60 protein-coding genes and 1 pseudogene (1 of these 61 cut by a window edge) are annotated in these 55,999 nt (G+C 67.7%); 42 read left to right on the forward strand and 19 right to left on the reverse strand.

Annotated features, from left to right (window positions below; genetic code table 11):
* Positions 1-323 precede the first annotated feature (323 nt).
* On the forward strand, positions 324-692 hold the full coding sequence (locus NC7_RS06935; protein ID WP_067980516.1) for a GatB/YqeY domain-containing protein: 369 nt from the start codon (positions 324-326) through the stop codon (positions 690-692).
* 18 nt (positions 693-710) lie between these two features.
* Here the strand turns inward: NC7_RS06935 and NC7_RS06940 are convergent, their stop codons facing one another.
* The 3 genes from NC7_RS06940 to NC7_RS06950 all read right to left on the reverse strand — a co-directional run bounded on the left by NC7_RS06940 (position 711) and on the right by NC7_RS06950 (position 2,029).
* Entirely contained in the window at positions 711-1,217 is a 507-nt protein-coding gene (locus NC7_RS06940) for a DUF1990 domain-containing protein (RefSeq protein WP_067980518.1), read from the reverse strand.
* A 66-nt stretch (positions 1,218-1,283) separates the two neighbouring features.
* Complete coding sequence (locus NC7_RS06945; protein ID WP_067980522.1) at positions 1,284-1,820, reverse strand: M23 family metallopeptidase; 537 nt, start codon at positions 1,818-1,820, stop codon at positions 1,284-1,286.
* 11 nt (positions 1,821-1,831) lie between these two features.
* The gene (locus NC7_RS06950; RefSeq protein WP_157101873.1) at positions 1,832-2,029 is read right to left on the reverse strand and encodes a hypothetical protein; all 198 of its coding nucleotides are present in this window, start codon (positions 2,027-2,029) and stop codon (positions 1,832-1,834) included.
* A gap of 598 nt (positions 2,030-2,627) precedes the next feature.
* Here NC7_RS06950 and NC7_RS28960 point away from each other — a divergent pair.
* From NC7_RS28960 to NC7_RS06975, 6 genes are all read left to right on the forward strand, one after another.
* The gene (locus NC7_RS28960; protein ID WP_157101874.1) at positions 2,628-2,813 is read left to right on the forward strand and encodes a hypothetical protein; all 186 of its coding nucleotides are present in this window, start codon (positions 2,628-2,630) and stop codon (positions 2,811-2,813) included.
* 259 nt (positions 2,814-3,072) lie between these two features.
* Positions 3,073-3,954 carry a 30S ribosomal protein S2 gene (gene rpsB, locus NC7_RS06955; RefSeq protein ID WP_067980528.1) on the forward strand — a complete coding sequence of 294 codons (882 nt, stop codon included), beginning with the start codon at positions 3,073-3,075 and terminating at the stop codon, positions 3,952-3,954.
* 256 nt (positions 3,955-4,210) lie between these two features.
* A complete protein-coding gene (gene tsf / locus NC7_RS06960; protein WP_067980531.1) occupies positions 4,211-5,035 on the forward strand; it encodes a translation elongation factor Ts in 825 nt (274 codons plus the stop codon).
* 218 nt (positions 5,036-5,253) lie between these two features.
* Positions 5,254-5,982 (forward strand): UMP kinase, encoded by a 729-nt coding sequence (gene pyrH, locus NC7_RS06965; protein ID WP_067496264.1) that lies wholly within the window; start codon positions 5,254-5,256, stop codon positions 5,980-5,982.
* Positions 5,983-6,031: 49 nt separating this feature from the next.
* Positions 6,032-6,589 carry a ribosome recycling factor gene (gene frr, locus NC7_RS06970; RefSeq protein WP_067981227.1) on the forward strand — a complete coding sequence of 186 codons (558 nt, stop codon included), beginning with the start codon at positions 6,032-6,034 and terminating at the stop codon, positions 6,587-6,589.
* Between the two features lie 116 nt (positions 6,590-6,705).
* The gene (locus tag NC7_RS06975) at positions 6,706-7,605 is read left to right on the forward strand and encodes a phosphatidate cytidylyltransferase (RefSeq protein WP_067981228.1); all 900 of its coding nucleotides are present in this window, start codon (positions 6,706-6,708) and stop codon (positions 7,603-7,605) included.
* Between the two features lie 3 nt (positions 7,606-7,608).
* On the opposite strand, the gene NC7_RS06980 is transcribed toward NC7_RS06975, so the two are convergent.
* Positions 7,609-7,977, reverse strand: a complete 369-nt coding sequence (locus tag NC7_RS06980; protein WP_067980534.1) for a LapA family protein — start codon at positions 7,975-7,977, stop codon at positions 7,609-7,611.
* A 101-nt stretch (positions 7,978-8,078) separates the two neighbouring features.
* Between NC7_RS06980 and rlmN the strand changes: the two genes are divergently transcribed.
* From rlmN to NC7_RS07005, 5 genes are all read left to right on the forward strand, one after another.
* The gene (rlmN, locus tag NC7_RS06985; RefSeq protein WP_067980537.1) at positions 8,079-9,188 is read left to right on the forward strand and encodes a dual-specificity RNA methyltransferase RlmN; all 1,110 of its coding nucleotides are present in this window, start codon (positions 8,079-8,081) and stop codon (positions 9,186-9,188) included.
* A 71-nt stretch (positions 9,189-9,259) separates the two neighbouring features.
* Entirely contained in the window at positions 9,260-9,682 is a 423-nt protein-coding gene (locus NC7_RS06990; RefSeq protein WP_067980541.1) for an uL11 family ribosomal protein, read from the forward strand.
* Between the two features lie 70 nt (positions 9,683-9,752).
* Entirely contained in the window at positions 9,753-11,345 is a 1,593-nt protein-coding gene (locus NC7_RS28390) for a serine/threonine-protein kinase (RefSeq protein ID WP_084458090.1), read from the forward strand.
* Between the two features lie 85 nt (positions 11,346-11,430).
* Positions 11,431-12,561: a serine/threonine-protein kinase gene (locus tag NC7_RS07000; protein ID WP_084458092.1), complete on the forward strand. Its 1,131-nt coding sequence runs from the start codon at positions 11,431-11,433 to the stop codon at positions 12,559-12,561.
* 43 nt (positions 12,562-12,604) lie between these two features.
* Entirely contained in the window at positions 12,605-13,564 is a 960-nt protein-coding gene (locus tag NC7_RS07005) for a LysR family transcriptional regulator (protein WP_067980544.1), read from the forward strand.
* Between the two features lie 54 nt (positions 13,565-13,618).
* On the opposite strand, the gene NC7_RS07010 is transcribed toward NC7_RS07005, so the two are convergent.
* A complete protein-coding gene (locus NC7_RS07010) occupies positions 13,619-13,888 on the reverse strand; it encodes a DUF2631 domain-containing protein (protein ID WP_067980547.1) in 270 nt (89 codons plus the stop codon).
* Positions 13,889-13,983: 95 nt separating this feature from the next.
* Between NC7_RS07010 and dxr the strand changes: the two genes are divergently transcribed.
* The 5 genes from dxr to NC7_RS07035 all read left to right on the forward strand — a co-directional run bounded on the left by dxr (position 13,984) and on the right by NC7_RS07035 (position 20,642).
* A complete protein-coding gene (dxr, locus tag NC7_RS07015) occupies positions 13,984-15,177 on the forward strand; it encodes a 1-deoxy-D-xylulose-5-phosphate reductoisomerase (protein WP_236573384.1) in 1,194 nt (397 codons plus the stop codon).
* Between the two features lie 108 nt (positions 15,178-15,285).
* Positions 15,286-16,482 (forward strand): M50 family metallopeptidase, encoded by a 1,197-nt coding sequence (locus NC7_RS07020; RefSeq protein ID WP_067980556.1) that lies wholly within the window; start codon positions 15,286-15,288, stop codon positions 16,480-16,482.
* 214 nt (positions 16,483-16,696) lie between these two features.
* Positions 16,697-17,851 (forward strand): flavodoxin-dependent (E)-4-hydroxy-3-methylbut-2-enyl-diphosphate synthase, encoded by a 1,155-nt coding sequence (ispG, locus tag NC7_RS07025; RefSeq protein ID WP_067980559.1) that lies wholly within the window; start codon positions 16,697-16,699, stop codon positions 17,849-17,851.
* An 80-nt stretch (positions 17,852-17,931) separates the two neighbouring features.
* Positions 17,932-18,786 (forward strand): GNAT family N-acetyltransferase, encoded by an 855-nt coding sequence (locus NC7_RS07030; RefSeq protein WP_373861235.1) that lies wholly within the window; start codon positions 17,932-17,934, stop codon positions 18,784-18,786.
* A gap of 65 nt (positions 18,787-18,851) precedes the next feature.
* A complete protein-coding gene (locus NC7_RS07035; protein ID WP_067980561.1) occupies positions 18,852-20,642 on the forward strand; it encodes a penicillin-binding transpeptidase domain-containing protein in 1,791 nt (596 codons plus the stop codon).
* On the opposite strand, the gene NC7_RS07040 is transcribed toward NC7_RS07035, so the two are convergent.
* Together NC7_RS07040 and NC7_RS07045 are read right to left on the reverse strand one after the other, a co-directional pair.
* Complete coding sequence (locus tag NC7_RS07040) at positions 20,636-20,827, reverse strand: hypothetical protein (protein ID WP_067980567.1); 192 nt, start codon at positions 20,825-20,827, stop codon at positions 20,636-20,638. The genes NC7_RS07035 and NC7_RS07040 overlap by 7 nt on opposite strands.
* A 211-nt stretch (positions 20,828-21,038) precedes the next feature.
* Positions 21,039-21,536 carry a peroxynitrite isomerase gene (locus NC7_RS07045; RefSeq protein ID WP_067980569.1) on the reverse strand — a complete coding sequence of 166 codons (498 nt, stop codon included), beginning with the start codon at positions 21,534-21,536 and terminating at the stop codon, positions 21,039-21,041.
* A 114-nt stretch (positions 21,537-21,650) separates the two neighbouring features.
* On the opposite strand from NC7_RS07045, the gene NC7_RS07050 reads away from it, so the two are divergent.
* From NC7_RS07050 to NC7_RS07060, 3 genes are all read left to right on the forward strand, one after another.
* The gene (locus NC7_RS07050) at positions 21,651-22,997 is read left to right on the forward strand and encodes a TIGR03118 family protein (protein WP_236573382.1); all 1,347 of its coding nucleotides are present in this window, start codon (positions 21,651-21,653) and stop codon (positions 22,995-22,997) included.
* A gap of 130 nt (positions 22,998-23,127) precedes the next feature.
* Positions 23,128-23,592 carry a DUF4254 domain-containing protein gene (locus NC7_RS07055; RefSeq protein WP_236573380.1) on the forward strand — a complete coding sequence of 155 codons (465 nt, stop codon included), beginning with the start codon at positions 23,128-23,130 and terminating at the stop codon, positions 23,590-23,592.
* A gap of 57 nt (positions 23,593-23,649) precedes the next feature.
* Positions 23,650-24,471: an alpha/beta fold hydrolase gene (locus tag NC7_RS07060; RefSeq protein ID WP_067980572.1), complete on the forward strand. Its 822-nt coding sequence runs from the start codon at positions 23,650-23,652 to the stop codon at positions 24,469-24,471.
* A 6-nt stretch (positions 24,472-24,477) separates the two neighbouring features.
* On the opposite strand, the gene NC7_RS07065 is transcribed toward NC7_RS07060, so the two are convergent.
* Positions 24,478-25,359, reverse strand: a complete 882-nt coding sequence (locus NC7_RS07065; RefSeq protein WP_067980575.1) for a helix-turn-helix domain-containing protein — start codon at positions 25,357-25,359, stop codon at positions 24,478-24,480.
* A 387-nt stretch (positions 25,360-25,746) separates the two neighbouring features.
* On the opposite strand from NC7_RS07065, the gene NC7_RS07070 reads away from it, so the two are divergent.
* Positions 25,747-26,106: a DUF4254 domain-containing protein gene (locus tag NC7_RS07070; protein WP_067981232.1), complete on the forward strand. Its 360-nt coding sequence runs from the start codon at positions 25,747-25,749 to the stop codon at positions 26,104-26,106.
* Between the two features lie 3 nt (positions 26,107-26,109).
* On the opposite strand, the gene NC7_RS07075 is transcribed toward NC7_RS07070, so the two are convergent.
* Positions 26,110-26,832: a GntR family transcriptional regulator gene (locus tag NC7_RS07075; protein ID WP_067980577.1), complete on the reverse strand. Its 723-nt coding sequence runs from the start codon at positions 26,830-26,832 to the stop codon at positions 26,110-26,112.
* Positions 26,833-26,929: 97 nt separating this feature from the next.
* Between NC7_RS07075 and NC7_RS07080 the strand changes: the two genes are divergently transcribed.
* The 6 genes from NC7_RS07080 (at position 26,930) to NC7_RS07105 (ending at position 32,859) form a co-directional block, all read left to right on the forward strand.
* Positions 26,930-28,057, forward strand: coding sequence for a TIGR03364 family FAD-dependent oxidoreductase (locus NC7_RS07080; RefSeq protein ID WP_067980580.1), 1,128 nt, complete (start codon positions 26,930-26,932; stop codon positions 28,055-28,057).
* 8 nt (positions 28,058-28,065) lie between these two features.
* On the forward strand, positions 28,066-28,746 hold the full coding sequence (locus tag NC7_RS07085) for a phosphonatase-like hydrolase (protein WP_067980583.1): 681 nt from the start codon (positions 28,066-28,068) through the stop codon (positions 28,744-28,746).
* Between the two features lie 61 nt (positions 28,747-28,807).
* The gene (locus tag NC7_RS07090) at positions 28,808-29,854 is read left to right on the forward strand and encodes a 2-aminoethylphosphonate ABC transporter substrate-binding protein (protein WP_067980585.1); all 1,047 of its coding nucleotides are present in this window, start codon (positions 28,808-28,810) and stop codon (positions 29,852-29,854) included.
* Between the two features lie 23 nt (positions 29,855-29,877).
* Positions 29,878-31,065, forward strand: coding sequence for an ABC transporter ATP-binding protein (locus tag NC7_RS07095; protein WP_067980588.1), 1,188 nt, complete (start codon positions 29,878-29,880; stop codon positions 31,063-31,065).
* Positions 31,066-31,165: 100 nt separating this feature from the next.
* A complete protein-coding gene (locus tag NC7_RS07100) occupies positions 31,166-32,059 on the forward strand; it encodes a 2-aminoethylphosphonate ABC transporter permease subunit (protein ID WP_084458104.1) in 894 nt (297 codons plus the stop codon).
* Positions 32,060-32,061: 2 nt separating this feature from the next.
* Positions 32,062-32,859, forward strand: a complete 798-nt coding sequence (locus NC7_RS07105) for an ABC transporter permease (protein WP_067980594.1) — start codon at positions 32,062-32,064, stop codon at positions 32,857-32,859.
* A 7-nt stretch (positions 32,860-32,866) separates the two neighbouring features.
* Here NC7_RS07105 and NC7_RS07110 read toward each other — a convergent pair whose 3' ends face one another.
* From NC7_RS07110 to NC7_RS28965, 3 genes are all read right to left on the reverse strand, one after another.
* Positions 32,867-33,631, reverse strand: a complete 765-nt coding sequence (locus NC7_RS07110) for a glucose 1-dehydrogenase (protein ID WP_067980598.1) — start codon at positions 33,629-33,631, stop codon at positions 32,867-32,869.
* A 265-nt stretch (positions 33,632-33,896) separates the two neighbouring features.
* Entirely contained in the window at positions 33,897-34,706 is an 810-nt protein-coding gene (locus tag NC7_RS28395; protein ID WP_201449873.1) for an inositol monophosphatase family protein, read from the reverse strand.
* Positions 34,678-35,544: a DUF5919 domain-containing protein gene (locus NC7_RS28965; protein ID WP_157101875.1), complete on the reverse strand. Its 867-nt coding sequence runs from the start codon at positions 35,542-35,544 to the stop codon at positions 34,678-34,680. Before NC7_RS28965 ends, NC7_RS28395 begins: the two co-directional genes overlap by 29 nt.
* Positions 35,545-36,349: 805 nt before the next feature.
* On the opposite strand from NC7_RS28965, the gene NC7_RS07120 reads away from it, so the two are divergent.
* From NC7_RS07120 to NC7_RS07130, 3 genes are all read left to right on the forward strand, one after another.
* Positions 36,350-36,739: a DNA-directed RNA polymerase subunit beta gene (locus NC7_RS07120; RefSeq protein WP_236573378.1), complete on the forward strand. Its 390-nt coding sequence runs from the start codon at positions 36,350-36,352 to the stop codon at positions 36,737-36,739.
* Positions 36,736-36,954, forward strand: coding sequence for a hypothetical protein (locus tag NC7_RS07125; protein WP_067980605.1), 219 nt, complete (start codon positions 36,736-36,738; stop codon positions 36,952-36,954). The genes NC7_RS07120 and NC7_RS07125 overlap by 4 nt, the downstream gene beginning before the upstream one ends.
* 226 nt (positions 36,955-37,180) lie before the next feature.
* A complete protein-coding gene (locus NC7_RS07130; protein WP_067980607.1) occupies positions 37,181-37,483 on the forward strand; it encodes a hypothetical protein in 303 nt (100 codons plus the stop codon).
* A gap of 363 nt (positions 37,484-37,846) precedes the next feature.
* Here the strand turns inward: NC7_RS07130 and NC7_RS30040 are convergent.
* Positions 37,847-37,972: pseudogene (locus NC7_RS30040) on the reverse strand (transcriptional regulator); the annotation flags it as partial.
* A 102-nt stretch (positions 37,973-38,074) separates the two neighbouring features.
* Positions 38,075-38,671, reverse strand: coding sequence for a TetR/AcrR family transcriptional regulator (locus tag NC7_RS07135; RefSeq protein ID WP_067980610.1), 597 nt, complete (start codon positions 38,669-38,671; stop codon positions 38,075-38,077).
* Between the two features lie 62 nt (positions 38,672-38,733).
* Here NC7_RS07135 and NC7_RS07140 point away from each other — a divergent pair, with 62 nt between their 5' ends.
* Positions 38,734-39,132 (forward strand): nuclear transport factor 2 family protein, encoded by a 399-nt coding sequence (locus NC7_RS07140; RefSeq protein ID WP_067980613.1) that lies wholly within the window; start codon positions 38,734-38,736, stop codon positions 39,130-39,132.
* A gap of 80 nt (positions 39,133-39,212) precedes the next feature.
* On the opposite strand, the gene NC7_RS07145 is transcribed toward NC7_RS07140, so the two are convergent.
* Entirely contained in the window at positions 39,213-40,058 is an 846-nt protein-coding gene (locus tag NC7_RS07145; protein ID WP_067981233.1) for a helix-turn-helix transcriptional regulator, read from the reverse strand.
* Positions 40,059-40,148: 90 nt separating this feature from the next.
* On the opposite strand from NC7_RS07145, the gene NC7_RS07150 reads away from it, so the two are divergent.
* Positions 40,149-40,982: a hypothetical protein gene (locus tag NC7_RS07150; protein WP_167352409.1), complete on the forward strand. Its 834-nt coding sequence runs from the start codon at positions 40,149-40,151 to the stop codon at positions 40,980-40,982.
* Positions 40,983-40,998: 16 nt separating this feature from the next.
* Here the strand turns inward: NC7_RS07150 and NC7_RS07155 are convergent, their stop codons facing one another.
* Positions 40,999-41,409, reverse strand: coding sequence for a RidA family protein (locus NC7_RS07155; protein WP_067980618.1), 411 nt, complete (start codon positions 41,407-41,409; stop codon positions 40,999-41,001).
* A gap of 76 nt (positions 41,410-41,485) precedes the next feature.
* Here NC7_RS07155 and NC7_RS07160 point away from each other — a divergent pair, with 76 nt between their 5' ends.
* Both NC7_RS07160 and NC7_RS07165 read left to right on the forward strand, forming a co-directional pair.
* On the forward strand, positions 41,486-41,866 hold the full coding sequence (locus NC7_RS07160; RefSeq protein ID WP_067980621.1) for a winged helix-turn-helix transcriptional regulator: 381 nt from the start codon (positions 41,486-41,488) through the stop codon (positions 41,864-41,866).
* A gap of 59 nt (positions 41,867-41,925) precedes the next feature.
* Positions 41,926-42,525, forward strand: coding sequence for a DUF4126 domain-containing protein (locus tag NC7_RS07165; RefSeq protein ID WP_067980622.1), 600 nt, complete (start codon positions 41,926-41,928; stop codon positions 42,523-42,525).
* Position 42,526: 1 nt separating this feature from the next.
* Here NC7_RS07165 and NC7_RS07170 read toward each other — a convergent pair whose 3' ends face one another.
* Positions 42,527-43,537: an Atu2307/SP_0267 family LLM class monooxygenase gene (locus NC7_RS07170; RefSeq protein WP_067980624.1), complete on the reverse strand. Its 1,011-nt coding sequence runs from the start codon at positions 43,535-43,537 to the stop codon at positions 42,527-42,529.
* An 84-nt stretch (positions 43,538-43,621) separates the two neighbouring features.
* Between NC7_RS07170 and NC7_RS07175 the strand changes: the two genes are divergently transcribed.
* From NC7_RS07175 to NC7_RS07185, 3 genes are read left to right on the forward strand one after another with little or no spacing between them, the layout of a single operon-like run.
* The gene (locus NC7_RS07175) at positions 43,622-45,907 is read left to right on the forward strand and encodes an FdhF/YdeP family oxidoreductase (protein WP_067980626.1); all 2,286 of its coding nucleotides are present in this window, start codon (positions 43,622-43,624) and stop codon (positions 45,905-45,907) included.
* Between the two features lie 13 nt (positions 45,908-45,920).
* Positions 45,921-46,784 (forward strand): type I methionyl aminopeptidase, encoded by an 864-nt coding sequence (gene map, locus NC7_RS07180; RefSeq protein WP_067980628.1) that lies wholly within the window; start codon positions 45,921-45,923, stop codon positions 46,782-46,784.
* On the forward strand, positions 46,781-48,337 hold the full coding sequence (locus NC7_RS07185; RefSeq protein ID WP_067980630.1) for a cobyric acid synthase: 1,557 nt from the start codon (positions 46,781-46,783) through the stop codon (positions 48,335-48,337). Before map ends, NC7_RS07185 begins: the two co-directional genes overlap by 4 nt.
* A gap of 30 nt (positions 48,338-48,367) precedes the next feature.
* On the opposite strand, the gene NC7_RS07190 is transcribed toward NC7_RS07185, so the two are convergent.
* Positions 48,368-48,874, reverse strand: a complete 507-nt coding sequence (locus NC7_RS07190; RefSeq protein WP_067980632.1) for a helix-turn-helix domain-containing protein — start codon at positions 48,872-48,874, stop codon at positions 48,368-48,370.
* A 355-nt stretch (positions 48,875-49,229) separates the two neighbouring features.
* Here NC7_RS07190 and NC7_RS07195 point away from each other — a divergent pair, with 355 nt between their 5' ends.
* Entirely contained in the window at positions 49,230-49,793 is a 564-nt protein-coding gene (locus NC7_RS07195; RefSeq protein ID WP_067980633.1) for a hypothetical protein, read from the forward strand.
* Positions 49,794-49,871: 78 nt separating this feature from the next.
* Here the strand turns inward: NC7_RS07195 and NC7_RS07200 are convergent, their stop codons facing one another.
* Positions 49,872-50,903, reverse strand: coding sequence for an alpha/beta hydrolase (locus NC7_RS07200; protein WP_084458110.1), 1,032 nt, complete (start codon positions 50,901-50,903; stop codon positions 49,872-49,874).
* A 232-nt stretch (positions 50,904-51,135) separates the two neighbouring features.
* On the opposite strand from NC7_RS07200, the gene mqo reads away from it, so the two are divergent.
* From mqo to cobO, 4 genes are all read left to right on the forward strand, one after another.
* A complete protein-coding gene (gene mqo / locus NC7_RS07205) occupies positions 51,136-52,668 on the forward strand; it encodes a malate dehydrogenase (quinone) (RefSeq protein WP_174550201.1) in 1,533 nt (510 codons plus the stop codon).
* Between the two features lie 6 nt (positions 52,669-52,674).
* Complete coding sequence (locus tag NC7_RS07210) at positions 52,675-53,106, forward strand: GNAT family N-acetyltransferase (RefSeq protein WP_067980635.1); 432 nt, start codon at positions 52,675-52,677, stop codon at positions 53,104-53,106.
* Positions 53,107-53,493: 387 nt separating this feature from the next.
* A complete protein-coding gene (locus NC7_RS07215; protein WP_067980637.1) occupies positions 53,494-55,644 on the forward strand; it encodes a VWA domain-containing protein in 2,151 nt (716 codons plus the stop codon).
* Positions 55,645-55,862: 218 nt separating this feature from the next.
* Positions 55,863-55,999 carry the beginning of a cob(I)yrinic acid a,c-diamide adenosyltransferase gene (gene cobO, locus NC7_RS07220; RefSeq protein ID WP_067980639.1) on the forward strand. It continues 478 nt past the right edge of the window, so the window shows 137 of its 615 coding nt (coding positions 1-137); the start codon lies at positions 55,863-55,865; its stop codon lies off the right edge, out of view.

Genomic DNA, 55,999 nt, shown 5'->3' on the forward strand with positions numbered 1-55,999 from the left:
AGCGGCTACCGCTACCCGCGAGCGGCTACCCGCCACCCGCGAGCGGCTACCCGCCACCGCGACCGGCCACCGGCTACCGCCACCGGCGACCGGCTACCCGCGAGCGGCCACCGGCTACCCGCGAGCGGCCACCGGCTACCGCCACCCGTGACCGGCTACCCGCGACCGGCCACCGGCCACCGCCATCCGCGACCGGGCACCGCCATCCGCGACCGGGCACCGCCATCCGCGACCGGGCACCGCCACCGGCGAGCCGTGCTCGAGCCCGCGATATCGCGGTATTCGATCGACGGGCACCGAGTCGCGAATTAGAGTCGGAACCCATGACCGCAGGATCGTCGAACCAGCCCGTTGTCACGCTGCGGGACAGTCTGCGCACCGCACTGAAGACCGCGATGAAAGCCAGGGACCGCGGCGCGATCTCGGCACTGCGATCGGCGCTGGCCGCCATCGACAACGCCGAAGCGGTCGACATCGGCGATGTGCGAGCCGGGGCGTTGGAAGGCAGCGCCGTCGGTCTCGGCGCCGCCGAGGTCCGCCGCCGCGAACTCACCGAGGACGACGTCGTCGAGATCGTCCGGCGCGAGATCAACGAAAGGCGCATCACCGCAGGGGAATACGACCGCCTCGGGGCGGTGGACCAGCGCGACCAGGTGACCACCGAAGCCGACGTACTCAGCGCGTTCCTCTGAACATCCGGGCCGATCGGCTCACCTCACGGTTCCACTGGGCAACGTCCGGAGGTAGCGGTGGGCGAACCAGCGTTGAGCCAGTCGCGCGATCGGCCCGCCGAGACGGGTGTACCAGGCGGCCGGTGTCGAAAACGCCGTGATCAGTCCATACACCGTGTCATCGGCCGGGTCGTATTCGACCGCGAACAATTCCTCACCCCGTTCGGGATGCCCTGGCAACGTGCCGTAGGCAAACCCCCTACGGTTCGGATCGTCGAGCACATAGACCACCCGGCACGGCGCGTCGATACCGAATGGTCCGGCACCCAGCCGCACCATCAGTTCGGTTCCTTCCCGGGCTGTTTCGGTGTTGGCACGCTGAAAGATGCCGACACCCTTCTGCATTCCGAAGCCGAGGACATGACTCGCGGCGCGATCGAACAGGTCGCGACCGTGTCCGATCGGGCGCCGGAGCCGGAACCGGTGGTAACCGGCGGGCAGCGTGGGCGCGCGGGTGGCGCCGACATCGGGGTAGGTGAAGGGCATCGAGTCTGCGGGCACAGTATCGATTGTGGTCGCGATCCGACGCGGTGAGGTACCGGGTCGTCGAGGTCACACTGCCGGATCCAGGGGTTTGAGGCGCACCGGGACCTCGTGCAGGAGACCCAAGGGGTCGATGTACTCGCGGCGGCTGTGGATGCTGGATTCGCGGCGCACACCCCAGTGCAGACAGGCCGGGGCCGGGCAACCATCGTGTCCGGCAACCAGGGTGCCGATGGGGGTGCCGCGGTGCACCCGGGCGCCCACCGAAACGTGCGCCCGCACCGGTTCGTACGTGGTGCGCAAGCCGCCCTCGTGATCGATCGACACCACCGGTTTGCCCGCGACAGTGCCCGCGAAGACGACGATTCCGTCGCCCGCCGCGAGAACTGACTGCCCGTCGGTACCAGCGAGGTCGACCCCGCGATGACCCGGCAGCCAATTGTGCTCCGGCTTGTCGAAAGGCCGCTCCACCGTCGGTCGCGGGCGCAGCGGCCAGCCGAACGGTCCGGTCTCGGCGGCTCCGACCGGCGCCGCCCCGGTCATGATCACCGTCAGTACGAGAACGGTGCCCGAAATCCAGGCATGCGATCGGATCCGGCTCGCCATTGTCGAGCACCTCAGCGATGAGGGCGTGGCGCGGGCACACGCTGCGGCAGCAGCACGCGCGCGAGCTCACGCAGGGCCGCGGGCAGTTCAGCCGCCGAACCACTCCCGCCGCGTGCGCGCAGGCGGATCTCGAGCTCGGGCTCCGAACCGCGCGACTGTCCCGGCCTGCCCCGCTGCTGAGCCGGTGCCGCCGATCCGAGGTCGTGCACCGAAACACGGACCTGAACCGGGACCGGAACCAACAACCCCTGCGGAACCTGCCCGGGTCGCAGAATCGGCGCTTCACCGCAGGGACCAGGTCGCTGCACCGGCACGCCGCCTTCGGCCGGACCTCCAGGACCGCCACATACCACCGAACCCCGCCGATCGAGGCCTCCCGCGGCCCCGGCGCCGACAGCGGCACACGGCCGACTCGCAGCATGATCTCCGACGTCGCCTCCTACCGGCCCACCCACCCCACCGGCCCCCGATTTGTCGGCGCCGACACCTCCCGCCGCTGCGCCGACAACCGGTCGCCCGGCGGCGTCGTTCCCGCCGTCGGCACCGACCTGCCCACTGACGGCGCGGCCACCACTTGGCCGTGGCGCGATCGGCACCACGATCACCCCGGCATCGGCGGGCACGGGCGCGATTCTTTCGCCAGGCGATGGCGGCGCGATCGGCACCGATCCGGGGACCGCCGCCCGCGACGGCGGAAGAATCACTTGCCCATGGCTCGGTGGCTGCGCGAGTACCGGCCCCGCGCACACCGGGCCCGGGTGCCCGGCGGCCGGTGCCGCGACCCCCACCGCGCAGAGGAGGGGGAAGGTGACGATCAGGATGCGCGTCGATGTGTTCATGGCATCAACTGTCGAGCTCGCGATCCCGGAGCGGGACAACGATTTCCCGAATGTGGACAACGTCGGCACATGTGGATATCGCGCATTTCAGCACCGAAGTTCCCGGTCGACGAGCGGGGCGATTTCGGCCTTGGCCCGGCGCCGCGTAGACTGAACAAGCGGTTTGTGCTCAGCAGCAACACGTGTGCACGGCACGGACCGACTTCGCGCGCCACCCGTGCTCGTCCATCCGGTCGTCGCTCGCAACGCGGACGGTCCGAGAGGGCATGTCAGCGCGAGTTCTCCAGCGGATGAACAGTGAAATCTCCGGCTGGTCCCGATTCAGCGAATCGGGTCCGGTGGTTTCGGTGGCGCCAGGGCAGTCGATCGCCGATCGGCTGCGACAACCGGCAACGAAAGAGAGTACGGGAGCTATGGCTGTCGTAACCATGAAGCAGCTGCTCGACAGCGGCGCGCACTTCGGGCACCAGACTCGTCGGTGGAACCCGAAGATGAAGCGGTTCATCTTCACCGACCGCAACGGCATCTACATCATCGACCTGCAGCAGACGCTGACCTACATCGACAAGGCCTACGAGTTCGTCAAGGAGACCGTCGCCCACGGTGGCACCGTCCTCTTCGTCGGCACCAAGAAGCAGGCCCAGGAGTCGATCGCGGCCGAGGCGACTCGCGTCGGGATGCCCTACGTCAACCAGCGCTGGCTGGGTGGCATGCTCACCAACTTCTCGACCGTCCACAAGCGCCTGCAGCGCCTGAAGGAGCTCGAGGCCATGGAGCAGACCGGTGGCTTCGAGGGTCGCACCAAGAAGGAAATCCTCATGCTCACGCGTGAGATGACCAAGCTGGACCGCACCCTCGGTGGTATCCGCGACATGGCCAAGGTGCCCTCGGCCATCTGGGTCGTCGACACCAACAAGGAGCACATCGCCGTCGGCGAGGCCCGCAAGCTGAACATCCCGGTCATCGCGATCCTGGACACCAACTGCGATCCCGACCTGGTCGACTACCCGATCCCGGGTAACGACGACGCGATCCGTTCCGCCGCGCTGCTCACCAAGGTCGTCGCCTCCGCGGTGGCCGAGGGCGTGCAGGCCCGTGCGGGCCGCGCTTCCGGCGACTCGAAGCCCGAGGCCGGTGCAGGCGAGCCCCTCGCCGAGTGGGAGCAGGAGCTGCTGGCTCAGGCGACTCCGGCCGCCGACGCTCCCGCCGCCGAGGCCCCGGCCGCCGAGACCCCGGCCGAAGCCGCCGCCGAGGTGAAGGCCGACCCGGCCCAGCACACCCCGGCCGACTTCTGAGCTGATCGGTAGCACACTGTTCACCTTGCCGACCCGTCTGAATTCAGACGAGGTCGGCAAGGTGGCCTAGATACCGAAGAACAACTTGCCTGGCCCCGGCCGAGAACGCTCGCTTTCCCTGGGTTTCTCGGCCGCCTCGATCTGGACTGACCAGAGGGTGCGACGAAGGAGTACCCGCCGGGAGGGAAGATCGAGGCCCCCCGGGCCGAGAAACCCCGCGGCGCCAGCCGCCAAAGACACAGGAGGCTCGCCCCCGATGGCGAACTACACCGCTGCTGACGTGAAGCGGCTCCGTGAGCTCACCGGCTCCGGCATGATGGACTGCAAGAACGCGCTGGCCGAGACCGACGGCGATTTCGACAAGGCCGTCGAGGTCCTGCGCATCAAGGGCGCCAAGGATGTCGGCAAGCGTGCCGAGCGCGCCACCGCCGAGGGCCTGGTCATCGCCAAGGACGGCGTCATGATCGAGATCAACTCCGAGACCGACTTCGTCGCCAAGAACGCGGAGTTCCAGGAGCTGGCCGACGCGATCGTCACCGCGGCCGCCGCTGCCAAGCCGGCCGATCTGGACGCCCTGAAGGCGCTGAAGCTGGACAACAGCACCGTCGACGAGGCCGTGCAGGCGCTCGCCGCCAAGATCGGCGAGAAGCTGGAACTGCGTCGCGTCGTGTCCTTCGACGGCCCGGTCGCCACCTACCTGCACAAGCGTGCCTCGGACCTGCCGCCCGCCGTCGGCGTGCTGGTCGAGTACGAGGGTGACGGCGACGCCGCCGCCGAGGCCGCGCGCGCCGCCGGTATGCAGGTCGCCGCCCTCAAGGCCAAGTACCTGACCCGCGACGAGGTGCCCGCCGACGTCGTCGAGAACGAGCGTCGCATCGCCGAGCAGACCGCGCGTGAAGAGGGCAAGCCCGACGCCGCGCTGCCGAAGATCGTCGAAGGCCGCGTCAACGGCTTCTTCAAGGACGTCGTGCTGCTCGAGCAGGCCGCCGTCACCGACTCCAAGAAGACCGTCAAGGCCCTTCTGGAGGACGCAGGCGCGACCGTGAAGCGTTTCGCGCGCTTCGAGGTCGGCCAGGCCTGATCAGGCCACCCGACGCCCCCGATGCGCTCAGCATCGGGGGCGTTTTGCCGTGTGCCGCCGCCGTGCGGACCGACCGGGCGCGGGTTGCGCGCAAGGGGGTCTTGTGTGGTGGCGGTAACCGGATAAGGCAGGATGGATGCCGCTCTGCCTTGCTGTGCGGCCTGCTCCGCGCGCCGCAGTTCGAACCGATCTCACCTCGCCGAAGGAGACGAACACCCATGACCGACCCGGGTAACGACCGCCCTGGATATCGCCGGGTGCTGCTGAAGCTGGGTGGGGAGATGTTCGGTGGCGGTGGCGTCGGGCTCGATCCCGACGTCGTGCAGACCGTGGCCGAGCAGATCGCCGAGATCGTCGAGACCGGCGTGCAGGTGGCCGTCGTGATCGGTGGCGGCAACTTCTTCCGCGGCGCCGAGCTCGAGGAGCGCGGCATGGAGCGCGCCCGCTCCGACTACATGGGCATGCTCGGCACCGTGATGAACAGCCTTGCGCTACAAGACTTCCTACAGCAGCAGGGGGTGGATACGCGCGTGCAGACCGCCATCACGATGGGTCAGGTCGCCGAGCCGTACCTCCCGCTGCGCGCCAAGCGACACCTGGAGAAGGGGCGCGTGGTGATCTTCGGCGCCGGTATGGGCATGCCCTACTTCTCCACCGACACCACGGCCGCGCAGCGCGCGCTCGAGATCGGCGCCGACGTGGTGCTGATGGCCAAGGCTGTCGACGGTGTCTTCGACGCCGATCCGCGCGTGGAGAAGAACGCGAGCATGTACACCGAGATCACGTACAAGGAAGTTCTCGAGAAGGGCCTGAAGGTGGCCGATGCCACGTGCTTCAGTTTGTGCATGGACAACCAGATGCCGATTCTGGTGTTCAATTTGTTGACCAAGGGCAATATTGCCCGTGCGGTGGCCGGTGAACACATCGGCACCTTGGTTCGGTCCTGACCCCGCACTCGCGGACGATGACGATGACGACGCTGTGGAGGAACCGGTCGTGATTGATGAAGCGCTCTTCGATGCCGAGGAGAAAATGGAGAAGGCCGTCTCGGTGGCGAAGGACGATCTGGGCAGCATCCGCACCGGGCGCGCCAACCCGGGCATGTTCACCCGGGTCCTGGTCGACTACTACGGCACGCCCACGCCGATCACCCAGATGTCCAGCATCACCGTGCCCGAACCGCGCATGGTGGTGATCAAGCCCTACGAGCAGAGCCAGCTCGGCCCGATCGAGAACGCCATCCGCAACTCCGATCTCGGCGTGAACCCCACCAACAACGGTGACATCCTGCGCATCACGGTCCCGCAGCTCACCGAGGAGCGGCGCCGCGAGATGGTGAAGATGGCCAAGGGCAAGGGCGAGGACGCCAAGGTCTCGATCCGCAACGTCCGCCGCAAGGCGATGGACGAACTGAGCCGGATCCAGAAAGATGGCGAAGCGGGTGAGGACGAGGTCGGGCGCGCCGAGAAGGAGCTCGACAAGACCACCGCCAAGTACGTGGGCCAGATCGACGAATTGGTCAAGCACAAGGAAGCCGAACTGCTCGAGGTCTGAGCGCAGATCTCGCCAGTCCCGCTTGTGCGGGGGATGAACGGAACGACGAGTTGAGCGACGGGACAATCGTGGCCGAAGACGCCGCCGCCACAGGTGCGGCACCGGAACCGGAATCGATGCCGGACACGGTCGAGGCGACCGGCGCGGCCGCGGCGCGGGTTGAACCCGACGGTGCCGCGGCGCAGCCGCAGGCTCCGGCATCGCGGGCAGGTCGCAACCTGCCCGCGGCGCTGGCGGTCGGGTTGGGCCTCGGGTTGTCGCTGATCGCGATCCTGCTGTTCGTTCCGAAGGTGTTCATCGGTGTCGCCGGTGTCGGCGTCGGCGTGGCCATGTGGGAGGTCACCAAGCGGCTGCGCGAAGCCGACGTCCTGGTGCCGCGTGTCCCGTTGCTGGTCGGCGGGCAGGCGGTGTTCTGGCTCGGCTGGCCGTGGGGCGCGAGCGGGGTACTCGGCGCGTTCGCCGCGACCGCGCTGACCTGCATGGTCTGGCGCCTGTTCGATCACGGCCTGAGTACCGCGCCGAAGAACTTCCTGCGCGACACCGCGATCGCCGTCTTCACCCTGTCGTGGATCCCGCTGCTCGCGGCGTTCTCGACGCTGCTGCTGCTCGAACCCGACGGCAACCTGCGGGTGCTGACGTTCATGATCCTGGTCGTCTGCTCCGACGTGGGCGGTTATGTCGCGGGTGTGCTGTTCGGCAGGCATCCGATGGTGCCCGCGATCAGCCCGAAGAAGTCGTGGGAAGGGTTCTGCGGTTCGCTGGTGTTCAGTGTGATCGGTGGCCTGCTCACCGTCACGCTGCTGCTCGAGGCCAATTCGATGATCGGTGTGGTGCTCGGTGTCGGCCTCGTGGTCGTGGCGACCCTCGGCGATCTGATCGAGTCGCAGATCAAGCGCGAACTCGGCATCAAGGACATGGGTACCTTGCTGCCAGGCCACGGCGGCATCATGGACCGGCTCGACTCGATGCTGCCTTCGGCGTTCGTGTCCTGGCTGGTGCTCAGCGCGCTGATCTAGCGGTCACGACTGCTTCTTGGCGGCATGGCGCAACTGCAGGATGCGTACGCTACCGAGCAGGCCCATCACCAGCGCACCCGCGATCACCGACAGCAGCACGGTGATGCCGAGCGGCAGCTCGAAGCTCCAGAACAACAGTTCCACGCGGGCCTTGTCGAGGTTCTGGATGATGAAGACAAGCAGCACGATGCCCAGCAGTGCCGCGGTGAGCAACCCGATCCAGGTGTAGCCGGTGCGCGACCCGTGCAGCGCGTCGCGGGCGCGGCCGACCGGTTCGACGGTCCGGTCGTGCTTGTCCGACTTGTCGGTGCGACCGGTGGACGCCGGGTCGTGCTCGGCCGGTGAGGCGCCGGATTCGGCGTTGGTGGTCATGCCTCGATCATGGCCGACGGCTATCACTCGCGCACGCATCTTCTCGATAACAGCGACCGGCGTGGCGGCCGCGACGCGGCGTTTGGGACAATGGTGGAATTATGGCCACCTCCCTGCCCCTCGTCTTCGATGCCCCGCGTCGCGGTATGCCCCCGCGCCACCTCGCCGATCTCGACGCGGACGAGCGCAAGGCCGCGGTGCAGGAGCTCGGCCTGCCCAAGTTCCGTGCCGACCAGCTGGCCCGCCAGTACTACGGGCGCCTGCAGTCCGACCCCGCGCAGATGACCGACCTGCCCGCCGACGTGCGTGAGAAGGTGGGCGAGACGCTGTTCCCGCCGCTGCTGGACGTGGTGCGCCACCTGGCCTGCGACGAGGGCGACACCCGCAAGACCCTCTGGCGCGCCCACGACGGCACGCTGCTCGAGAGCGTGCTCATGCGCTACCCGGACCGCAACACGCTGTGCATCTCGAGCCAGGCGGGCTGCGGCATGGCCTGCCCGTTCTGCGCGACCGGCCAAGCGGGCCTCACCCGTAACCTGTCGACCGCGGAGATCGTCGACCAGGTGCGCGCCGCGGCTGCCGCCCTGCGTGACGGCGAGGTGCACGGTGGGCCCGGCCGGTTGTCCAACATCGTGTTCATGGGCATGGGGGAGCCCCTCGCGAACTACAAGCGAGTGGTGAACGCTGTTCGCCGGATCACCGCGCCCGCCCCCGACGGTCTCGGCATCTCGCAGCGTTCGGTGACGGTCTCGACCGTCGGGTTGGCACCCGCCATCCGCAAGCTGGCCGACGAGGACATGTCGGTGCGGCTGGCCGTCTCGCTGCACACCCCCGACGACGAACTGCGCGACACTCTGGTTCCGGTCAACAACCGCTGGCCCATCTCCGAGGTGCTCGACGCCGCCCGCTACTACGCCGACAAGTCCGGCCGCCGCGTCTCGATCGAATACGCGCTGATCCGCGATGTGAACGACCAGCCCTGGCGCGCCGACATGCTCGGCAAGAAGCTCCACAAGGCCCTCGGCCCGCTGGTGCACGTGAACCTCATCCCGCTCAACCCGACCCCGGGCAGCGAATGGGACGCCAGTCCGAAGCCGGTCGAGCGCGAGTTCGTGCGCCGGGTGATCGCCCAGGGCGTGTCGTGCACGGTGCGTGACACGCGCGGCCAGGAGATCGCCGCGGCCTGCGGCCAGCTCGCCGCCGAGGGCTGACCCGAAACTGTTGCGGCCCAGGCGTTATCGTCGTGGGACCGCAATGATGCGCGGGTCCGAGATCGTTGACTATGGCGCGCGGAACAGCCTCTGTCACAGTCACTCTCGAACTCGAAGCGGGCAATGCCTCGCTGATGACGCTCGGCAAGATGCTCGGGCCGACCGGTGTCCCACCGTTCGAGGTCAAACGGAAATACGATGCGGCGACGGCGGATCGGCGCGGGGAGATCATCCCCGCCGTCATCACCATCGATGCCCGCAAACGGTGGACGATGCGGCTCAAGACGCCGCCGACCGCCTCGCTCATCAGGGCCGCGCTCGGACAACCGGGTTCGCCGCAACCGGGGCACAAGGCGGTCGGGGCGCTCAGTCGGGACCAGGTGCGCCGTATCGCGATTCGCAAACTGCCCGACCTCAACACCACCGACGTGGACGCGGCGATGCGGATCGTGGCCGGGACGGCGCGGTCGATGGGGGTGCGGGTGGAGGACTGACCCGGCCGCCGACGCCCGGTCGTCTGCACTAGGTTGGATCGGTAATCGATCGGTGCGACAACGGGGGATCATGCTAGCGACGGGGGACGTCTTCGCCGGGTACGCGATCGAACGGCAGCTCGGTCGTGGCGGGATGGGGTCGGTGTACCTCGCCCGCCATCCTCGGCTGCCGCGCCAGACCGCACTCAAACTGCTGAATCCGGAACTGTTCTCCGACGACGAGATCCGGGCCAGGTTCGAGCGGGAAGCCGATCTCGCCGCACAACTCGACCATCCGAACATCGTCACCGTGTACGACCGGGGAGTCGACGACGGACGGCTGTGGATCAGCATGCAGTTCGTCGACGGTGTCGACGCCGCAACCATCGAGCACCCGGTCCCGGCCCCACGCGCCCTGCACATCATCGAGGGCACCGCCGCCGCACTCGACCACGCGCACCGCAACGGCGTGCTGCACCGCGACGTGAAACCGGCCAACATCCTGCTGGCCGACGCCAACGGCCCGGAGCGGGTGCTGCTCACCGACTTCGGTATCGCGCGGCCCCGCGACGACGTCCACCACCTCACCCAGACCGGCACCTTCACCGCCACCCTGGCTTTCGCGTCCCCCGAGCAACTCACCGGCGCGCCGCTGGACCACCGCGCCGACCAGTACTCGCTCGCGTGCACGCTGTACTCGTTGCTCACGGGCCGGGCACCGTACGAGGCGACGAACCCGGTGCTCGTCATCCAGGGGCATCTGCAGTCCCCACCGCCCTCGGTGCACGGGCACCGGCCGGACCTGCCCGTCGCCCTGGACGCCGTGCTGGCGCGGGCGCTGGCCAAGCGCCCGGCCGACCGTTTCGACTCGTGTGCGGAATTCGCGGCCGCGGCTCGCCGGGCCCTCACCGGAACGGGTGCGCAACCGACGGTGTTCGCGCATCGGGCCGGTCCCGCCGCTGTGCCGCGACAGTTCGTGTCGCCCGTACCCGCGCCGCCGGTCAGGCCGATGATGGCGCACTATCCGGTGCCCCCGCGGCGAGCCCGTGGTGTCGTCGCGATGATCCTGCTGACGGTGTTCGCGGTCGTCGCGGGGGCCTCGTATTGGATCTGGCAGGACGAGAGCACGTGGGTGTCGCAGATACTCAACCGTTCCCGCGCCCATCGCGACATCGCGGCGATGTCGGCGGCGTTCCCTCGGATGCTTCCACCCGGTGACGCCGACGGAGCGTCGGGGTCGAGCCCGTACCTCACCGGAGTCGGTGCCGGTGGCCGCAGTTGTGAGGCCTACGTCAACACGACCAAGCGCAACGAGTTCCAGTGGGAACTGACGTTTCGGGACGCACACGCCAAATGGTCGTGCAAACCCGCCGACCCCGACGCGACTACATTCGCCTTCTACGCGTTCCCGTCCGAGGAGTCGGCCAAGGCCGCGGTGACCCGATTCGAGGGCGAGACCAAAGACGTGGGCAGCGGAGCTTCGGGCACCCGCAGCGACGACCACCGGGCGCTGTTCCGCAAGAACCAGAACGGTGCGGATTCCTACACCATGACCGTGGTCGTCTCCACGTTCACCGACCCGGGCCGCGAACGCTGGGTGTTCCTGTTCTCGCGCGATTCGGATCTGCTCGACCAGGACCTGCCCGCGCTGCTCCGGGAACTGACGGACTTCCCGATGAACTAGCGACCGCACGGATGCCCGCGACGGCACGAACACCGTTTTGGTAGGGTCCAGCGCGTCGGACGACGAGCGAGATTCGGGGGTCAGAATGGTTTCTGACGGGACGGTATTCGCCGGATACACGATCGACCGGCAGTTGGGTCGCGGCGGGATGGGTTCGGTGTATCTGGCCAGGCATCCTCGGCTGCCGAGGTGGACCGCGCTGAAACTGTTGAATCAGGAGCTGTTCTCCGACGCCGAGATCCGCGCCAGGTTCGAGCGGGAAGCCGATCTGGTCGCCCAACTCGATCACCCCAATATCGTGACGGTGTTCGACCGCGGGGTGGAGAACGACCAGCTGTGGATCAGCATGCAGTACATCGACGGGATCGACGCATCGATGCTCGATCCGACGACGTTGCCACCGGATCGGGCGTTGCAGATCATCCGGGAGACCGCCGCCGCACTGGATTTCGCGCATCGCGCGGGTGTGCTGCACCGCGATGTGAAACCGGCCAACATCCTGCTGGCCAGGTCGAACAGCCAGGAACGGGTGTACCTCACCGACTTCGGCATCGCGCGCCTGCGGGACGACTCCGGTCACCTCACCGAGACCGGCTCGTTCACCGCGACCCTGGCCTACGCGGCGCCCGAGCAACTCACCGGTGTCCCGCTCGACCATCGCGCCGACCAGTATTCGCTGGCCTGCACGCTCTACACCCTGCTCACCGGCACCGCCCCGTTCGAGGCGCCGAGCCCGGCCGCGGTCATCACCGGGCACCTGCAGTCGCCGCCACCGCCGGTGAGCCCGCGCCGGGCCGGTCTGCCACCGAATCTGGACGCGGTGATGGCACGCGCGTTGTCCAAGCGCCCCGCCGACCGGTTCACCTCCTGCGAGGAGTTCGTCGAGGCCGCCCAGCGGGCCCTGCGTACGGGGACCACCGGTGCCCGTCCGATCGCCCGCCCACCGTCGGGGGCGCATGCGCAGCCGTTCGTCGGGATGCAGCCCATGCGGCCGGTGAACACGTCGGGCGCCGCGATCCCGAGGCCCCCGGTTCCGCAGATGGCGCCGAGGCCTGCGACTCCCGCCGCCTGGGCGCAGCCTGCGATGCGTGCGCCGATGCCGCCTCCGCCGCCGCCCGCAGGCGGTGGCTGGGGTTCGATGGTCGGGGTGTTGCTGGTGGTGTTCGCCATCGTGATCGGCATCGCGGTGCTGATCGCGGTGTTGTCGAACCTGTGATCGGCGCGCCGGGCCGTTCGGCGCGTGCCATATTCTGGTCCGAATGAGCGACTTCGACGTCACCGCCGCCGACTCCATCGACCTCGCCCGGTTGCGTCGCTTCGTCGCCGTGGCCGAGGAACTGCATTTCGCGCGGGCCGCGAAGGCGCTGCGGATTCCGCGTCAAGCGTTGAGCGCCACGGTGATCGAGCTGGAAGGCGAACTCGGCACGCGCCTGTTCGTGCCGGGCGCCTCGCCCACCCAGCTGTCCGACGACGGGGCGGTCCTGCTCGAACGCGCACGGGAACTGGTCCGTGCCGACGAGCAGGCACAGCGTGAACAGAAGCCGGACGAGCCCGCGAGTCTGCGTGTCGGCTTCGTCCCCGGGGTGACGGTGTCGAAGTGGGCGCGCGTATGGGGTGAGCGGTTACCGGACCATCCACTCGAGGTGCTCGGCGTCGCGCAGAGCGAGCAGGCGAACGCGCTGCGCGAGGGTCGGGTCGACCTGTGTTTCGTGCGGTTGCCGATGGACCGGGCCGGGATGAACGCGATCCCGCTGTGGGAGGAGACGCCGGTCGCGGTCGTGCGCAAGGACGACGCGTTGTCGCTGCTCGACACGGTGAGCCCGGCCGACCTCACCGACGAACAGCACCACGACAGCGGCGATCTGGATCAGGCCGAAGACGCCTTGGCGATGGTCGCGGCCGTCGGTGGAGTGGCGATCGTGCCGCAGTCGATCGCGCGCCTGCACCATCGCCGCGACCTGGTGTACCGCCCGATCAGCGACACCGAGTTCACCCGGATCGCGCTGGCCTGGCCCGCCGACGGTGAGTCGGAGCTGGTCGAGGAATTCGTCGGCATCGTGCGCGGCCGCTCGGCCAACAGTTCGCGCGGCGCTGAACCTGCCCGCCCGGAGCGCGACCGCGCACCGAAGAAGCAGGCGCCCAAGAAGCAGACCAAGGCGGCGGCACAGCGCAAGCCCGCGAAAACCGGCCGCAAGCCCGGCGCGCGACGCGGCCGCTGACACGAGAATGCCTGCGGCGCGATCGGATCGCGGCCGCAGGCATCGGCGTCGGTGCTACCTCGGGATGCGCTTGGTGAGCGAATCGACGACGAGGACCAGCGCGAGCAGACCGGCGAACCCGATGAGGAAGATGTCCTCGACATGTCCCTGGTGGTTGCCGATGGTCATGCCGAGCAGGGCGATCACGACGAACCACCCGGCGATGCGGAAGGTCTTGGGCGACTCGCCGCTCCAGCCCCATGCTGCCGAGGGCACCTCGGCGGGGTCGACGCTGGTGGCGACGGCGCGCTCGGTGCTGGCTTTTTCGAGGTCCGTGGCGGCCACGATCGCTCCTTAGGGCTCGAGTTCTGGTTGGGCGAGTGTGCATATCGTGGCATACGACCGTTCGTCGTAGCCAGCAGCCCTGCCACAATGGGCCCGTGTCCCACCACGCACCCCGTGCCGCGCACGGCACTACGACGTCGACCGACCGGGTGAAGGTGCTGCTCCTCGGCAGTACCGGTTCGATCGGCACCCAGGCGTTAGAGGTGATCGCGGCCAACCCCGACCGCTTCGAGGTGGTCGGCTTGGCCGCGCGTGGCGGCAACCCCGCGCTGCTCGCCGCGCAGATGGCCGCCACCGGTACCCGCAATGTCGCCGTGGCCGACCCGGCCGCCGCCTGCGGTCTCGATCTGGAGCTGGGCGGGCCGGGCGCGGTGACCCAACTCGTGCGCCGCACCGAGGCCGACGTGGTGCTCAACGCGCTGGTCGGCTCACTCGGCTTGGAACCCACCCTGGCCACCCTCGAGGCGGGCACCCGGCTGGCCCTGGCCAACAAGGAGTCACTGGTCGCCGGTGGTTCACTGGTGACTCGGGCGGCCGCACCCGGCCAGATCGTCCCCGTCGACTCCGAGCATTCGGCCCTCGCGCAGTGTCTGCGCGGCGGTCGCGCCGAGGAGGTGGACCGATTGGTGCTCACCGCCTCGGGCGGCCCGTTTCGAGGCTGGACCACCGAGATGCTCGAATCGGTGAATCCCGACGAGGCGAAAACGCATCCGACCTGGTCGATGGGTCCGATGAACACCCTGAACTCGGCCTCGCTGGTGAACAAGGGCCTGGAACTGATCGAGACGCACCTGCTGTTCGGGGTGCCCTACGACCGCATCGATGTCACCGTGCACCCGCAGTCGATCGTGCATTCACTGGTCACCTTCACCGACGGCTCCACCCTCGCCCAGGCGAGCCCACCCGATATGAAGCTGCCCATCGCGTTGGCCCTCGGCTGGCCCGACCGCCTGCCCCGTGCGGCGACGCCCTGCGACTTCGGCACGGCCTCGACGTGGACGTTCGAGCCCGTCGACGACACGGTCTTCCCGGCCGTGCGGCTGGCCCGGCAGGCCGGTGAGGCGGGCGGCAGCGTCACCGCGGTGTACAACGCGGCCAACGAGGTCGCCGTCTCGGCCTTCCTCGACGGCGCGATCAGGTTCCCGGACATCGTGCGCACCGTCACCCGCGCGGTCGAGGCCGCCGACCGGTGGACCGTCGAACCCGATAACCTGGACGACGTCCTCGCGGCCGACCGCTGGGCAAGGCAGTTCGCCGCCGAGGCTGTCGCCGACGCACCGACGCCCTGACCTGACCGAGGCACGGGGACCCCCACGTTTCGGCCGCCCCTCGGATTCGGGGTTACGAGGCCGAAACCGCGGCGCCAGCCGCAATGATGGAGCCAGAGAAGGGGCCAGATGGTATTCGCGTTCGGGTTTGCCCTGTTCGCCGTCGGTATCACGATCTCGATCGCGTTGCACGAGTGCGGACACATGTGGGCGGCGCAGGCGACCGGCATGAAAGTGCGCCGCTACTTCATCGGTTTCGGGCCGCGCGTCTTCTCGTTCCGGCGTGGCGAGACCGAATACGGCCTCAAGGCCCTGCCGCTGGGTGGCTTCTGCGATATCGCGGGCATGACGGCCCTGGACGAGCTCGAGCCCGAAGAGGTGGATCGCGCGATGTATCGCCAGTCCACCTGGAAGCGGCTGGTGGTGATGTTCGGTGGCATCGCCATGAACTTCCTGCTCGGCTTCATTCTGCTGGTGGTGCTTGCCGTTGGCTGGGGCCTGCCGCAACTCGAGCAGCCACCCGCCACCGCGCTCGGGTCCATGAGCTGCGTGGCACAGGAGACACCCGAGAAGAAGCTCGCGCCGTGCGCGGGTGACGGTCCGGCCCAGCGCGCCGGATTGCGGCGCGGCGACGTCGTGAAGGCCGTGAACGGTGTCGAGGTGACCACCTGGGCCCAGTTCCAGGCCGAAACCCAGAAGCAGACCGGCACCTTCACCTACACCATCGAACGCGACGGCGAGACGCTCACCGTCCCCGTGACCCCCGAGCGGGTGCTGCGCTCGCCCAAGGAGGGCCCGGCCCGCGAGGTGTCCGCGGTCGGTGTCGGCCCCGATTTCGCCGAGCCGCAGCAGTACGGCGTGCTCGAGGCGATCCCGGCGACTATCGTGTTCACCGGTGACTTCTTCGTCGAGACGGTGAAGTCGCTGGCCAAGATGCCGCAGAAGGTGTCGGCGCTGTGGGAGGCGGTCACCGGCGGTGAGCGTGACCCGGAGACCCCGGTCAGCGTGTACGGCGCGAGCCGCATCGGTGGCGAGACCGCCGAGCGTGGACTGTGGGGCATGTTCATCCTGGTGCTGGCCAGCCTGAACTTCTTCCTCGGCGCGTTCAACCTGCTGCCCTTGCTGCCGCTGGACGGCGGGCACATCGCGGTGGTGCTCTACGAGAAGGTGCGCGACGTGGTGCGCTCCTGGCGTGGCAAGGCGCCCGCCGGTCCCGTCGACTACCTGAAACTGCTCCCCGTGACCTACGTGGCGGTCGTGATCGGCGGTGCGTTCATGCTGCTCACCCTCGCCGCCGACATCGTCAACCCCATTCGCCTACCGTGAATTCGGCGGCTGGCGCCGCGAGTGTGCGGCCTGTTTCCTCGATCTTCCCTCCCGCCAGGCACTCCTTCGTCGCACCCTCTGGTCAGTCCAGATCGAGGCGGCCGCACACCGGCTCGTGTTGTGCCCCTCACACGGCCGTGTCGAGGCACGCGACTAAGCTCGGAAGCAATCAGCCCAGGTCGATTCGAGATCCGTAGGAAGAAGGCAGCCGACCGTGACCAGCACCATCGGATTGGGGATGCCCGCCGCTCCCGCTGCTGTTCTCGCACCACGGCGCAAGACCCGTCAGCTCATGGTCGGCACTGTCGGCGTGGGCAGTGACCATCCCATCTCGGTGCAGTCGATGACGACCACCAAGACCCACGACGTGAACGCCACCCTGCAGCAGATCGCCGAACTCACCGCCTCGGGATGCGACATCGTGCGTGTGGCGTGCCCGAGGCAGGAAGACGCCGACGCCCTGGCAACCATCGCCAAGAAGTCACAGATCCCGGTGATCGCCGACATCCACTTCCAGCCCCGCTACATCTTTGCCGCCATCGACGCCGGTTGCGCCGCCGTGCGCGTGAACCCAGGCAACATCAAGGAATTCGACGGCCGTGTCGGCGAGGTGGCCAAGGCCGCGGGCGCGGCGGGCATCCCGATCCGCATCGGTGTGAACGCCGGTTCGCTGGACAAGCGGATGATGGAGAAGTACGGCAAAGCCACCCCCGAGGCGTTGGTCGAGTCGGCGCTGTGGGAGGCGAGCCTGTTCGAGGACCACGGCTTCGGCGACATCAAGATCTCGGTCAAGCACAACGACCCGGTCGTCATGGTCGAGGCCTACCGGCAGCTCGCCGCGCGCAGCGACTACCCGTTGCACCTCGGTGTCACCGAGGCGGGCCCGGCGTTCCAGGGCACCGTCAAGTCCGCGGTCGCCTTCGGCGCGCTGCTCAGCGAGGGCATCGGCGACACGATTCGCGTCTCGCTGTCGGCGCCGCCCGCCGAGGAGGTGAAGGTCGGCGGCCAGATCCTGCAGTCGCTCAACCTGCGCCCCCGCAAGCTCGAGATCGTGTCGTGCCCGTCGTGTGGGCGCGCCCAGGTCGACGTGTACACGCTGGCCGACGCGGTCGCCGCCGGTCTCGACGGGCTCGAGGTCCCGTTGCGTGTCGCGGTGATGGGCTGTGTGGTGAACGGTCCGGGCGAGGCGCGCGAAGCCGATCTCGGGGTGGCCTCGGGCAACGGCAAGGGACAGATCTTCGTCAAGGGTGAGGTCATCAAGACCGTGCCGGAGGCGCAGATCGTGGAGACCCTGATCGAGGAGGCGATGCGCATCGCCGAGGAGATGGGCACCGAGCCGGGCACCCAGCCGGTGGTCACCGCGGGCTGATCCCTCACAGTCCGGCGACGGATTCACCCCGACCCGTACCACTGCGCCCGCTTTCGTGGCAGGCTGGTGCCGTGCGGAGTCTGCTGGAGCCGACGCGACGGTCCAAGGCCACCCCCGCGCGTCCGGTGACCGTGCGGGACCTGGCCGAGGTGCTGCGAGTCCTCGATGCCGACCCGGTCGCCTCGTGCATGATCGCGGCCCGAGTCCAGGAATTCGGCCTCGACACCCGGTCCGGAGTCGGTGAGCTGTGGAGTCGCGGCGGTCCGGCCGACTCGCTGTGTTTCTCCGGCGCGAACCTGGTCCCGCTGCGCGGCGACCAGCAGGCCCTTCGTGCGTTCGCCGACCGGGCGACCCGATGGCCGCGCGTGTGTTCCTCGGTGGTCGGCAGGCAGGAGTTGGCGCTGCCGCTGTGGGAGATGCTGTCACCGACCTGGGGTCCGGCCCGGGAGTTACGCGCCGACCAGCCGCTGCTCGCGCTGGCCCGGCCCGCCCTCGCCCGCCCGGACGGCGCCGTGCGGCGGGTGCGCCCCGACGAGATCGACCGCTACCTCACCGCCGCCATCTCGATGTTCATCGAGGAGGTCGGCATCGACCCGCGCGCGGGCGACGGCGGGCGCGGGTACCGCCGCCGCATCAAGAGTCTCATCGAATCCGGCCGGGCCTGGGCACGTTTCGACGACGGTGAAGTGGTGTACAAGGCCGAGATCGGGTCGTTGTCGCGGCGCACCGGCCAGATCCAGGGCGTGTGGGTACACCCCGAGCATCGCGGTGCCGGGGTGGGGACGGCGGGCACGGCCGCCGTCGCGAATGCCGTTGTGTCGACGGGTCGTACGGCCAGCCTGTACGTGAACGACTACAACGAGATCGCCCGACGTGCTTACAGCCGTGTGGGTTTCCGTCAGATCGCCACCTTCGCCACCGTTCTCGTCGACTAGTTTCCCGCCGCTGACCCGGCGTTGTTGCGTGGTCGGCGTCGAAATCGCCGTTACCATCTGTGCCGATGAGGACTCGGATGTTCACCACCTGTGCGGTGCTCGCGCTCGCGTTGTCCTCGGGCGCGTGTGCGGCGGGACCGCAGGGACCGGTGCCCGCCGCACAGGATTTCGCCGAGGCACTGGCCGACCGCGACCTGGTCACCGCGGGCGGCCTGACGACCGCGCCCGAGAAGGCCACGGCCGCACTCGCTTCCACCTGGGACGCCCTGCAGGCCGAGAAGCTGACCGTCCGCACCGGCGACGCGCGCGTCGCTGGCGACACCGCCACCGTCGACTACACCTACGAGTGGACGCTGCCCAAGGGCAGGCGGTGGACCTACACGGGCGAGCTGCAGATGGGTCGCAGCGAGGGCCGCTGGCTCGTGCGGTGGACTTCGACCGACATCCATCCCAAACTCGGCGACACCCAAACCCTGGAACTGCGAACGCAGCCCGCGCCCCGCGCGCGCGTCAACGAGTCGGCGGGCAGCGACGTGCTCGTGCCCGGCAAGGTGTCGCGGGTGCGGTTCACCGTCGCCGACGCCCCCGACCCCGAGCGGGTCGCGGGTGCGCTGGCGGGTGCGTTGAGCCGCATCGACCCGGTGGCCTACACCCCGCAGGCCATCCTCGCGGCCGCGCGCACAGCCGATGGGGCGTACACGGTCATCCTGCTCAGCGAGTACGAGGCCGAGACGCTCGGTGGACACCTGATCGGCCTGCCGGGTGTGACGCTCACCCAGGAGTGGGACATGGTGCCCACCGACCGCAAGTTCGCCCCCGACCTGCTCACCCAGGTCCGCAAGACCGTGATCGCCGAGGTCGACGGCAAGGCGGGGTGGAGTGTGGTGACCCGCAATGCCAACGGCGCGGATCTCGATGTGCTGCACGAGGTCCCGGCCCAACCCGCGCCGTCGTTCGCACTGAGTATCGACCGGTTCGTGCAGAATTCGGCGCAGCACGCGGTCGATCTGCGCACCGAGCAGACGATGATGGTGGTGCTGCGGCCCTCGACCGGCGCGATCCTCGCGGTGGCCCAGAACAAGGCCGCCGACCGGGACGGTCCGGTGGCCACCAGCGGTCAGTACCCGCCCGGCTCGATCTTCAAGACGGTGACGGCGTCGGCGGCGATGGCGGCGGGCATCGCCACCCCGGAGACGGTGCTGCCCTGCCCGAGCCGGACAACCATCGGCGAGCGGACGATTCCCAACTACAACCTCTTCTCCGTGGGCAACGTGCCGATGGCGACCGCCTACGAACGTTCCTGCAACACCACCTTCGCCGGGCTGGCCAGTCGGCTCGAACCCGACGCCCTCACCCAGGCCGCCGCCCGCCTCGGGATCGGCCAGGACTATCGGGTGGCCGGGTTGCCGACGTTGTCGGGGTCGGTGCCGCCCGCGCAAGGGCTGGTCCAACGCGCCGAGGACGGCATCGGACAGGGCCGGGTGGTGGCGAGTCCGTTCGGGATGGCGCTGATGGCGGCCACGGTGGCGCACGGGTCGGCGCCGGTGCCGTATCTGATCGCGGGCAGGCCGACCGAGATCGTCGGGGACCGGCCCGAACTCGCGCCCGAGGTGGTCGCGGGTCTGCGCGAGATGATGCGGATGGTCGTCACCGGCGGTACCGCCGAACGCATCCGGGATCAGGGCGAGGTGTACGGCAAGACCGGTGAGGCCGAGGTCGAGGGCGGCTCGCACTCGTGGTTCGTCGGCTACCGAGGTGATATCGCCTTCGCCACCCTGCTGGTCAAGGGCGGCAGTTCCGACAACGCGGTGGCCGTCACCCGTGACATGTTCGCGGCACTGCCGCCGGGCTACTGAGCGCGATACGGCGGGACGACGGAGGAGTCCTTGTCGGTGTGTTCGACCGCGTCACGGTGGACCACTTCATAGCCGGGAGCCGGTTTGGGCGGCGCGGATTGGACTCGGGCGTCGAGCAGATCGATGGCCATGGCACCGCCGAGAATCATTCCAGCAGTGGTCAAAATCAGGGTGGAACGGCTCATATTCGTCTCCCTCGTCCAGGGTTTCGACGTTGTTCCGAATGGGAGAACCGTAGAACGCTGGAGCGCCCGGCGACAGGCGGCAGGAGCAAGCGACACACAATTGTTGCCATATGTGCGGGCGTGTTCGAATGAAATCGCTATCCGACCGTGACGATCCGCCCCGACGATCGAACATGCTGCTCAGCGGGCATGTGCAAATGAAATTGCATTGTCACGCACGTTGCAGGGTCGCGCTCAGGTGGTGCTGCAGGGATTCGCCGACGGCGGCCATCCGCAGGGTGTACTCGATCGTGTCGCCGGTCACATGGAATGAACGACCGACGGCCGTCACCGATTTCGCCGACCCGCTCACCCCGATATTCGTCGAATTCAATTCGAGTCGAATTCCGTCGACGGTTTCGGTGAGTGTGCCCTCGCAGATCTCGGTGATTCCGGTGGGGTGGGCGAGTACCAGTTCCACCTTGCCGGGGGCCGGGGCACGCAGATAACCCGTCTCCGCGTGCAGCGGTCGGCCGTCGTCGCCGGACCTCGTGCGCTGCCGGTAGGTCAGGAACGGGCGGCCGAGATGGCCGAACGTGATCTCCTCGACGTAGTCGAAGGGGGCGATGGTCGGATACTCACCGTGACCTCGCCCGCGCCAGGTACCGAGCAGCGGCGCGAGAGCGGCGACGGCGGGATGCGGGGCGATGGGCGCGCTTGGTTCGACCACGCGCGACAGCCTAGACCTGTCGGCACAGCCATGTTCACGGCACACCGCCACACGGGGCGGGATAAGGTCAGCGTCGCCTGAACGCCGTCCGGCGGAGGTCGAAAGGAATGAACGTTGAACGGACATGTGAGGGGCACCCGCCGGGTGCTGTCCGGGCCGGTGCGCGGTGCGGTTCTCGGCGCGGTGTTATTGGTCGCGGCCGCGTGCTCGAGCACCGAACCGGCGGGCGACGGTGTCGCCGCCCTCGACGGCAACCGGTACAGCCAGACGGATCTGGCCGCCAGCTCCGACTCCTATCACGCCCAGTTCACCATCGCCGAGATGGTCGACGCCTGGGGCCTGGCCAACCGGCCCAAGGGCGCGGGCGGGCATTTCTGGGTCGGTGCGGGCGGCAAGTCGTTCCAGTTCCTCGGTGACGTCAGCGAATCGACGGATCCCACACTGCGGAAACTCACCAGGGACCAATTCGAGTCCGTCGCGATTCCCGGCGCCGATGCCGACCCGTCCGACAAATCGGTCGGCAAGACGACCGGTGTGGTGTTCAACCCCGCCCCGGTCAATTCCGATCTGTTCGTGGTGCGCGACCAGTGGGTGGATCTGAACGGGATGCCGGTCCCGCTCGGCGGTTCGGCGCGATTCATCGTCGCCACCGATTCCGGCAAGATCGACGCCTGGACCGAGCAGGCACCCGACGGCGCCGTCATCCGGCGCAACGGTGGCGCGAACCAGGTCTTCGACGGTGCGGCTCAGGGCATGTCGTTCCTCGGGCTGGCGCTGGCCCCGTCCGGTGACAGACTCCTCGCCGCCGACTTCGGCGCCGACCCGCAGATCCGCACCTTCGACAAGTTCTGGCAGCCGGTGGCGACCACCGGTTTCGCCAACCCGTTCGCCACCGGAAAGCCCATCGACCCCGCCACTCCCGAGAAGGGCAACAAGGCCGTACCCGGCGACCCGGCACCGTTCAACGTCACCACCGTCGGCAGCCGGGTGTTCGTCTCCTATGCCGTGACCAAGGCCGACCCGAAGGACCCCGAGGCATTCGACAAGGGCGAGGAGGTCTCGCTCGCCGCCGAGGCCGACGACGCGGCCGACGGCACCCCGGACAAGGGCAAGGTCGCCGAATTCGATGCCGCGGGCAAGCTCGTGCGCATCATCGACGACGGCGGTCGCCTCAACGCCCCCTGGGCCGTGACGATCGCGCCGTCGAATTTCGGCGCACTCTCGGGCAAGTTGCTGATCGGCAACTCCGGTGGCCTCGGCCGGGTGCTCGCCTACGACGACACCACCGGAACCTTCGTCGACTACCTGCGCGACCGAGAAGGCGAGCCGGTGCGGATCGAGGGACTGTGGGCGTTGGCGTTCGGCAACGGTGAGAGCGCGGGCGACGCGAACGCCCTGTACTTCACGGCAGGTCCACGGGACGAGAAGGACGGCCTGTTCGGCAGTCTGCGGGCGCTGTAGCGCGAGGGCACCACACCAGGCGAACAGGACAACCCGAATGTCCGCCTGGCCTGTTCGCTTCCGTTTGGCACTGCGGTAGGGGACAGTGGTGGCGGAGTGTTTGCCGGGGTGGCCGAGCCGGAGGTGCCAGATGACGGTGATGCGCTGTGAGACGCGGTTTTCGGTCGACCGAACCAGGTTGCCCGGGCGTGAGCTGATGCTCGCCGCCTTCCGTGGACTGTCCGAGGGTTACCACCCGGTGCTGCATGCCGCGGCCGAGCTCGCCGTGCTGCATCAGGTGCGTGACCGCACCCCGGCGTTCGAGGCGGTCGGGATCGACCGCCGCCGCGCGCAGTTGATGCGCGCGATCGACCGCTGGGTGATCCTGGCCGCCCCGCTGCCGTCGGTCATCGCGGCCGAGCACTGCGAAACCCTCGGCATGCTCGTGGACCGGCTCGCCGCCCACAGTGTGCGCCTGTTCGTCACGCTGGTCGACGCCCCCGACGCCGAGTTCTACGACGAATGGGTCCGGCTCGACGCCCTCGCCGAGAGCTATCAGTGCCTGATCGACGAGCTGTGGGCAGGTTCCCGCTGTCTTCCCGTAGTGGTCCACTGATCGATGCCCCCGAAATCATCGGCTCGGTAGGGCTTTTCGTACGACGTACCCTTTGTTGTGCGCACAGACGAGGAGCAGGCGGGGACCTGTGAGTGGTCCCGCGAGGTGTACGCTGAAGCACGACCGACCGCCGCGCTGTCGACCGTGCTGCCGATCCGTCCGCGCGCCGATCGGGTCGACGGCACACCGCTGTTCTGTGTGGCCGGTGAGGCGGGTCTGGCGTGGCCGTTCGCCGGTCTGCTGGCCCATCTCGCACCCGAGATTCCGGTCTACGGGTTGCAGACGGTCGTGAGCTTGCCGACGATCGAGGAGTACGCGCGGCATTTCCTGGCCGAGATCCGCCGGATCGTCCCGACGGGGCCGTATCAGTTGCTCGGTTGGTCGGTGGGCGGCCTCGTCGCCCAGGAGATGGCGGTGCGGCTGAGGGAGGACGAGCAGGTTGTCCGGGTTGTCCTCCTCGGCTCCGATCTCGACGCCGGACAGCTGACAACGACGACCCCACGGAGGTTCACCGAGCGGCTGATCGTCGACGAAGAAGGCGGCGCACCGAACTCGGAAACCGACACGATAGCGACCGACACGATAGCGACCGACTTCGCCGACTCACTCGCGCGCACGATCGCCATGACCGGTGCCGAGCTGCGCAACCTGATCGATCACGCCGATGCCCTGACCCGCGCGGCGGCAACCCATCGCCCGCAGCACCTGCCCGGCGAACTCGTCCTCGTCGTTCCCGAGCGCGACCGGCCCGACGCCGATGCCGCGCTGCGGAATCGGCGACGCTTCGGCCCGGTGAGGGGCCACGCCGTCGACGCGACCCTGGACGACCTCCTCGCACCCGAGGTCCTCGCCCTGGTCGCCGACCTGCTCACCGTGTGAAAGCGGCTACCGTCCCGGATCGATCTTGGCCGCGATCTCGTCGCGCGCCCGCTGAATCAGCGCGGCGGAATCACGCGGGCTCAGCGCCATGGCCCGTAACTGGTCGAAGATCACGCCGAACCGGCGGATCTCCGAATGGCCTTCGACCAGGTCGTGGACGGACATGCTCTCCACGTACACCAGTTCGGGGTCGACGGGATTGCGGAAGTCGAGCAGGGTGAACGAGCCAGCCATGCCGGGATGCGCGCCCGCCTCGAACGGCAGGACCTGCAGGATCACGTTCTTGCGCTTGGTTTCCTCCAGCAGCCGGTCGAGCTGGCCGACCATGGTCACCGGCCCGCCGACCACTCGGCGGATGGCCGCCTCGTCCATCACGACCCACAGCTCGAGCGGATCGTCCTTCGTGAGGTTGACGGCGCGGTCCATGCGTGCCTTCGCCCGGCTCTCCATCACCGAGGCGTCGAGGCGCGGCATCGACGTGTCGATCACCGCCGCCGCGTATTCGAAGGTCTGCAAAAGTCCCGGAACGGTTGAAGTCTGGTACTGACGTGCCGAAAGTGCTTCCGCCTCGAAGTTGATGTAGGTGGCGTAGACCTCCGACAACGCGCCCTCGTACGCGTGGGACATACCCGGTTTGAGCGCGTCGCTGAGCAGGCTCATGGCCTCCTCGCGCATTTTGTCGCTCACCTGGTACAGGTCGAGCATCGCGCTGAGAGTTCGCCGCTGTGGGCGCGCCTGTGCCATTTCGATGCGGTACAGGGTCGTCACGTTGATGCCCGTGCGCGCGCTCACGTCCTCTTTGCTGAGCTGGGCGGATTCGCGCAGCTCACGAAGCATCGCGGCGAGCCTGCGAAGCCGGACGGTGAGAGTGGTTCGCTTGCCTGCCATGGTGCCCCTTCGCCTGTGGCGCGCTACGTGAATCGCATTATTGCGCTGCTCGTCCATGCTGTCACGGGTTCGGGAAAGAATGCCGGTCGGCCTGTTCGCGTGCGGTCATGTGACCGGTGGTTCCGTCAGGGCGGCTTTACTGCATGAGTGACAACGCAATCTTGCGTTTCCCGTTGTGAGCGAGCATGATCCAGTTAGCCTGGTTGCGAGCAAGCCGAACAGAAGACCGGGATAACCGAATCGAGAGCCAATCATGTTGGTAGACAAATCTTGGGTGTCGGGTGAATTCGGGGCGTTGCGATGAGCGCGCCGGTGATGAGTGGGGTACTGCCGACGGCGCCACAATTGTTGTGCGCCTTCCAGGGGCGGCGTTTCCAGGATCGCGAATTGTTGCGATCGGCGCACGCGCTCGCCGAACTGCACGAACGGCGGGCACAGGTGCGTGACGCCGCATTGATCGCCGAAATAGATTGCCGTCGGGGAGAACTCGTCGACGACATCAACGACTGGATCGTCGCCGAGATTCCGGTGAATCGGGCGGGCGCGTCGCTGCACACCGAGAGTCTCGGTGCTGTCGTCGACCGGATGGCGCGCAGTTGGGTCGATGCCAACCAGGCCATCGACCTCGACGGCGCGCGCAGCGACAGCACACACAAGCACTGGTATCACCTCGCCGAACTGGTCGACGGCTACACCGACCTCGTCACCGATGTGATCGGTGGGCGGCGCAGGCTGCCCGAGCAGTAGGGGCTACCCGGTTTCCGGTGACAACCTCGCCTCGAAGGCGACACGGTCACCACGGTAGAGCGAGCGCACCCGTTCGATGGGTGCGCCGTCCGCATCGACACTTCGTCGGTGCAGCAGCAACATCGGTAACGCGGTAGTGCTTTCGAGCAGACCCGCCTCCCGTGGGGAGGCGAGTACGGTCTCGATGCGTTCGCGCGCACCGGCGAAACTCACGCCGGTCGCGCGGATCGCCGCGTACAGCGACGTGGTCGGGTCGTAACTGCCGCGAAGCCCGCCGAAGCGGTGCAGCGGCAGGTAAGTGCTTTCCAGCCCGATGCGTTCACCGTCGGCGAGCAGGACGCGTTCGAGGTGCATCACCGGGATGCCGGGTTCCACCTCCAGATCGATCGCGGTCTGCGCGTCGGCGGCCACGTCCTCCCAGGTGACGACGATGCGGCCGGGTACGCGCCCGAGGCTGATCGCGCCCTCGGTGTAGGACCGAAGCGACAGCGGTTGGGTGAGTTTGGGCCGCGACACGACCGTTCCGCGTCCACGTCGACGAATCCTGCCCTCCACCAACAGTTCCCGCAGCGCGTGGCGCACCGTCTCGCGCGCCACGCCGAAGCGGGTGGCGAGTTCGCGTTCGGAGGGCACGGGGTCGCCCTCGGCGAGTTCGGCGAGGATCGCGTCGATTTCGGTGCGGACGCGGAACACCTTCGGGACGCGCGTGGTGTGCGGTGAATCCATGTCGCCCAGCGTACCCGGATTGGTCTATACCAAAAGTTAACGCGGTGTTCGCCCGGGCCACACCTATCGGTCTAGACCATTTGCAACTATCGGTGCCATGCGATTGGTCATCATCGGCGGCGGGATTCTCGGCACGGCGCACGCCTGGGCCGCGATAGCCCGCGGCCACGAGGTCGTCCACCTGGAACGCGAACGCGAGGCGCGTGGCGCGACGGTCCGCAACTTCGGCCTGGTCTGGGTGTCGGGCCGCTCGGCGGGGGAACTGGAACTCACGCTGCGCTCGCGCGAGCTGTGGGAGGAGATCGGCGGCCGGGTCGCGGGCGTCGGCTTCCGGCCCGCCGGGTCGATCACCCTGGTCCGTACCCCGGCGGAGCTGGCCGTCGCCGAGGCCGCCGCCTCGGGACCGACCGCGGCCGCTCGCGGTTTCGCCCTGCTCGAACCCGAGCAGGTGCTCGCCCTGAATCCAGCATTGCGCGGCAAATACCTTGCCGGGCTGCACTGTTCGACCGACGCGGCGGTGGAGTCGCGTCAGGCGCTCCCGGCCCTGCGCGCCCACATGGCGGCAAGCGGTCGCTATACCTTCCACGAGTCGACCGAGGCGCGCTCGATCACCGACACCGGCGCGGGTGCGGTGGTGCTCGACGACCGGGGCCGCAGGTACGAGGCCGACCTGGTCGTGCACTGCCCGGGCGCCGCGCATTCCGGGCTCACCAGGGAACTGGCCGGTGAGCTGCCGGTGCGCCGGGTGCGGTTGCAGATGATGCAGACCGAACCACTCGGCGAGGAACTCACCACGGCGATCGCCGACGGCGACAGCTTCCGCTACTACCCGGGTTTCGCTGGCCCGCAGGTGGATTCGCTCACAGCCGAGCAGTCCCAGACCGCCACTGCCGCCGAGCACAAGATGCAGTTGCTGTGTGTGCAGCGGTTGCACGGCGGGCTGACCATCGGCGACACCCACGAGTACACCGAACCGTTCGCCTTCGACGTCGACGAGGCACCCTACGAGCACCTGACCGAGGTGACCGAGGAACTGCTCGGACGCCGACTGCCACGGGTGGTGCGCCGCTGGGCGGGTGTCTACAGCCAGAGCGTCGATCCGGACGCCATCGTCACCCGGGCCCGCGCCGACACCAACGTCTGGGTGGTCACCGGCCCCGGCGGGCGCGGAATGACGCTCGGCCCCGCGATCGGCGAACAGACCGCCGACCAGATCGGACTGTGAGGAACACGATGTCGGACAACAGGATTCAACTGGCCGTGCTCGACATGGCCGGTACCACCGTCGCCGACGGCGGGCTGGTGCTGCGCGCCTTCGAGGAGGCCGCCACAGCGGTGGGTATCGAGGTGGCAGGCCCGCGTCGCGAGCAGGCCCGCCGCTACGTGCTCGACACCATGGGGCAGTCCAAGATCGAGGTCTTCCGCGCGCTGCTCGGCGACGAGGCCGCCGCCCAGGCCGGTAACCGCGCCTTCGAGGCCGCCTACGACGCCCTCGTCGACGAGGCTGATATCGCGCCGATTCCCGGTGCGGTGGAGGCGATCACGGCCCTGCGTGACGCGGGCGTGCGGGTGGCGCTGACCACCGGGTTCAGCCGCGTCACCCAGGACAAGCTGCTGGCCGCCCTCGGCTGGACCGACCTCGCCGACCTCACCCTCGCCCCGTCCGACGCGGGCCGTGGTCGCCCCTACCCGGACATGGTCCTCACCGCGGCGCTGCGGCTGCGGGTCGACGCGGTCGACCGGATCGCCGTCCTCGGTGACACGACCAGCGATATCGCCACCGGTCTCGCGGCCGGGGCAGGCGTCGTCGCGGGCACCCTGACCGGCGCGCACACCGCGGCCCAGCTGCGCGAGGCGGGCGCCACCCACATCGTCGACTCCGTCGTCGACTTCCCCGCCTTGCTCCTGCCCTGAACTTCCGTCGCGGCGACCGCCGCGGCGCATGCACCTCCGTGAAACGAAAGTTGCTGTCATCGTGCGTACTTCCCTCACCAGACGTGGCCTCGCGCGCACCGCGTTGCTGCTGGCCGGTGCCACCGCCGTCGCGTTCTCCTCGGCGTGTGGCGGCACCGGAACCGAATCGGCCGACGGCCGCACCATCACCGTGTACTCCGCCGACGGCGTCGGTGGCTGGTACAAGAACCGCTTCGCCGAGTTCACCGAGCAGACCGGGATAGCGGTGAATCTGGTCGAGGCCGGATCCGGCGAGGTGGTCAACCGGGTCGACAAGGAACAGTCCAATCCGCAGGCCGACCTCGTCGTCACCCTGCCGCCGTTCATCCAGAAGGCCGAACAGTCGGGTCTGCTGCAGCCGAGCGGCATCGATACCGCCGCCATCCCGGCCGCCGACAAGGATCCCGACGGCAACTACGTGACGATGGCCAACAACTTCCTGTGCTTCATCGCCAACCCGTCGGTCGACGCCACCGCGCTCACCTGGGACGACCTGCTGAAACCGGAGTTCAGGGGCAAGCTGCAGTATTCGACGCCCGGCCAGGCCGGTGACGGTACCGCCGTGCTCGTGTTGCTGCAGCAGTTGCGCGGCAAGCAGGGCGCGCTGGACTACCTGGCCGCGTTGCAGGCCAACAATGTCGGCCCGTCGTCGTCGACCGGCAAGCTGCAGGCCAAGGTCGACAAGGGCGAGCTGCTCATCGCCAACGGTGACGTGCAGATGAACCTGACCACGGTGAAGGAGAAGGGTTCGGCGTTCAACGTCTTCTTCCCCGCCGCCGACGGCAAGAAGTCCACCGTCGCGGTGCCGTACATGATGGGTCTGGCCAAGGGCGCCCCGCACAAGGACGACGCCACCGAGCTGATGCGGTTCCTGCTGTCGCCCGAGGCCCAGGCCGAGCTCGGGCCCGAGGCGTTCGCGGTGTCGCCGCGCACCGACGTCGCCGCTCCGGCCGAAGGTGGCCCCGCCGCGACCATGCGCGGCGTCGAGGTGCTTCCGGTCGACTGGACCAAGGTGCTCACCGAGCTGGATGCCGACCTCGCGGCATACCAGAAGGCAACCGGCAGCTGAAACCCCTGTACAAGGAGTCGACAATGTCCGATGAGGACGTCCGCACGGGGTCCCTCGTTTCCGTGACGACCGAGACGACCGAACCCGCGATCGTGTTCGACCGGGTAGGTGTCAGCTACGGCCGGGGCCGCAAAGCCGCTGTCGCGCTGGCCGAGTTCAACCTGCGCGTCGCCGTCGGCGAGACGGTGGCGCTGCTCGGCCCGAGCGGGTCGGGCAAGTCGACCGCGCTCAAGGCGCTGGCCGGATTCGTCCGTCCCACCTCGGGTTCGGTCCGTCTGGCCGGGCGCGACGTCACCGCGTTGTCGCCCGTCGAGCGGGGGATCGGTGTGGTCGTGCAGTCCTATGCGCTGTTCCCGCACATGAACGTGCACAGCAATGTGGCGTTCGGGCTGAAAGCGCAGCGGGTGCCGCGTGCCGAGATCGGGCCGCGTGTCACCGAGGCCTTGGACATGGTCGGCATGGGTGGCTACGCGCGGCGCCTGCCGAGGGAACTGTCGGGTGGTCAGCAGCAGCGGGTGGCGATCGCCCGTGCGCTGGCCATCCGGCCCAAGGTGCTGCTGCTCGACGAACCGCTCGCCGCGCTCGACGCGCAACTGCGCCACTCGATGCTCGGCGAACTGCAGGAGTTGCGTAAGGCCTTGCCCGACACGGCGATGCTGTACGTCACTCACGATCAGGCTGAGGCGCTCGCCTTGGCCGACCGGATCGCGGTGATGCGTGATGCCCGCCTCGTCGACATCGACACCGCCGAAAACCTCTGGCAGCGACCGCCGTCCGATTTCACCGCCGGGTTCCTCGGCGGGGCGAACCTGGTGCCGTGCACGGTGAAGCACGTCACCGGGACGGCGGCGTTGGTCACCGCGGGTACCTCCACGCTGCGTGCCCAGGCGCCGGTACCCGGTGTCGGGCAGGACGAGTGGAAGCCCGACGACGACGCGCTGCTGTGCGTGCGCCCGCACACCATCGCCCTCGGCAAGACCTCGGCTCGCGACGCGTTGCGCGCCACGGTGCGTAGCGCGGTGTGGCGAGGTGCGTCGACTCGCGTGGAGCTCGATGTCGACGGATTGCCTGCTGTGCTGGCCGCCGACGTGCCCGGACATTGCACCGCAGCGGTGGGTTCGGTGGTCGGTGTTGTCCTGCCCGATCCTGCCGGTGTCCTGATCGCGAACACGATCGGGATGGGTACTCCCGGTTCGGGAGCGACATCATGATCTCGACTGCATTCGGCGCGGGAATCCGGTCGGCACCACGTATTCCGGCGGCGAAGGTGTTCGGCGATCAGTATCTGTCCTGCGACGGTGAGGTACAGCGATGAGTACACCGGTCCTCGACCCGCCTGTGCTCGCGAAGCCGGAATCCGGTGGCGCGCGGCGCTCGTGGATGCCTGTCCTCTGGGCACTGCCGCCCGTGCTCATCGTGCTCGGCATCGCCGGATACCCGATTCTTCGGGTCCTCACGGAGTCGACGCGCACACCGACTGGACGCGGGACCGACGTGTGGTCGTCGGTTCTCGGCTCGGCGTCGTTCCGGGAAGCGTTGTGGCGCACCATTTCCATCGCCGTGTGCTCGACGCTCGGCTGTCTGGTGCTCGGTACGTTCCTCGCGATCGTGCTCGCGTTCGTGCCGTTTCCCGGTTCAGGGGTGGTCGGCAGGCTGATCGACACCGTCCTCACCCTCCCGTCGTTCCTCATCACCCTGGCCTTCACCTTCCTCTACGGCACAGCGGGCGCGGTGAACGCGTTGATCGCCGAATTGACCGGGGCGACAACACCGGTCATCGACTTCCTCACCACGCCACTCGGTGTGATCCTCGCGGAGATCACCTTCTTCACACCGTTCGTGGTGCGACCCGTTCTCGCCGCGTTCGCGCAACTGCCCCGCGAACAGCTCGATGTGGCGGCCAGCCTCGGCGCCTCACCGTGGCGAGTGCTGCGACAGGTGGTGCTGCCCGAAGCGTGGCCCGCGCTCGCGGCGGGCGGCAGCCTCGTCTTGCTGTTGACGCTCAACGAGTTCGGCATCGTGCTGTTCACCGGCGCCAAGGGTGTGATCACCCTGCCCGCTCTGATCTATACACGCGGCATCGTCGCCTTCGACCTGCCGGGAGCGGCGGTCCTCGCCACCGTGCAGGTGGTGCTCTCGCTCACCCTGTACCTCACCTACCGGCTCGTGTTCGCCCGGTTCATCGCCCGTCCGAAGGAGGACTGATCGTGCTCGTCTGGACCTCCCGTGGAAAAGTGCTGGTACTCACGGTCTTCGGGCTGGTTGTGGCGGTGGTCTTCGTGGCCCCCCTCGCGACGGTCGTGCTCGCCGCGCTCGCGGGCAGCTGGACCGGCCCGCTGCCGTCGGACCTCGGCTTCGCCAATCTCGGCACCGCGCTGAGCGGCGAACAGGCCGCGAGTCTGTCGGTGAGTCTGCAGACCGCGCTGCTCGCGGGCGCTGTCGCGCTGCTCGTCGGCACCTGGGCCGCCCTCGCCGCCCGTGAAGCCCCCGTCTGGTTACGCCGCGTCACCGACGCCGTCTTCCACCTGCCGGTCGCCGTGCCCTCGGTGGCCATCGGCCTCGGTGTCCTCATCGCCTTCAACCAACGCCCCCTGCTGCTGGGCGGCACCAAGTGGATCGTCATCCTGGCCCACACCGTCCTGGTCCTCGCCTACGCCTTCAGCGCCATCTCCGCTGCCCTCGACCGCCTCGACCCCGCCTACCGTCAAGCCGCCGAATCCCTGGGCGCGGGCCCGATCCGCGTCCTGACCCAGATCACCCTGCCGCTGCTGCTGCCCGCGCTCGGTGCGGCAGCGGGCCTCTCGATCGCCCTCTCCATGGGCGAACTCGGCGCCACGATCATGGTGTACCCCGCCACCTGGAAGACGTTGCCCGTCAGCATCTTCGCCCAGACCGACCGAGGGGAGGTCTTCGACGCGGCCGCCGCCACAACGATCCTCGTCACGGTGACCCTCGTCGTCCTCGTGGTCCTCGGCCGGTTGCGCGGCCGCGCCGCACTCCGCTGAACTGCGGCTAGAGGAGCGCCGCGGCGTCGACCGAGGTCAGGCCGCCGTCGACGCGTAGGTCGTGGCCGTTGATGTAGGCGGCCTCGGCGGAGGCGAGGAAGGCGACGGCGGCGGCCACATCGTCCGGGGTGCCGATGCGACCGGCGGGGGAGAGGGCCGCGACTCCGGCCTGTGCGGCCTCGGAGAGTTCGGCGCGGAAGGCGGGTGTGTCGATGTAGCCGGGGCTCACCGAATTGACCCTGATCCGGCGGGGCGCCAATTCGGCGGCGAGCGTGCGCGTCAGATTGTGCACGGCCGCCTTGCTCGCCGAATACAACGCCGCCCCCGGCACACCCCGATGCAGGCCGAACGACGCGTTGATGACGATGGCGCCGTGGTCGACCAACACCGGCAACGCCTGCTGGATCGTGAAGAACGCTCCCTTGAAGTTGCTGTCGATCACCTGCCCGAACAGGTCGTCGCTCACCTGCTCGATCGGTTGGAACGACCCGATCCCCGCGTTGGCGAACACCACATCGAGCCGTCCGAACCGCTCACGGATCGTCCGCATCACGACAGCCAGGTCACCGAGATCGGCCATGTCACCGGCCACCCCGGTCGCCCCGTCTCCCAAGGCTTCCACTGCCGCCTCCAGGCGCCCCTTGTCCCGGCCGGTCACCACGACCTGCCCACCCTCCTCGATCAACCGCCGCGCCGCAGCCAACCCCATCCCGCTGCTACCCCCGGTGACCAGAGCGATCTTCCCGTCGAATCGAAAGCTGTTGTGCGTCATGCACTCACCCTGCGCGCCCGCACGCGGAACAGACAGTGCGCGTTCATCAGGGGTGCGCCACCACCACCCTGACATCCCGCGCCGGTACCTCAGGCGGATTCGGGGAGGTGCAGCCTGATCAAGCGATGGCGGGTATCGGCGCCCGGTTTCGGGTTGTACAGCACCACGGACAAGTTCAGGTTGTCCCGTCGATCAACGAAGAAACCCGCCTGGCTGGCCGGGATCAAGGCTGCACTGGCGGAAGGGTTTTCTGCCCGGACAGCCGTCAGCCGTCTTCGGTATGCGCTTGTCCCACCATTGCGACGAGTTCCTTTGCTGTTAGGTCGTTCCCTGCGATCGTGTGACGTGACCTCACGTTGTGTGCGCTGCCGTCTGAGTCGTAGACCATGCCACCGCTCTCGCGCACGATGACCGCGCCAGCGGCGATGTCCCACGGATTGTTCGACAGAATGACGCAACCGTCTGTGCTGCCATCTGCCACACAAGCGAGATCAAAGGCAGCTGAGCCGAACATCCTGATCCTCTCGGCGCGAGCGGCCAACAGCCCCGTCAGCGAAAGCCGTGGACGGTTTCGTTGTGCCGCATTCCGCCCTACGGCATAGTCGCCGATCGAAATTATCGACTTTGATATTCGTGAGGACGTCCCGACTCGGATGCGTTGACCATTCCGATAGGCGCCCATTCCGGCTGCCGCATGGTACTCACGACGCAGCGCGGGAATTCTGATCACGCCGACCGTCGGCTCATTGTTTTCGAATAGCGCAAGCGATATACCAAAGAGGGGTAAACCGTGAATGTAATTCGACGTTCCATCTATGGGATCCAGAGCCCAACAAGGCCCTTCGTCCAGGCGGTGATGGTGGTGGTCGCCCTCTTCGCCGAGGAAAGCTATGTGCGGAGCCTCGTTAGCGAGAAACTGGCGGATATGTTCTTGTACCGCTACGTCGACATCTGTAACAAAGTCGCGGTCGCCTTTCGATGAAACCGAACCCATTGTTTTCGACTCGAGAATTGATACACCACCGGAGACTGCACGGCGTGCGATATCAAGCAGTGACTCCCTGGCTGTACTCAATTTCGGGTTCCGTTCCCTTTCTCCACATTTCCTCGAATACTGTTGCGAAGGTCTGGAAAGTTCCTTCGATTTCTCTTCTCTTGGACACGAATGTAGGCGATTCAAGCCCGCGGGCGAAGGGGAGGTATGGCTGCATCACGCATACTTCCGAGTCGATAATGCACAAATTGAAGCGTACCGGCGCATCGTAAACACGGATGTGTATCCTGCCGCCTGTTTCAACTGTCCGACTCGACTGAACTCGCTGCAACATGTGAATGTTGAGCCTCGTCAGATGTGCCAGCGCACCCGCTGCATGGCCTTCCTCATGTTCGCGTTCGGTGATATTCGACCCGTCCGGGTCAAGGAACAGGCAGCGTATCGTCGTCCCGTTCCGCATCATTCGTAACACTTCGCTGTCCGAGCATTGTTGGCAAAGGATGTTCAAGGATAGGCCGACGAGATCGATCGTTCTGGCTTCGTGGAACAGCTCTTGTGGCGGGTTGGCTTTCAGAAACTCGGCGCGTCGCGTAAAGACACTTTTGATGTCAGATATTTCAGAAATGCTGGACGCGAGTGGCGGTATCGCCATCGTTTTGTGTTGACGTAGATCGGCACCTCCCGTGTAATTCGAGAACAGCTCCTCGATGCTCCACCCGGGAAACATCTCTTGAAGAATTCGGCAGTGATGCGGGTATGGCAGGGTGGAAATGTTTCCCGACAACCACCGATAGAATTGCGCCTTCTTTGGTCCGGCGCCGATGGCGGATGAGTCGATCTTCGACGCTGCCGCGTCGTACTCGCGGTTGAATGCGGAAACTGTCTGGATGTGTCGTTGCTGAAGCAAAGCCTTGAGCACTGTCCCCACGCTATACCCCTCGTCATCCTGTGACCGTTTCGGCTGATCGTAGCGGAGATGAGCCACAGAAGAAACTAGATCATACAAGCGCGGTGCAGATTAGACAGAGCTGGCGACGACACCATACCGACCGGACCGACAAAGTTGACACCGTGTTAGCGCGAGCGGCCGAAGCCATACGACCGACGTTCCGTCTGCTAGCCAATCCGAACAACACACTGGCCGCAAGGAGGAATCGTATGCAACAGCCCACCCGTATCGGCCGCGTTGACCTTATGCCTGAATTTTTCAGGTACTTCCCGCGCCGGGGTGGACCGATGGACGATACTTTCGAAACTGAGGTCCTTGCTTTGCTTCGACCGGGCGGGATGTTGACCGCCGACACCATCGCCAACAACTTGAACGCGCCGAGGTGGCGTGTCGTACGTGTACTGCAAGCCTTGCGTGACACCGGCCGCGCCTTCGGGAATCGGCGCGGGCAGTGGCAGATTTCGCCGGGGTTGCGGCGTCCGGTGCGGCGGTCGGCCCGATGAGCGAACAGCGAGCCGCGCGATGAGTCACCTCGACCCAGATGTCCCCTGGCCGCCGTCCGTCGCCGAACTGACGCCGGTACTCGATGCCATGCGCGAAGCAGGATTCTTCACCACCAGGCACGCACTGGACGCGTTCGGCACGACCGGTGCCGTCACGGCCGAGTTGCCCGAGGAGCAGGCCGATGACTCAGATCAGCCCACCAGTGACGGACTTTACCGAAACGCCCCAATCGCGGTGCGAGTTCTACCGGCGTGTGTGTCACCTGCCCACAGTGATCGACCCACCTACCGGGCGGATCATGATGCGCGCCGGGTTGGTTGGGGCAGTGATGATGCCCGCCGAACTCGCCCAGCGGGTCAAAACTCTCCTCGATCAACGCGGTGTCGCGCCGTTGCCGATCATCGGGCACCCCCGCGCCGGAATGTGGACATTCCTCGTGCGCTCCGATATCCGCCCGGTCGGGGACGCGATCGAGGTCGCCCGGTTGTGGAAAGCCCGCGTCGTGGTGATCGGCGATGGCGATATCGCCTTGCCCTCACCGCTGCCAAACTCTCTTGTCCTGCGCACCTGGATTTCCCCGGCGATCGGCACGTTCCGGCCATCGGGGGCGGTCGTGCTCGAATGCGCCCGTGCCTGCCTACCCAGGCAGTATCCGCGATGAGCACCGGCAGTGAGTCCCCGCGACCTCAGGAACCCGACATCCACATCCGCATCGAGTTCCCCAGTGTGCGAATGGATTTCGCTGCCTGTCTGACCGCTGCTCTGGTCTTCGTCCAAGACCTCACCGCCCGCCGCAACTGCACCATCGCCGTGAAGGTCGCTCGCTGCACCGGGCTGCGGCGATTACCGAACGAACGTCTGTTCTTGCTGCCCTGACCTGCACAGCCTCGCCACCGCGCCCTCGACAGGATGAATGGCCTTCACGCCTGCCTGAATGTCAACGAGGGCCGAGTTTCGCCCATAGCGATCTAATACGCTCTGCCACAAGGAGATTCACATAAAGGCTCGGTCTGTTTCGGCCATCGTCGCGACTTCGGCCCTGATCTGCTGGGGCACCGCTGCCACCGCAATGGCAGGTACGACGTCCAGCCACGGTTGCCAGATGCACTTCCATGACGGCAAGCCGTACTTCCAGCACAACGCGGTCATCGGCGGCGGCTACGTCACCTGTAGCACGCGGCCCGAGGTGTTTCACATCTCCCTTACCGTGCAGCACCGAGCTCGGGGTGGCAGCTGGCAGGTGCGCGGCGCCGAGGCATCCGACCAGACCCCCGACCCCCGGCTCAATATCGCCACCTACGCGCCGTGCCAGCCGGGGGCATGGAGGGTCGTGGCTACGATCTCGGACAACCACGCCATCGGGTCGTACAGTGACAGTTCCACCGAGGCCATCATCAGCTGCTAGGACCGACCGTGCATCGACTGAACAATACGCGGACAAAGCTCCGGTACCTGCTGTTCGAGCGCCGTCATCACCGCAGCGACCGCAACGCCAAGGTCTTCTCACCATCGCGGGAATACGGCGGCTGGACAGTGCGCCCTGCCCGTGGATGGCGCTCGGTCAGGTGGATCACCCCGCCGCTCCACTTCACTTGTGACATTCCCGCCGACCAGCGCGAAGCCGCCGTTGACTGGGCAATGGAGAAGCTGGGGTTATAAGGGTCTGGAACGACCCCTGGACGCGACGCTGACCAGGCACCGGATAGGCAGGCCGCACCTGCTGTCACACGTCCAACGGCGACCCGACACAAGGAATGCGTAACCAACATGTGACCCCGGCCAGCATCGCGACCTGCTCGCGACGCAATCCCGGTGTCCGCCGCCGACCACTCACCGGCAGGCCGAACTCACCCGGCGCGATCCGCTCCCGTCGGGACCGCAGAAAATCCCGCAACTGTTCTCGTTCATGCCACTCCGACCATGTATCCCAACGTGATCAATCAGGCTGGTGCGGCGCCCTGGGCGGGTGGGCCGCCGCACGGACGCGTGACGGCGGTCAGGATCCGGTGTGTGGTGAGGTGAGCAGGGTTTCGGCGAGCTCTCGTGCCAACTCGGTCGCTCGCACCGGCGGTGGCTCACCGTTGTGGAAGTAGGGGCGGACCACGGCCAGTGGCATGTCGACGAGGGTGAACAGGATGCGGTCGTGGGGGAGGCCGGTCTGTTCGGCGAGTGCTGCGACGGCGGTCCGCAGGGTTTGTCTTCGTATCGCGTCGTGTTCGGCCAGCTCGGCGCGGGCCGACTCCGGCCACTCGTCCGGTGTGAAGGTCCTGGCACCGGCTTGCAACACGATGGCCTCGGCGAGGTTGTCGCGGCACCAGTCGACGATCCAGGCCGAGGCGGCAACGGCGTCCGCCGTCGACGGCGCGACACCGACGACGCGCGAATATCCCTCGAGGAAGCGACGACCGGACCGCAACCACAGCGCGGCCAGCAGAGCGGGGCGGTCCGGGAAACGGTGATAGATCGAGCCGCTCGGTGCGCCGATCGACCGCGCCACGGCGGCCATCGTCACCGCACGCGATCCCTGCGCGGCGAACAGCCGAGCCGCGGCGTCCAGGAAGCTGTCGTGATCATGCAGCGGGGGTCTTCCCATGATGTAGAGACTATGCTCTAATTTCGTTTTAGGGACATATCTCTAAAAAACAGGAGTCGAGAATGACTGCACGTAGCGTGGCGGAGAAGCTGTACACGGCGTTCGCGGAATCCGATGGTGGCGCGCTCGCGGCGTTGCTCGATCCGTCGTTCACGGCACAGGTCAGCGCGGGTATGCCGCTGGGTGTCGGCGGCGCGATCCCCGATCCGCGGACGATGCTGGTCGAGGTGTGGGGTGCCATCTTCGCCGCATACGACGCCGCGCCGTATCCCGACGAATTCGTCGAGGTGGGCGGTGGCCGGGTCATCGTGTTCGGTGCGTACCGAGGAACCAGCCGGTCGACCGGTGTCGCATTCGAGGCCGCGTTCGCCCATGACCTGACGATCGCCGACGACAAGGTCACGTCGCTGATCCAGATCACCGACACCGAACAGTGGCCGGACGCGCGGATTCGCGGATAGGACGTCGCGGCGAGGTCGAGTATCGCAGTGGTTCGGCGCGGAAGGGGGTGTCGATGTGCCCTGGCCGCACCGCCGACAGCTCAGGCGGATTCGGTGAGGCGGAGATGGGGGAGGGCGGTCAGGCGCTCGCGAGTGGACGTGCCAGGTTTCGGGTTGTAGAGCACCACAGACCAATTCGGGTTGTCGGCGACGGTGAGAGTTGTCGCGTCGAAGTACAGTTCACCGACTTCGGGATGGTGCAGGGCGTTGACGGCTTGGGCGGGGACGCCGACTTCGTGACGATCCCACAGCTGTGCGAATTCGGGCGAGACGGCGGCGAGTTCCTTTGCCACGCGGTCGAACTCGTCGTCGTGCGGGACGAGCGCCGCGTCGGCTCGGTAGGCCGCGACGACTCCGGGCGCCGCCTCGGCCCAGATCTCGGGCAGACCGCGGTAGCGGGGGCTGGTGAAGAAGGTGACGAGGCAGTTGTGTGGTTCCCCGTCGTCGCAGCCGAATACGCAACCGGCAAGAGTGTTGAGCGCCAGAATGTTCCAGTACCGGTCGCGCACTATCGCGGGCCCACGTTCCCACCCGTCGAGCAGCGCCCGGACCTCCTCGCTCACCTCCGCCCCCGAACCATTCGCGGGCGGCGGGTTGAGTCCGGCGAGCAGATACAGGTGGGCACGTTCGGGCTCGTTCATTCGCAGGACCCGCGCGACGGCATCGAGAACATCGCTGGAGACCGAAATGTCGCGTCCTTGCTCGAGCCACGTGTACCAAGACACGCCGACTCCCGCAAGCATCGCGACCTCCTCGCGGCGTAGTCCGGGCGTCCGACGCCGCCCACCCATGGGCAACCCGACCTCGCCGGGAGATATCCGCTCTCGCCTGGCCCGCAGAAACTCGCGCAATTGTCCTCGCCGCCGAACCGATGCCGCACCGATCATCACCCCAACGTAGTCAGCCGCGCTGGAGGCGAGGTAGGGCCGCAGGCGAGCGGTGTCATCCGAGGGGGCACGCACAAACGTCGTGGGGCTGTGGTCGACGGCGATGACGCCTTCGCGCTGCCCACCCCCTACGTAGGTGGTGCCGAGGTCGTGGTCGGTCCGAGCGCCCACGCTGGAATAGGCTCTCGGGTGGTGCGGGCACCGGCAGATCGACCCACTGGCGCGACAGCGCGGACCGTCGACCTTGAAGTACCGTCGCTGGAGGGGTGGGGCATGACATCGGAGAAGGGCACCGGCGGCGTCGAGGTCGAATCGTCGGACAACAGCTGGCGATTCGCCGACGGTGTACTGCAGTCGGGAACGACGCGAGCGGTTGTTCCCGACATCGATTGGTTCGAAAGCTGGACCTACGCCGAGTTTCTCGGCAGCGACCAGCTCGTGCTCGCGCTGAATACCGGTCAGCCCTACGACTGGGACGGTTCCTTCGGCAATCGACAGGGCTTTGTCATGGTGCTGCACCGTGGCCAAGACCAGCCGTGGGAGGTCGCCGCTTTCGAATGGGGCCTCGCCGCCCGGGACCACGACGAAGATTTCGTTCCCGAAGTCATTGTCTGGCATCCGCGTGGCGTACTGGCGTGGCTGTACAAAGGTGACCTCCAATGGCATGTGCGGAAGGCGCCGCCGGACGCCGTCACCCGTGGGGCGCCGTTGTACCTCGGCGACCGCGACTCAGACCTCGGCCTCACCGCCCATTCGGGGGAGCTGTACGACGTCGGTCATGCGATGACGCTGGATGAGGTCGGCCGCATCCTCACGGTGCGCGACGGCGAGAGAATCTGCCTGATCGACGTCGACGACAACCTGCGATCCACCGACGGGCATACCTGGACGCCTATCCCCGAGGGCCTGATCTCCCGGCATTGACCGCTCTCGCCGAGGATCAATCGACGATGGCCGTCGCCTCCAACTCCACCATGATGTCAGCTTCGAACAGGTAGTCCACGCCGATGAGCGATGCGGGCGGCATCGGGTTCGGCAGGCCGATCTCCGCGGCGACCGATTCCACACCGGCCATGAACGCGCCCATCTGATCCGGGGTCCATCCGGTGACGTAGAACGTCAGGCGGAGGACATCGGCGAACGACGCGCCCGCTCCGGCCAGTCCGACGGCGGTGTTGCGCAGTGCCTGGGCGACTTGCCCGGCGAGGTCACCCGGCGCGACCGGCGTGCCATCGGCCAGCCGCGCGACCTGACCGCTGATGTGCACGTGCCGCGATCCGGTGCCCACTGCCACGTGATGGTAAGGGGTGGGCTGCAGCATCCCCTCGGGGGTGAAGTGCTCGACAGTCATGGTCCGCTCCGTTCGTTGTAAGTATCGCTAAGCTACTTAGTGCACGAAGGACACTTCAACGAAACCAGGTTTCAGCATGGATACCGCCGACGAGCTCCGCATCGACACCGCCCACCGCGAGCTGCTGGATCAGGTGCTCGACAAGTGGTCGCTCAGTGTCTTGAACGAACTCTGCGAACGACCTTCCAGATTCAACGAACTGCGCCGAGCGATCCCCACGGTGACGCAGAAATCGCTCACCGCGACGCTGCGCAGACTCGAGCGCAACGGGGTGGTCGAACGCGACGTGGTCGGGACGCGTCCCGTGGCGATCGAGTACCGGATCACCCCGCTCGGCAAGACCCTGCGTCATCCGGTCGATGTCCTGCTCGCCTGGGCGGCGGACCAGATGCCCGCGATCCACCGAGCCCGGGCCGCTTACGACGAGCGGGAGGACGCCGAACTGGAGGCGCGGTGAACGTGGCGATCTAGGCCACGCCGCCGTCCCCTGTCGGTAGGCGGGCTTAGGCTGACCACGTGTCGGTGCTGCCTCTGATTTTCACCGCTGGCTGGGCCAGTGGGATCAACGCGTACGCGGTGGTGTTCCTGCTCGGCCTGTTCGGTCGGATCGGCTGGACCGACGACGTACCCGCGGGGTTGGAACGCACCGATGTGCTCGTCGCGGCGGGCGTGCTGTTCCTCATCGAAGCCGTGGCCGACAAGATCCCGTATCTCGACTCGTTCTGGGACGCGGTGCACACGGTGGTGCGACCGGCTTCCGGTGCGGTGGTGTCGGCTTTGATCGCCGGACAGGATGATTCGCTGCCGACATTGTTCGCCGCCGCCGTGGGCGGCACGACCGCGCTGGCCAGCCATATCGTCAAAGCCGGAACGCGGATGGCGATCAACACCTCACCGGAACCGGTCACCAATATCGCGATGAGTACCGCCGAGGACTTGAGCGTCGGCGGCATCATCACCCTCGCTGTGTTCTTTCCGGTGTTGGCTGCCGTTGTCGCCGCGATCTTGCTGGCGATCGGGTTGTGGGTCGTGTACTCGTGTGCCAGCCGGATCCGTCGCTACCTGCGCCGCAGAAGAGAACGGCGCCAGGCGCGGGCGGTCGACGCGCTCGAGTAGGTCACCGCAGCTGCGGTGCCACCTTCGAACCGAGCAGATCGATGGTGTGCAGCACCTTCTCCGGCGCCAGTGTGCCGACGCTGGTGTGCAGCATGAACCGGTCGAGCCTGAGTGTGTCGCGGACATCGGCGATCTTGGCGGCCACGTAGTCGGGAGTGCCGACGAACAGCGACCCGCTCTGGGAACGCAGCGCATCGAACTGCTGACGCGTCATCGGTCCCCATCCGCGCTCGCGGCCGATCACCGACATCGCCATCGCGTACGGCTCGTAGAAGTCGGCGACCGCCTGCTCGTCGGTGTCGGCGAGGTAGCCGTGCGCGTGCACCGCCACCGGCTGCTTCTCGTGACCGCCCTCGGCCAGCGCCCGGTGATACAGCTCGACCAGCGGCTTGAACCGCGCGGGCTGCCCACCGATGATGGCGATCGCCAACGGCAGGCCGAGCAGCCCGGCGCGGATCACCGATTCGGGACTGCCGCCGACCGCGATCCACACCGGCAGCGGCCGGTCGTCGGTGCGCGGGTAGACGGTGGCCTCGCGCAGCGGTGCGCGGAACCGGCCCGACCAGGTCACCGGCTCCTCCTCGCGCAGGCGAAGCAGCAGGGCCAGCTTCTCCTCGAACAGTGCGTCGTAATCGCCCAGGTCGTAACCGAACAGGGGGAACGATTCGGTGAAAGACCCACGCCCGGCCATCAATTCGGCGCGCCCGTTCGACAGGCCGTCCAGCGTCGCGAAGTCCTGATACACGCGCACCGGGTCGTCGGAGCTGAGCACTGTCACGGCGCTGGTCAGCTGGATCCGTTCGGTGCGGGCGGCCGCTGCGGCCAGTACGACGGCCGGTGCGGACGCCGCGAAATCCTGGCGATGATGCTCACCGACGCCGTACACGTCCAGTCCCGCGGCCTCGGTGGCCACGGCCTCGTCGACCACCTGACGCAGCCGCTGTGCCGCCGTCGGCGCGGGCAGATCGCCCGTGGGGTACCGCTCGGCGAAGGTGGTGAGCCCCAGTTCCATGTGAACCTCGTTTCCAGGTCGCGTGCTGTTCTCCAGCATAAACGGACCGTGGTCCGAAATGATTCCCGATATGCTGAGAGCATCATGATCGAAGACCCCGCCGACGACCTGACCGTCACCCCGCCGAAGCAGTGGGCGGTCGGCGTTCCCGCCGTGGTCAATGCCTTGAAGTACTCCCTGTCGCAGAGCACTTTGCCGCGAACCGCGCTCACCCTGCTGAATATCAATCAGCCCGACGGTTTCGACTGCCCCGGCTGCGCGTGGCCCGAACCCGCGCACCGGACGACCAACGAGTACTGCGAGAACGGCGCGCGTCACATCGCCGACGAGTCGACCACCCGCCGCGTCACCGCCGACTTCTTCCGCGCGCACCCGATCGCCGAACTCGACACGAAGTCGGACTACTGGCTCAACCAGCAGGGTCGACTCACCGAACCGATGGTCAAACGCCCGGGCGCCACCCACTACGAACCCATCGGCTGGGACGCGGCCCTCGACCTCGTCGCCACCACGCTGCACGGCCTCGACTCGCCGAACCAGGCCCTGTTCTACACCTCCGGCAGGCTCAGCAACGAGGCCGCGTTCCTGCTGCAGCTGTTCGTGCGCGCCTTCGGCACCAACAACCTGCCGGACTGCTCGAACATGTGCCACGAGTCCAGCGGGTCGGCGTTGAACGAGACGCTCGGGGTGGGCAAGGGGAGCGTGTCGCTGGACGACATCTACCAGGCCGACCTGATCTTCGTCGTCGGCCAGAACCCGGGCACCAACCATCCGCGCATGCTCTCGGCGCTCGAGCAGACCAAACGCAACGGCGGCGCGATCGTCGCGGTCAACCCGTTGCCCGAGGCCGGACTCATCCGGTTCAAGAATCCGCAGAAGGCGCGCGGTGTGCTCGGTCGCGGCACCGCCATCGCCGACCAGTTCCTCAAGATCCGTCCCGGCGGTGACCTGGCCCTGTTCCGCATGCTGAACCGGCTGCTGCTCGACGCCGAGGACGCCGCCCCCGGCACCGTGCTCGACCACGACTTCATCGCCGAGAACACCAGCGGTTTCGACGAATACGCGCGGCAGGCGCGCGAAATCAGCTGGGACACCGCGCTCGCGGCCACCGGTCTCGAACGCGCGGAGATCGAACAGGTGCATCAGCGGGTGCTGGCGAGCAAGAAGATCATCGTGTGCTGGGCGATGGGGCTCACCCAGCACAAACACGGCGTGCCGACCATCCGCGAGATCGTCGACTTCCTGTTGCTGCGCGGCAATATCGGCCGCCCCGGCGCCGGGGTGTGTCCGGTGCGCGGGCACAGCAACGTGCAGGGCGACCGCACGATGGGCATCTGGGAACGGCCACCGCGCGCGTTCCTCGATGCCCTCGGCGCCGAGTTCTCCTTCACCCCGCCCACCGAACACGGGCTGGATTCGGTCGGGTCCATCCGGGCGATGCGCGACGGCGAGGCGAAGGTATTCGTCGGTGTCGCGGGCAATTTCGTGCGCGCGACGCCCGACAGCGAGGTCACCGAGGCGGCGCTGCGCCGCTGCGCGCTCACCGTGCAGATCTCCACCAAGCTCAATCGCTCCCACACGGTGTGCGGCGACACCGCGCTCATTCTGCCGACGCTGGGCCGCAGCGATCGCGACATCCAGGCGGGCGGCGAACAGTTCGTCACTGTCGAGGACTCGATGAGCGAGGTGCACGCCTCGCGCGGCCGCCTCGACCCGGCCTCACCGCACCTGCTCAGCGAGGTGGCCATCGTCTCCCGGCTCGCGCGCCGCACGCTGGGCGCCTCGGCGATTCCCTGGGAGGAGTTCGTCGCCGATTACAGCACCATCCGCGACCGCATCGCGCGCGTGGTGCCCGGTTTCGAGGACTTCAACGACCGGGTGACCCGGCCGGGCGGGCTGCGACTGGTGAACCCGGTCAACGAGGGCGTCTTCCGCACCGCCACCGGAAAAGCGCGGTTCACCTGCAACGAGGTGACCGCACTCGACGTGCCACCGGGCTACCTGGTGCTGCAATCGCTGCGGTCCCACGACCAGTGGAACACCGTTCCCTACGGTCCCGACGACCGCTATCGCGGCATCCACCACGCGCGCCGCGTGGTGCTGGTCAACCCCGACGACCTCGCCGAACGCGGCCTGGCCGACGGCGACACGGTCGACATCGTCAGCGTGTGGCACGACGGCAGCGAACGCCGCGCGGAGAAGTTCGTCGTCGTCGCCTACCCGGCGAGCCGGGGTTCGGCGGCGGCCTACTACCCGGAGACCAATGTGCTGGTCCCGCTCGACAGCGTCGCCGACATCAGCAACACCCCGACCTCCAAGGGGATCGTCGTGCGCCTCGAACCCGTCGCGGCCGGTTCCGACGTCGGCTAAGTACACTTCCGGTATGTCCGTGCGCACCCGTCAGCCACTCGTCCCCGGCACCCAGTCGCCGCTGCGGGACGTCCCGCGTTCCATCGAGCGCCCCGAATACGTGTGGAAACCGACGGTCAACGAGGGCAAAGAGCCCTGGGTGCAGACGGCCGAGACCATCGAGAAGATGCGCGTCGCGGGCAAGATCGCCGCGCAGGCGCTCGAGGAAGCGGGCAAGGCGGTGGCACCCGGTGTCACCACCGACGAACTCGACCGCATCGCCCACGAATACATGTGCGACCACGGCGCCTACCCCTCGACCCTCGGATACAAGGGGTTCCCCAAGTCGTGCTGCACCTCGCTCAACGAGGTGATCTGCCACGGCATCCCCGACTCCACCGTCATCGAGGACGGCGACATCGTCAACATCGACGTCACCGCCTACATCCACGGCGTGCACGGCGACACCAACAAGACCTTCCTCGCCGGTGACGTCGACGAGGAGGTGCGCCTGCTGGTCGAGCGCACCGAGGAGGCGACCAACCGGGCGATCAAGGCGGTCAAGCCGGGGCGCGCGCTCAATGTCATCGGCCGCGTCATCGAGGCCTACGCCAACCGCTTCGGCTACGGCGTGGTGCGTGACTTCACCGGCCACGGTGTCGGCCCCACCTTCCACAGCGGCCTGGTGATCCTGCACTACGACCAGCCGAACATCGACTCGGTCATCGAGCCGGGCATGACCTTCACCATCGAGCCGATGATCAACCTCGGCGGCATCGACTACGACATCTGGGACGACGGCTGGACCGTGGTCACCAAGGACCGCAAGTGGACCGCGCAGTTCGAGCACACCCTCGTGGTCACCGAGACGGGCGCGGAAATCCTCACCCTGCCGTGAGCGGTGCGCTGCGCGGGGCGCTGCTGATCGCCGGAACCACCTCCGACGCGGGCAAAAGTGTTGTGGTGGCGGGTATCTGCCGGATGCTGGCGCGGCGCGGGGTGCGGGTCGCGCCGTTCAAGGCGCAGAACATGTCCAACAATTCCGTCGTCACGCTCGACGGTGGGGAGATCGGGCGCGCGCAGGCGTTGCAGGCGCGCGCCTGTGGCCTCGAGCCGAGCGTGCGGTTCAACCCGGTGTTGTTGAAGCCGGGCAGTGACCGCCGATCGCAGCTGGTGGTGCGCGGCAAGGCGATCGGAACTGTCGGTGCGCGTGACTATTTCACCCGTCGTCAGCAGTTACGGGAAGTGGTCGCCGACGAACTCGCCTCGCTGCGTGCCGAATTCGACGTGGTGATCTGCGAGGGTGCCGGGTCACCCGCCGAGATCAACCTGCGCGCGACCGATCTGGCGAACATGGGTCTGGCGCGCGCGGCGGATCTTCCGGTTCTCCTGGTCGGCGATATCGATCGCGGTGGGGTGTTGGCCCATCTGTTCGGGACCGTCGCCGTCCTGGAACCCGAAGACCAGCAACTGATCTCGGGATTCATCGTCAACAAATTCCGTGGCGACGTCTCCCTGCTGCAACCCGGCATCGACCAGCTCACCGGCCTCACCGGCCGCCCCACCCTCGGTGTCCTCCCGTTCGCCGACGACCTCTGGCTCGACGCCGAGGACTCCCTCGGCACCGTCGCGGGCACCCCCGTCGGCCGTCCCGCCCCACCGCACGGCACCGACTGGCTCACCGTCGCCGCCATCCGCCTACCCCGCATCTCCAACTCCACCGACATCGAAGCCCTCGCCTGCGAACCCGGCGTCTCGGTCCACTGGGCCGACAGCCCCCACCAACTCACCAGCGCCGACCTGGTGGTCGTCCCCGGTTCCAAATCCACCATCTCCGACCTGGAATGGTTGCGTGCCAAGGGATTGGGCGAGGCTCTGTGCACTCGCGCCGCGGCGGGCCGCCCCATCCTCGGCATCTGCGGCGGCTACCAGATGCTCGGCCGCCGCATCGTCGACGGCGTCGAACACGTCGACACCGAGCACGGCTCGCTACCGACCGTGGTCGACGGACTCGGCCTACTCGACCTCGACATCGAATTCGCCGACCCGAAGATCGCCCAGCAGGTGACCGGCGCGGCGGGAGAGCACGCGGTGCACGGCTACGAGATCCATCACGGCCGGGTGCACCGCACCGGCGACCCGGCCTGGCTCACCATCGCGGGCGCGCCGGAAGGCAGTGCCCAGGAAGCGATCTGGGGGACTCACGTCCACGGTGTCCTCGAATCCGACGAGTTCCGTCGCGGCTGGCTCACTGAGGTCGCGCACCGAGCGGGGCGCCCCGAATTCGTCGTCGCCCCCGCCACCTCGGTCGCGTCCGTGCGCGAAGCCCAGCTCGACCTCCTCGCCGATCTGATCGAGAAGAATCTCGACCTCGCCGCCCTGGAGACGCTGATCCGGGAAGGTTCCTCCGGTGGTGCTGTTATTCGGACCGCGACGATCGGCTCGAATTGAATCAACGGTGAATCGCACACTCGACGGGGACTACGGATCGACGAGGGGCAATCGCCAGATCCTCGCCCCTTCCTCAGTGAGATTCGTGTGCTCGTTGACCCGTATGAGCAGATCGCCATCCTCGGGCAGGCGCTCGCGATATGCCCAGCCACCCTTGTTGCTCACCCTCCGTTCCGGTGGTAAGTCGGGGTCGAACTCGACTACGAACCCCTCGCGTAGCCTCCCGTAGAAGCCGCGCAGGCGGTCGAGCTTGTATTCGGCCATCCCGTTCCCGCCCGTAGCGACGAATTCCCCATGGTTGCGCAGCCGTTGGTAGGGTGCGGCCTGACTGAAGACAACAGGGCATTTCCAAGGGAAATGCTCTCGGAGCAGTTTCTCGGTCGGGGTGAGCCGCCCCCCGTACGTGTGCTTGATCCACGACACGTACTGTCGCGTCACGTTGAACTGCCTGGCGATTTCGGACTGTGAAAGCCCTTTGTTCTTCAAGGCCTCCACGATTGCCAAGGACAGTTTCTGTTCGTTCTCTTCGTCGTGCACAGCTTCTCCGGCTCAGTGGTTCCCGATGTCGAGCCAGCACATTGTTCCAGACAGTACGAATGCTGGAATTACCAGTGCAACCGGAGTCGGTTCTTCGGGCCGATCCCTTTCGATTGTCGATCGTATGACCAGGGACGTGCTGCGTGCGTCGACCTGCTCGGGCTGTGCCGCAGGTCGCGACGTGTTCGCGGTGTGGGTCCGCTCTCGTCCTCACCGGCTGGGCCGCTGCCTTGTGACAGGTTCGGCAATTTCCGGGTTCCGGGCAGTGAAAGCCCAGTACACGGGGTCGGCGCGGGCGGGGCGTCGCCGTCGAACGGCGGGTGGTGTTCAGGGTGGGCGTGTACCGTAAACCGGCATGAAATCTCGGCAGATCACGGTCGGTGACCGGGCCTGGACAGTGCGGGTCGACGGGCCCTCCTCGCGGCACAATGTGCTGCTGCTTCCCGATGTGGACGACCCTGCTGACGTGTTCGACAAGGTGTGCGCGCGGCTGCACGAATCCGATCTGCAGACCGTGGTCGTCGAGTCCGTCGAAGGGCTCGAGCCCGCGGGGGTGCACGCTATTCTCGACGAACTCGAGCTGCCCTACGTCAACGTGGCCGGTCGCGGGGCGGGCGCGGCACTCGCGTGGCGTGTGTGCGCGGGCCGGTTCGGCCGGTTCATGAGTCTCGTCGTCGCCGATCATGGTCACCCGGCCGTGCCGGGCGCCGACGGTACGGTCCCCGACGCGGCCTGCCCGCCGCTCGAACTCCCGGTGACGATGATGGTCACCAAGAGCCTCCCGCGCGCCACCGCCGATGCGTCCGGCCGCTTCGTCTACGGCGAATTCCGCGTCGTGCCGCTGGAAGTCGACAACATCGCCACCGAGGCGGGCCACGAACTCGCCACCGAGATCGTGCTGCGCACCAGCCTCTGGTGAATCGTGATCACCACGCTCCGGTGGCGTTCGGCTCTCGCGTGTTCCTGAACTGAGAGCGTGGTGATCAATCGTCGGGGTTCAGGACTTGCGATACGTGGCGAGCCAGTCGAGCCAACTGTCGGTTTCGGCGAAGGCGACAGCGCGTACGGCCTCCGAGGACAGGAAGACGTCGTGGCGGGCGCCGTCGATGGGGACGATGGTGGTGCGTTCGCCCAGGCAGCCTGCCCAGCGCTGGATCTGCTTCACGTCGAGCACGGCATCGGCCACGTCGACGGCGGAACTGTGTTGCCGGGCGAACTTGGTGACCCGCGACCGCAGGATCAGCGCGGGCACACCGATGGTGAGCCCCTGGTGCAGCCGCGCGTGACCCTGTCGGATCGCCCGCAACCAGCCGAGGCGCACCGGTTCGCCGGTCAACGGCTTCCAATCCAGGTTGTAGTCCCACTCACCGGAGCGGGTGTGGTGCAGGCTGTCGCCGTAGGCGGTGCTCACCCCCATGCCGGGGATCTGCGCGAACGCTCGGAACCGGCCGACGGCGTTGATGATGGGCGTGCCGACGGTGCGGTAATACGACGGACCCTGCAGATCGAACCAGGGACTGTTGAGTACCACCCCGGCCACGCCCGCCGCCGCGCTGCCGCCCGCGGCCTCGAGCCGGTCCAGCCACAGCGGTGTGATCAGGCCGCCGGTCGAGTGCGCCACGATCAGCACATCGTTGCCGGTCTCCTCGCGCGCGATCCGCAGCGCCTCGCTGAGTTCGGTGTCGTAGAGCGCCAGGTCGCTCACGTAGTGCGCGCTCTGCCCCTCACGCCGTGAGCGACCGCATTTACGCAGGTCGAGGGCGTAGAAGCGGTGCCCGCGCGCGGCGAAGTGCTCGGCCAGGTGTTCCTGGAAGAAGTAGTCGGTGAAGCCGTGCACGTACAGCACTGTCGGCTCGTGCGCCGCGGCGGCGGCGTCGGGCAGATAGCGCACCAGGGTGGCGACGATCTCGCCCTCGCCGTCGGGGTCGGTGCCGAGCGGCAGGGTTCGCTGCTGGTACGCCGTGCCGAGGATGTCGGTCTGCCACTGCTCGTCGGTCCGGTCGGCGATCCCGTGGGTTTCGTTCGTCACACCGGTCAATCTATCGCGGGGTCAGCGCGACGTGCAGGGTTGGTTTACATCACATTCGGCAGGTCGGGTGGTGTGAGCCGATCTGCTGAGGTGCACAATTGAGTTCAGGTGAACGACGGGTAACCTACCCCCGGCGATTCACCGCGAGTCGCATCAACACTGCCAAGCGCCCGCGCCAAGCGAACCTACCCGCCGGTGGTTAGCTGAGAAGGACAAGGAAGTCGATCTACCCGTGCCGAACGCTGCGAAGATTGAAAAGACCGATGTAGTTCTCATCGGCGCAGGCATCATGAGTGCCACGCTGGGCGCGCTGCTGCGGCAGTTGCAGCCGGACTGGACGGTTTCGGTGTTCGAGCGGCTCGACGCCGCCGCCGCCGAGAGCAGCGACCCGTGGAACAACGCGGGCACCGGGCACTCGGCACTGTGCGAGCTGAACTACAGCCCGCAGAACGCCGACGGCTCGGTCGATGTCAGCAAGGCGATCGACATCAACGAACGCTTCCAGGTCTCGCGCCAGTTCTGGGCCTCGGCGGTGGACACCGGGGTACTCGACGACCCCGCGGGCTTCATCAACCCCATTCCGCACGTCAGCTTCGTGCACGGCGCCGACAACGTCGAGTACCTGCGCAAGCGCTACGAGGCACTGGCCCCGCACCCGCTGTTCCGCGGAATGGAGTACATCGACACCCCCGACGAGTTCGCCAAGCGTCTGCCGCTGATGGCCAAGGGCCGTGACTTCTCCGACCCGATCGCCCTGAACTGGACCGACGGCGGCACCGACATCGACTTCGGCGCGCTCACCAAGCAGCTGCTGGCCTACATCGGCCGCTCCGGCGGCGAGATCGCCTTCGGCACCGAGGTCCGCGACCTGGACAAGCAGTCCGACGGTTCCTGGAACGTCACCGTGCGCAACCTGCGCACCTACCAGTCGCGCACCATCAACGCGAAGTTCGTGTTCGTCGGTGCCGGTGGTGGCGCGTTGCCGCTGCTGCAGAAGTCGGGCATCAAGGAGGCCAAGGGCTTCGGCGGCTTCCCGATCAGCGGCCAGTTCCTGCGCTCGACCAACCCCGACCTGATCGCCGCGCACGAGGCCAAGGTGTACGGCAAGGCCGCCGTCGGCGCACCGCCGATGTCGGTGCCGCACTTGGACACCCGCGTCATCAACGGCAAGAAGGGACTGCTGTTCGGCCCCTACGCGGGCTGGACCCCCAAGTTCCTCAAGGACGGCTCCAACGCCGACCTGTTCAAGTCGATCAAGCCGAACAACATCGGTTCGCTCATCGGCGTCGGCCTCACCGAGATGGGTCTCACCAAGTACCTGATCAGCGAGCTGCTGAAGTCGCAGAACGGCAAGGTCGGTGTGCTCGAGGAGTTCCTGCCGCGTGCCGATGGCCGCGACTGGGAGCTCATCACCGCCGGTCAGCGTGTGCAGGTGATCCGGCGTAAGGGCGCCGGTGGCGTGCTCGAGTTCGGCACCGCCGTCATCTCCGCCCAGGACGGCACCATCGCCGGTCTGCTCGGCGCCTCGCCCGGCGCCTCGACCTGCGTCACCGCGATGCTCGACGTGATGCAGCGGTGCTTCCCGCGTGAATACGCCGACTGGACCCCGCAGCTGCAGCAGATGATCCCCTCGCTGGGTCAGAAGCTGTCGGAGAACCAGGCCCTGTTCCAGGAAGTGTGGGACTGGACCAGCAAGACCCTCAAGCTCGACGAGGCCACCGCGACCACCCAGGAAGACGCGCTCGGCTTCGCCCAGGTGCGATAGCCCGCCGTGCCGGTCGTGCTGAAACGGTCGTGGGCGGCGGACCTCGACTCCGCCACCCTCTACCGGCTGCTGCGGTTGCGTGTCGACGTGTTCGTCGTGGAGCAGGAATGCGCCTATCCCGAACTGGACGGGCGCGACCTGCTGCCCGGCACCCGGCACCTGTGGATCGACGACGACGGTGAGATCGCGGCGACCCTGCGCCTGCTCGAAGAGCGGGACGGGTTCCGCATCGGCCGGGTGTGCGTGGCGGCGTACGCCCGCAAGCGCGGCTACACCACGCGGCTGATGCAGGCCGCGCTTGCCGAAACCGGTTCGGCGACAGTGCGATTGGACGCCCAATCGCACCTGACCGGCATGTACGCCAAGTTCGGTTTCACCGTCGACGGACCGGAATACGACGACGACGGCATCATGCACGTCCCGATGCGTCGAGGCTGACCCGCGGTCGCCGCGAGTCCGGGCGTAGATGCCATCGTCGAACGGTGGGACACCGGCCGCGCTTCACCTGGTGCCGACTCGCCCACGTGGGAGACGGCCCAAGCAGCGACGTTCTCGACAGTGCCGTCGCGTGCGTTCTCGCGGAAGATCGCGGAACACAGGACGCTGGGCGGCGGCACCCGCACGCGCGGCGGGCACAGAGCGGTCAGCCGAACTCCCCGACACTGGTGCGGCGGGTCGCCGCTGGAGTCGCGGTCAGCGGCGCACCGGGTGCCGCGCGTCGGGCAGTGACGCCCGCGAGTCAGGGGTCGACGGGGCGCGCATACAGTGGGGGGCGTGCCTGGTTTTGCTGATGTTGCCGCTGGTCCGCACACCGCTGCGCGGGGAGTGGGTGAGGCGGGGTTCCCGTTCTCCGCTGTAGTGGGGCAGGAGCGCTTGCAGCTGGCGTTGATCTTGTCGGCGGTGCACCCGGGAATCGGTGGGGTGCTCGTGCGCGGGGAGAAGGGCACCGCGAAGTCGACCGTCGTGCGCGCGCTCGCGCAGTTGCTGCCGCCGGTGGTCGACGAGACCGGCGCACGGCCAGCTCGGCTGGTGGAACTGCCCGTCGGCGCCACCGAGGACCGGGTGGTCGGCTCACTGGACCTCGAGCGGGTGCTGCGCGACGGCGAGCAGGCGTTCCGCCCCGGTCTGCTGGCCGCGGCCCATCACGGTGTGCTCTATGTCGACGAAGTGAACCTGCTGCACGACCACCTGGTCGACGTGCTGCTCGACGCCGCGGCCATGGGCCGTGTGCACGTGGAGCGCGACGGGGTGTCGCACTCGCATCCGGCGCGGTTCGTGCTCGTCGGCACCATGAATCCCGAAGAGGGAGAGCTGCGTCCGCAGCTACTCGACCGCTTCGGCCTCACCGTCGACGTGGCGGCCTCGCGTGACGTCTCGACCCGGATGGCCGTGGTCCGCCGTCGCCTCGACTACGAAGCCGACCCCGCCGCCTTCGCCGCCCGCTACGCCGACGCCGATCAGGTTGTCGCCGAACGCATTCTGACCGCGCGCGATCGGCTGCCCGGTGTGGTGCTCGACAATGGCGAGCTGCGCCGGATCGCGGCGCTGTGCGCGGCGTTCGACGTCGACGGGATGCGGGCGGATCTGGTCGTCGCCCGGACCGCGACAGCGCATGCCGCCTGGCGGGGGCGCGATCGGGTCACCGAGGACGATGTGCGGATCGCGGCGGAGTTGGCCTTGCCGCACCGGCGGCGGCGTGACCCGTTCGATGAGCCCGGGATCAGTGAAGAACAACTGGACGAGGCGATGCGAGCCGCGGCCGACGAGGTCGAGAACGCCTCAGGCGATGACGAACTCGACGACGGGTGGTCCGATTCCGACGAGCAGACCGACGATGAGCGAGCAAGCACCGAGTCGGTGGAAGACGGCCGCGGCGGGCGCGGTCCCGGCGACGCCGAGGCTCGCCTCGGGAGCGACGACGATGCGCGCCACGGTAGCCCCGACGGTGCCGACCCGGATGGCGACGGGCCGGATGACGAGGGCCCGGATGGCGGACCCGACGGCGGTGGCCCGGACGGAGGACCTGATGGTGGCGGTCCGGACGGCCGACCTGACGGTGGCGGCCCTGGCGGCAGCGGACGGAATGGCAACAGTCCAAGCGGCACCGGCTCCAACAGCGGCTCCGACGACAAGCCTCCGCGCCCGGCCGCCGAGAGACGCTCCGGCACACCGACTTCCACTTCCAAGCCCGTACCACGCTGGGAAGTTCCCGGCATCGGCGAAGGTGCTCCCGGCCGCCGCTCCCGCGCCCGGACCCGTACGGGCCGCATGGTTCGCCCGCACGCCGACACCGCCACCGGCCTGCACCTGCTCGGCACGGTGTTCGCCGCGGCACCGAAACAGGTCGAACGCGGCCGGTTCGCCGGTCCCCTCGCCTTGGCGATCGAAGACCTGCGCGGCGCGTATCGCGAAGGGCGCGAAGGCAATCTGGTCGTCTTCGTCGTCGACACCTCCGGGTCGATGGCCGCGCGTGACCGGCTCACCGCCGTCACCGGCGCCGTGGTCACCCTGCTGCGCGACGCCTACCAGCGCCGCGACAAGGTGGCCGTGATCAGCATGCGCGGCAGTGAGGCCGAACTCGTGCTGCCCCCGACCTCCTCGGTCGACATCGCCGTGCGTCGCCTGGCCGGTCTGCGTACCGGCGGCAAGACGCCCCTCGCGGTCGGTCTGTTGAAGGCCCGCGAGGTGATCACCCGCGAACACGTCCGCGATCCGCGCCGTCGGCCGATGCTGGTGTTGCTCACCGACGGCCGCGCGACCGGCGGCACCGACCCCCTTCCGCGCGCCCGCACCGCCGCCCGGCTGATCGCGGGCGAAGGCCACACCGCGATGGTCATCGACTGCGAGCGCGGCATGATCCGACTCGGCCTGGCCGCCGAGCTGGCCCGCGACCTGCACGCCCGCTACCTGCGCCTGGACGAACTCACCGGCGAATCCGTCGCCGATGTCGTCCGCGCGTCGGGTCGCGCGGCGTAAACCTGTCCGAGCCGAGCCGAGCCGAGCCGAGCCGAGCCGAGCCGAGCCGAGCCGAGCCGAGCCGAGCCGAGCCGAGCCGAGCCGAGCCTGTGCGGGCGGGTGTGTCGGCACGTCCTGATAGAAATGATGCCGAGTCGGCGCTGTGCGGTAGGTCCGGTGGCCGTGTCGTTCGAGGCCGTGAATTGACCTGTGTGAGCGGGTCGAGAAGAGGAGTTGCTGTGCCCAAGGGTGTTCCCGAGGTCGTTCCCGCCGACGGGCTGACCACGCGGCAGCGGCGCAATCAACCCGTGCTCGCCGTGCACACCGGGCCGGGCAAGGGGAAGTCGACGGCGGCGTTCGGGATGGCGCTGCGGGC

This window comes from Nocardia caishijiensis NBRC 108228, from assembly GCF_001612825.1.
Lineage (GTDB): Bacteria > Actinomycetota > Actinomycetes > Mycobacteriales > Mycobacteriaceae > Nocardia > Nocardia caishijiensis.

Coding starts and splice junctions, on each gene's coding strand:
- NC7_RS06935 (WP_067980516.1), top strand. CDS start 324: ATGACCGCAGGATCGTCGAACCAGCCCGTTGTCACGCTGCGGGACAGT.
- NC7_RS06940 (WP_067980518.1), bottom strand. CDS start 1,217: ATGCCCTTCACCTACCCCGATGTCGGCGCCACCCGCGCGCCCACGCTG.
- NC7_RS06945 (WP_067980522.1), bottom strand. CDS start 1,820: ATGGCGAGCCGGATCCGATCGCATGCCTGGATTTCGGGCACCGTTCTC.
- rpsB (WP_067980528.1), top strand. CDS start 3,073: ATGGCTGTCGTAACCATGAAGCAGCTGCTCGACAGCGGCGCGCACTTC.
- tsf (WP_067980531.1), top strand. CDS start 4,211: ATGGCGAACTACACCGCTGCTGACGTGAAGCGGCTCCGTGAGCTCACC.
- pyrH (WP_067496264.1), top strand. CDS start 5,254: ATGACCGACCCGGGTAACGACCGCCCTGGATATCGCCGGGTGCTGCTG.
- NC7_RS06975 (WP_067981228.1), top strand. CDS start 6,706: ATGCCGGACACGGTCGAGGCGACCGGCGCGGCCGCGGCGCGGGTTGAA.
- NC7_RS06980 (WP_067980534.1), bottom strand. CDS start 7,977: ATGACCACCAACGCCGAATCCGGCGCCTCACCGGCCGAGCACGACCCG.
- rlmN (WP_067980537.1), top strand. CDS start 8,079: ATGGCCACCTCCCTGCCCCTCGTCTTCGATGCCCCGCGTCGCGGTATG.
- NC7_RS06990 (WP_067980541.1), top strand. CDS start 9,260: ATGGCGCGCGGAACAGCCTCTGTCACAGTCACTCTCGAACTCGAAGCG.
- NC7_RS28390 (WP_084458090.1), top strand. CDS start 9,753: ATGCTAGCGACGGGGGACGTCTTCGCCGGGTACGCGATCGAACGGCAG.
- NC7_RS07000 (WP_084458092.1), top strand. CDS start 11,431: ATGGTTTCTGACGGGACGGTATTCGCCGGATACACGATCGACCGGCAG.
- NC7_RS07005 (WP_067980544.1), top strand. CDS start 12,605: ATGAGCGACTTCGACGTCACCGCCGCCGACTCCATCGACCTCGCCCGG.
- NC7_RS07020 (WP_067980556.1), top strand. CDS start 15,286: ATGGTATTCGCGTTCGGGTTTGCCCTGTTCGCCGTCGGTATCACGATC.
- NC7_RS07035 (WP_067980561.1), top strand. CDS start 18,852: ATGAGGACTCGGATGTTCACCACCTGTGCGGTGCTCGCGCTCGCGTTG.
- NC7_RS07040 (WP_067980567.1), bottom strand. CDS start 20,827: ATGAGCCGTTCCACCCTGATTTTGACCACTGCTGGAATGATTCTCGGC.
- NC7_RS07055 (WP_236573380.1), top strand. CDS start 23,128: ATGACGGTGATGCGCTGTGAGACGCGGTTTTCGGTCGACCGAACCAGG.
- NC7_RS07065 (WP_067980575.1), bottom strand. CDS start 25,359: ATGGCAGGCAAGCGAACCACTCTCACCGTCCGGCTTCGCAGGCTCGCC.
- NC7_RS07075 (WP_067980577.1), bottom strand. CDS start 26,832: ATGGATTCACCGCACACCACGCGCGTCCCGAAGGTGTTCCGCGTCCGC.
- NC7_RS07080 (WP_067980580.1), top strand. CDS start 26,930: ATGCGATTGGTCATCATCGGCGGCGGGATTCTCGGCACGGCGCACGCC.
- NC7_RS07085 (WP_067980583.1), top strand. CDS start 28,066: ATGTCGGACAACAGGATTCAACTGGCCGTGCTCGACATGGCCGGTACC.
- NC7_RS07095 (WP_067980588.1), top strand. CDS start 29,878: ATGTCCGATGAGGACGTCCGCACGGGGTCCCTCGTTTCCGTGACGACC.
- NC7_RS07100 (WP_084458104.1), top strand. CDS start 31,166: ATGAGTACACCGGTCCTCGACCCGCCTGTGCTCGCGAAGCCGGAATCC.
- NC7_RS07110 (WP_067980598.1), bottom strand. CDS start 33,631: ATGACGCACAACAGCTTTCGATTCGACGGGAAGATCGCTCTGGTCACC.
- NC7_RS07125 (WP_067980605.1), top strand. CDS start 36,736: ATGAGCACCGGCAGTGAGTCCCCGCGACCTCAGGAACCCGACATCCAC.
- NC7_RS07130 (WP_067980607.1), top strand. CDS start 37,181: ATGCACTTCCATGACGGCAAGCCGTACTTCCAGCACAACGCGGTCATC.
- NC7_RS07135 (WP_067980610.1), bottom strand. CDS start 38,671: ATGGGAAGACCCCCGCTGCATGATCACGACAGCTTCCTGGACGCCGCG.
- NC7_RS07140 (WP_067980613.1), top strand. CDS start 38,734: ATGACTGCACGTAGCGTGGCGGAGAAGCTGTACACGGCGTTCGCGGAA.
- NC7_RS07145 (WP_067981233.1), bottom strand. CDS start 40,058: ATGATCGGTGCGGCATCGGTTCGGCGGCGAGGACAATTGCGCGAGTTT.
- NC7_RS07155 (WP_067980618.1), bottom strand. CDS start 41,409: ATGACTGTCGAGCACTTCACCCCCGAGGGGATGCTGCAGCCCACCCCT.
- NC7_RS07160 (WP_067980621.1), top strand. CDS start 41,486: ATGGATACCGCCGACGAGCTCCGCATCGACACCGCCCACCGCGAGCTG.
- NC7_RS07170 (WP_067980624.1), bottom strand. CDS start 43,537: ATGGAACTGGGGCTCACCACCTTCGCCGAGCGGTACCCCACGGGCGAT.
- NC7_RS07175 (WP_067980626.1), top strand. CDS start 43,622: ATGATCGAAGACCCCGCCGACGACCTGACCGTCACCCCGCCGAAGCAG.
- map (WP_067980628.1), top strand. CDS start 45,921: ATGTCCGTGCGCACCCGTCAGCCACTCGTCCCCGGCACCCAGTCGCCG.
- NC7_RS07195 (WP_067980633.1), top strand. CDS start 49,230: ATGAAATCTCGGCAGATCACGGTCGGTGACCGGGCCTGGACAGTGCGG.